This window comes from Klebsiella sp. ME-303 (assembly GCF_007910085.1).
GTDB lineage: Bacteria > Pseudomonadota > Gammaproteobacteria > Enterobacterales > Enterobacteriaceae > Klebsiella > Klebsiella michiganensis.
On sequence record NZ_VOJB01000068.1, the window covers coordinates 1 to 56,300 of the forward strand.

General features: G+C 57.6%; 56 protein-coding genes and 1 other annotated feature (1 of these 57 running past the window's edge). Of the genes, 19 read left to right on the forward strand and 37 right to left on the reverse strand.

Translation table 11 applies throughout. The features are described from left to right. Positions 1-495, forward strand: a 495-nt coding sequence (locus FQK12_RS09230; RefSeq protein ID WP_146295702.1) for a carbohydrate porin, incomplete at its 5' end; no start/stop codon positions are given. 197 nt (positions 496-692) lie between these two features. Here FQK12_RS09230 and phnV read toward each other — a convergent pair. From phnV to phnR, 5 genes are all read right to left on the reverse strand, one after another. Beyond that, the gene (gene phnV / locus FQK12_RS09235; RefSeq protein WP_014227306.1) at positions 693-1,490 is read right to left on the reverse strand and encodes a 2-aminoethylphosphonate ABC transport system, membrane component PhnV; all 798 of its coding nucleotides are present in this window, start codon (positions 1,488-1,490) and stop codon (positions 693-695) included. Between the two features lie 2 nt (positions 1,491-1,492). Further along, positions 1,493-2,353 (reverse strand): 2-aminoethylphosphonate ABC transporter permease subunit, encoded by an 861-nt coding sequence (gene phnU, locus FQK12_RS09240; RefSeq protein ID WP_004855607.1) that lies wholly within the window; start codon positions 2,351-2,353, stop codon positions 1,493-1,495. Next, a complete protein-coding gene (gene phnT / locus FQK12_RS09245; protein WP_014227307.1) occupies positions 2,353-3,465 on the reverse strand; it encodes a 2-aminoethylphosphonate ABC transport system ATP-binding subunit PhnT in 1,113 nt (370 codons plus the stop codon). The genes phnU and phnT overlap by 1 nt, the downstream gene beginning before the upstream one ends. A 5-nt stretch (positions 3,466-3,470) precedes the next feature. Beyond that, complete coding sequence (gene phnS / locus FQK12_RS09250; protein WP_014227308.1) at positions 3,471-4,484, reverse strand: 2-aminoethylphosphonate ABC transporter substrate-binding protein; 1,014 nt, start codon at positions 4,482-4,484, stop codon at positions 3,471-3,473. Positions 4,485-4,732: 248 nt separating this feature from the next. After that, the gene (gene phnR / locus FQK12_RS09255; protein WP_014227309.1) at positions 4,733-5,452 is read right to left on the reverse strand and encodes a phosphonate utilization transcriptional regulator PhnR; all 720 of its coding nucleotides are present in this window, start codon (positions 5,450-5,452) and stop codon (positions 4,733-4,735) included. Between the two features lie 140 nt (positions 5,453-5,592). Here phnR and phnW point away from each other — a divergent pair, with 140 nt between their 5' ends. Then, positions 5,593-6,696, forward strand: coding sequence for a 2-aminoethylphosphonate--pyruvate transaminase (gene phnW, locus FQK12_RS09260; RefSeq protein ID WP_014227310.1), 1,104 nt, complete (start codon positions 5,593-5,595; stop codon positions 6,694-6,696). A 9-nt stretch (positions 6,697-6,705) separates the two neighbouring features. Then, positions 6,706-7,515 (forward strand): phosphonoacetaldehyde hydrolase, encoded by an 810-nt coding sequence (gene phnX / locus FQK12_RS09265; RefSeq protein ID WP_014227311.1) that lies wholly within the window; start codon positions 6,706-6,708, stop codon positions 7,513-7,515. A gap of 32 nt (positions 7,516-7,547) precedes the next feature. Here phnX and nepI read toward each other — a convergent pair whose 3' ends face one another. The 11 genes from nepI to ivbL all read right to left on the reverse strand — a co-directional run bounded on the left by nepI (position 7,548) and on the right by ivbL (position 17,971). After that, positions 7,548-8,729, reverse strand: coding sequence for a purine ribonucleoside efflux pump NepI (gene nepI / locus FQK12_RS09270; RefSeq protein ID WP_014227312.1), 1,182 nt, complete (start codon positions 8,727-8,729; stop codon positions 7,548-7,550). 118 nt (positions 8,730-8,847) lie between these two features. Then, entirely contained in the window at positions 8,848-9,147 is a 300-nt protein-coding gene (locus FQK12_RS09275) for a helix-turn-helix domain-containing protein (RefSeq protein ID WP_014227313.1), read from the reverse strand. A gap of 9 nt (positions 9,148-9,156) precedes the next feature. Continuing rightward, on the reverse strand, positions 9,157-9,498 hold the full coding sequence (locus FQK12_RS09280; protein WP_014227314.1) for a type II toxin-antitoxin system RelE/ParE family toxin: 342 nt from the start codon (positions 9,496-9,498) through the stop codon (positions 9,157-9,159). A 250-nt stretch (positions 9,499-9,748) separates the two neighbouring features. Beyond that, entirely contained in the window at positions 9,749-10,201 is a 453-nt protein-coding gene (locus FQK12_RS09285) for a DUF1198 domain-containing protein (RefSeq protein ID WP_009653860.1), read from the reverse strand. Positions 10,202-10,649: 448 nt separating this feature from the next. After that, positions 10,650-12,041 (reverse strand): hexose-6-phosphate:phosphate antiporter, encoded by a 1,392-nt coding sequence (uhpT, locus tag FQK12_RS09295; RefSeq protein ID WP_014227315.1) that lies wholly within the window; start codon positions 12,039-12,041, stop codon positions 10,650-10,652. 145 nt (positions 12,042-12,186) lie between these two features. Beyond that, positions 12,187-13,506: an MFS transporter gene (locus FQK12_RS09300; RefSeq protein WP_014227316.1), complete on the reverse strand. Its 1,320-nt coding sequence runs from the start codon at positions 13,504-13,506 to the stop codon at positions 12,187-12,189. Positions 13,507-13,515: 9 nt separating this feature from the next. Next, complete coding sequence (gene uhpB, locus FQK12_RS09305) at positions 13,516-14,997, reverse strand: signal transduction histidine-protein kinase/phosphatase UhpB (RefSeq protein ID WP_162097182.1); 1,482 nt, start codon at positions 14,995-14,997, stop codon at positions 13,516-13,518. Between the two features lie 17 nt (positions 14,998-15,014). Next, positions 15,015-15,608: a transcriptional regulator UhpA gene (gene uhpA, locus FQK12_RS09310; RefSeq protein ID WP_004107112.1), complete on the reverse strand. Its 594-nt coding sequence runs from the start codon at positions 15,606-15,608 to the stop codon at positions 15,015-15,017. Positions 15,609-15,790: 182 nt separating this feature from the next. Further along, entirely contained in the window at positions 15,791-16,081 is a 291-nt protein-coding gene (gene ilvN / locus FQK12_RS09315) for an acetolactate synthase small subunit (RefSeq protein WP_004855635.1), read from the reverse strand. 3 nt (positions 16,082-16,084) lie between these two features. After that, the gene (ilvB, locus tag FQK12_RS09320; RefSeq protein ID WP_004855639.1) at positions 16,085-17,773 is read right to left on the reverse strand and encodes an acetolactate synthase large subunit; all 1,689 of its coding nucleotides are present in this window, start codon (positions 17,771-17,773) and stop codon (positions 16,085-16,087) included. A gap of 102 nt (positions 17,774-17,875) precedes the next feature. After that, positions 17,876-17,971: an ilvB operon leader peptide IvbL gene (gene ivbL / locus FQK12_RS09325; protein WP_004107123.1), complete on the reverse strand. Its 96-nt coding sequence runs from the start codon at positions 17,969-17,971 to the stop codon at positions 17,876-17,878. Between the two features lie 581 nt (positions 17,972-18,552). Between ivbL and tisB the strand changes: the two genes are divergently transcribed. From tisB to emrD, 4 genes are all read left to right on the forward strand, one after another. Next, a complete protein-coding gene (tisB, locus tag FQK12_RS09330; protein ID WP_004107126.1) occupies positions 18,553-18,642 on the forward strand; it encodes a type I toxin-antitoxin system toxin TisB in 90 nt (29 codons plus the stop codon). Positions 18,643-18,713: 71 nt separating this feature from the next. Next, positions 18,714-19,160, forward strand: a complete 447-nt coding sequence (locus FQK12_RS09335) for a GNAT family N-acetyltransferase (RefSeq protein WP_004855646.1) — start codon at positions 18,714-18,716, stop codon at positions 19,158-19,160. Between the two features lie 70 nt (positions 19,161-19,230). Further along, positions 19,231-20,064: a DMT family transporter gene (locus tag FQK12_RS09340; protein ID WP_014227319.1), complete on the forward strand. Its 834-nt coding sequence runs from the start codon at positions 19,231-19,233 to the stop codon at positions 20,062-20,064. A 177-nt stretch (positions 20,065-20,241) separates the two neighbouring features. Next, positions 20,242-21,426 carry a multidrug efflux MFS transporter EmrD gene (gene emrD / locus FQK12_RS09345; protein ID WP_004855651.1) on the forward strand — a complete coding sequence of 395 codons (1,185 nt, stop codon included), beginning with the start codon at positions 20,242-20,244 and terminating at the stop codon, positions 21,424-21,426. Positions 21,427-21,671: 245 nt separating this feature from the next. Here emrD and dsdC read toward each other — a convergent pair whose 3' ends face one another. Then, positions 21,672-22,601, reverse strand: coding sequence for a DNA-binding transcriptional regulator DsdC (gene dsdC, locus FQK12_RS09350; protein ID WP_014227320.1), 930 nt, complete (start codon positions 22,599-22,601; stop codon positions 21,672-21,674). A gap of 223 nt (positions 22,602-22,824) precedes the next feature. On the opposite strand from dsdC, the gene dsdX reads away from it, so the two are divergent. Together dsdX and dsdA are read left to right on the forward strand one after the other, a co-directional pair. Further along, the gene (dsdX, locus tag FQK12_RS09355) at positions 22,825-24,162 is read left to right on the forward strand and encodes a D-serine transporter DsdX (RefSeq protein ID WP_004116631.1); all 1,338 of its coding nucleotides are present in this window, start codon (positions 22,825-22,827) and stop codon (positions 24,160-24,162) included. A gap of 17 nt (positions 24,163-24,179) precedes the next feature. Next, entirely contained in the window at positions 24,180-25,508 is a 1,329-nt protein-coding gene (gene dsdA / locus FQK12_RS09360; protein ID WP_014227321.1) for a D-serine ammonia-lyase, read from the forward strand. 52 nt (positions 25,509-25,560) lie between these two features. On the opposite strand, the gene FQK12_RS09365 is transcribed toward dsdA, so the two are convergent. From FQK12_RS09365 to FQK12_RS09385, 5 genes are all read right to left on the reverse strand, one after another. Beyond that, positions 25,561-26,091, reverse strand: coding sequence for a radical SAM protein (locus tag FQK12_RS09365; RefSeq protein ID WP_004855659.1), 531 nt, complete (start codon positions 26,089-26,091; stop codon positions 25,561-25,563). Continuing rightward, positions 26,088-26,450 (reverse strand): DUF202 domain-containing protein, encoded by a 363-nt coding sequence (locus tag FQK12_RS09370; RefSeq protein WP_014227322.1) that lies wholly within the window; start codon positions 26,448-26,450, stop codon positions 26,088-26,090. The genes FQK12_RS09365 and FQK12_RS09370 overlap by 4 nt, the downstream gene beginning before the upstream one ends. Further along, the gene (locus tag FQK12_RS09375; protein ID WP_004855665.1) at positions 26,440-26,787 is read right to left on the reverse strand and encodes a YidH family protein; all 348 of its coding nucleotides are present in this window, start codon (positions 26,785-26,787) and stop codon (positions 26,440-26,442) included. The genes FQK12_RS09370 and FQK12_RS09375 overlap by 11 nt, the downstream gene beginning before the upstream one ends. A gap of 180 nt (positions 26,788-26,967) precedes the next feature. Continuing rightward, on the reverse strand, positions 26,968-28,290 hold the full coding sequence (locus tag FQK12_RS09380; RefSeq protein WP_004855669.1) for a 6-phospho-alpha-glucosidase: 1,323 nt from the start codon (positions 28,288-28,290) through the stop codon (positions 26,968-26,970). Continuing rightward, complete coding sequence (locus FQK12_RS09385; RefSeq protein ID WP_009654320.1) at positions 28,287-29,909, reverse strand: alpha-glucoside-specific PTS transporter subunit IIBC; 1,623 nt, start codon at positions 29,907-29,909, stop codon at positions 28,287-28,289. The genes FQK12_RS09380 and FQK12_RS09385 overlap by 4 nt, the downstream gene beginning before the upstream one ends. A 341-nt stretch (positions 29,910-30,250) precedes the next feature. Between FQK12_RS09385 and FQK12_RS09390 the strand changes: the two genes are divergently transcribed. Next, on the forward strand, positions 30,251-30,997 hold the full coding sequence (locus FQK12_RS09390; RefSeq protein ID WP_014227323.1) for a GntR family transcriptional regulator: 747 nt from the start codon (positions 30,251-30,253) through the stop codon (positions 30,995-30,997). Here FQK12_RS09390 and FQK12_RS09395 read toward each other — a convergent pair. The 3 genes from FQK12_RS09395 to ibpA all read right to left on the reverse strand — a co-directional run bounded on the left by FQK12_RS09395 (position 30,965) and on the right by ibpA (position 33,783). Further along, entirely contained in the window at positions 30,965-32,626 is a 1,662-nt protein-coding gene (locus tag FQK12_RS09395; RefSeq protein WP_004855675.1) for a putative transporter, read from the reverse strand. The genes FQK12_RS09390 and FQK12_RS09395 overlap by 33 nt on opposite strands. Before the next feature lie 196 nt (positions 32,627-32,822). After that, positions 32,823-33,251, reverse strand: coding sequence for a small heat shock chaperone IbpB (gene ibpB, locus FQK12_RS09400; RefSeq protein WP_014227324.1), 429 nt, complete (start codon positions 33,249-33,251; stop codon positions 32,823-32,825). Between the two features lie 118 nt (positions 33,252-33,369). Then, on the reverse strand, positions 33,370-33,783 hold the full coding sequence (ibpA, locus tag FQK12_RS09405) for a small heat shock chaperone IbpA (RefSeq protein ID WP_014227325.1): 414 nt from the start codon (positions 33,781-33,783) through the stop codon (positions 33,370-33,372). Continuing rightward, positions 33,777-33,851: a sequence feature (ROSE (Repression Of Heat Shock gene Expression) occurs in the 5'-region of heat shock genes and acts as an RNA thermometer to modulate expression.), on the reverse strand. Its footprint overlaps the gene before it by 7 nt. A gap of 300 nt (positions 33,852-34,151) precedes the next feature. Here ibpA and FQK12_RS09410 point away from each other — a divergent pair. Next, a complete protein-coding gene (locus FQK12_RS09410) occupies positions 34,152-34,484 on the forward strand; it encodes a YceK/YidQ family lipoprotein (RefSeq protein ID WP_025107564.1) in 333 nt (110 codons plus the stop codon). A gap of 1 nt (position 34,485) precedes the next feature. Here FQK12_RS09410 and FQK12_RS09415 read toward each other — a convergent pair whose 3' ends face one another. The 8 genes from FQK12_RS09415 to FQK12_RS09450 all read right to left on the reverse strand — a co-directional run bounded on the left by FQK12_RS09415 (position 34,486) and on the right by FQK12_RS09450 (position 42,783). Then, positions 34,486-35,712: a DUF3748 domain-containing protein gene (locus FQK12_RS09415; RefSeq protein WP_014227327.1), complete on the reverse strand. Its 1,227-nt coding sequence runs from the start codon at positions 35,710-35,712 to the stop codon at positions 34,486-34,488. 51 nt (positions 35,713-35,763) lie between these two features. Next, positions 35,764-37,101 carry an MFS transporter gene (locus FQK12_RS09420; RefSeq protein WP_071881706.1) on the reverse strand — a complete coding sequence of 446 codons (1,338 nt, stop codon included), beginning with the start codon at positions 37,099-37,101 and terminating at the stop codon, positions 35,764-35,766. A gap of 179 nt (positions 37,102-37,280) precedes the next feature. Further along, positions 37,281-38,429 carry a galactonate dehydratase gene (dgoD, locus tag FQK12_RS09425; RefSeq protein ID WP_014227329.1) on the reverse strand — a complete coding sequence of 383 codons (1,149 nt, stop codon included), beginning with the start codon at positions 38,427-38,429 and terminating at the stop codon, positions 37,281-37,283. Next, positions 38,426-39,043 carry a 2-dehydro-3-deoxy-6-phosphogalactonate aldolase gene (locus FQK12_RS09430; protein WP_014227330.1) on the reverse strand — a complete coding sequence of 206 codons (618 nt, stop codon included), beginning with the start codon at positions 39,041-39,043 and terminating at the stop codon, positions 38,426-38,428. Before FQK12_RS09430 ends, dgoD begins: the two co-directional genes overlap by 4 nt. Beyond that, positions 39,027-39,902: a 2-dehydro-3-deoxygalactonokinase gene (locus FQK12_RS09435; protein WP_014227331.1), complete on the reverse strand. Its 876-nt coding sequence runs from the start codon at positions 39,900-39,902 to the stop codon at positions 39,027-39,029. The genes FQK12_RS09430 and FQK12_RS09435 overlap by 17 nt, the downstream gene beginning before the upstream one ends. Next, positions 39,899-40,588 carry a D-galactonate utilization transcriptional regulator DgoR gene (gene dgoR / locus FQK12_RS09440; protein ID WP_014227332.1) on the reverse strand — a complete coding sequence of 230 codons (690 nt, stop codon included), beginning with the start codon at positions 40,586-40,588 and terminating at the stop codon, positions 39,899-39,901. Before dgoR ends, FQK12_RS09435 begins: the two co-directional genes overlap by 4 nt. A 241-nt stretch (positions 40,589-40,829) precedes the next feature. Further along, positions 40,830-41,642, reverse strand: coding sequence for a sugar-phosphatase (gene yidA, locus FQK12_RS09445; RefSeq protein ID WP_004855697.1), 813 nt, complete (start codon positions 41,640-41,642; stop codon positions 40,830-40,832). 115 nt (positions 41,643-41,757) lie between these two features. Then, the gene (locus FQK12_RS09450; protein ID WP_014227333.1) at positions 41,758-42,783 is read right to left on the reverse strand and encodes a zinc-dependent alcohol dehydrogenase family protein; all 1,026 of its coding nucleotides are present in this window, start codon (positions 42,781-42,783) and stop codon (positions 41,758-41,760) included. A 110-nt stretch (positions 42,784-42,893) separates the two neighbouring features. Here FQK12_RS09450 and FQK12_RS09455 point away from each other — a divergent pair, with 110 nt between their 5' ends. Then, positions 42,894-43,829, forward strand: coding sequence for a LysR family transcriptional regulator (locus tag FQK12_RS09455; RefSeq protein WP_014227334.1), 936 nt, complete (start codon positions 42,894-42,896; stop codon positions 43,827-43,829). A gap of 32 nt (positions 43,830-43,861) precedes the next feature. On the opposite strand, the gene gyrB is transcribed toward FQK12_RS09455, so the two are convergent. The 4 genes from gyrB to dnaA form a co-directional block, all read right to left on the reverse strand. Next, complete coding sequence (gyrB, locus tag FQK12_RS09460) at positions 43,862-46,276, reverse strand: DNA topoisomerase (ATP-hydrolyzing) subunit B (RefSeq protein WP_004126944.1); 2,415 nt, start codon at positions 46,274-46,276, stop codon at positions 43,862-43,864. Between the two features lie 28 nt (positions 46,277-46,304). Next, positions 46,305-47,378, reverse strand: a complete 1,074-nt coding sequence (recF, locus tag FQK12_RS09465; protein WP_004126948.1) for a DNA replication/repair protein RecF — start codon at positions 47,376-47,378, stop codon at positions 46,305-46,307. Between the two features lie 138 nt (positions 47,379-47,516). Beyond that, positions 47,517-48,617, reverse strand: a complete 1,101-nt coding sequence (gene dnaN, locus FQK12_RS09470) for a DNA polymerase III subunit beta (protein ID WP_004107206.1) — start codon at positions 48,615-48,617, stop codon at positions 47,517-47,519. A gap of 4 nt (positions 48,618-48,621) precedes the next feature. Then, complete coding sequence (gene dnaA, locus FQK12_RS09475; RefSeq protein WP_004871826.1) at positions 48,622-50,022, reverse strand: chromosomal replication initiator protein DnaA; 1,401 nt, start codon at positions 50,020-50,022, stop codon at positions 48,622-48,624. Between the two features lie 621 nt (positions 50,023-50,643). On the opposite strand from dnaA, the gene rpmH reads away from it, so the two are divergent. The 7 genes from rpmH to FQK12_RS09510 form a co-directional block, all read left to right on the forward strand. Further along, positions 50,644-50,784 carry a 50S ribosomal protein L34 gene (gene rpmH, locus FQK12_RS09480; protein WP_004871828.1) on the forward strand — a complete coding sequence of 47 codons (141 nt, stop codon included), beginning with the start codon at positions 50,644-50,646 and terminating at the stop codon, positions 50,782-50,784. Positions 50,785-50,799: 15 nt separating this feature from the next. Further along, positions 50,800-51,159: a ribonuclease P protein component gene (gene rnpA / locus FQK12_RS09485; RefSeq protein WP_004871829.1), complete on the forward strand. Its 360-nt coding sequence runs from the start codon at positions 50,800-50,802 to the stop codon at positions 51,157-51,159. Beyond that, complete coding sequence (yidD, locus tag FQK12_RS09490; protein WP_004871831.1) at positions 51,123-51,380, forward strand: membrane protein insertion efficiency factor YidD; 258 nt, start codon at positions 51,123-51,125, stop codon at positions 51,378-51,380. The genes rnpA and yidD overlap by 37 nt, the downstream gene beginning before the upstream one ends. 2 nt (positions 51,381-51,382) lie before the next feature. Next, on the forward strand, positions 51,383-53,029 hold the full coding sequence (gene yidC, locus FQK12_RS09495) for a membrane protein insertase YidC (RefSeq protein WP_004855708.1): 1,647 nt from the start codon (positions 51,383-51,385) through the stop codon (positions 53,027-53,029). A 93-nt stretch (positions 53,030-53,122) separates the two neighbouring features. After that, positions 53,123-54,487, forward strand: coding sequence for a tRNA uridine-5-carboxymethylaminomethyl(34) synthesis GTPase MnmE (mnmE, locus tag FQK12_RS09500; RefSeq protein ID WP_014227335.1), 1,365 nt, complete (start codon positions 53,123-53,125; stop codon positions 54,485-54,487). A gap of 134 nt (positions 54,488-54,621) precedes the next feature. Then, positions 54,622-55,029, forward strand: a complete 408-nt coding sequence (locus tag FQK12_RS09505; RefSeq protein ID WP_014227336.1) for a GNAT family N-acetyltransferase — start codon at positions 54,622-54,624, stop codon at positions 55,027-55,029. A gap of 179 nt (positions 55,030-55,208) precedes the next feature. Next, positions 55,209-56,300 carry the 5' portion of an MFS transporter gene (locus FQK12_RS09510; protein WP_014227337.1) on the forward strand. It continues 93 nt past the right edge of the window, so 1,092 of the gene's 1,185 nt are visible here — the first part of the coding sequence; the start codon lies at positions 55,209-55,211; its stop codon lies off the right edge, out of view.

Consider the following 56,300-nt stretch of genomic DNA (forward strand, 5'->3'; position numbering starts at 1 on the left):
CACACCAACGACAGCGGCGTCAATAAAGTGATCCTGCGCTACTCCGATAACTCGGATAACAGCGTCTACAACAAAACCGATGACCTGACCGCGATTTACGCCAGCTTTGAAGGGCTGCATAAATTTACCCGGCAGGCGCAGATCGAATATCTGCTGGCCTTCCACGACTATGACAACGGCAAGGACAACACCGATAACCGTAAAAACTACGGCGCCATTGTCCGTCCGATGTACTTCTGGAACGATGTGCACTCCACCTGGCTGGAAGCGGGCTACCAGCGCGTCGATTACGACCAGGGCGGCGATAACCACGGCTGGAAGCTGACGCTGTCGCAGAACATCGCCATCGGTATGGGGCCGGAGTTCCGCCCGATGCTGCGCTTCTACGTGACCGGCGGCCAGGTGGATAACAAGCGCACCGCGAAGGTTAACGGCACCAAAGACGAGCAGCTGGATTCGTTAAACCTTGGCGGTATGTTTGAGGCGTGGTTCTAAGAGAGTGAAATCGCCCCGGGTCGCGGTGTCAGAGCCCGATCCGGGCTATCAGATCGTAACCTGTAGCCCGGCTAAGCGCAGCGCGAGCCGGGAAGAAGCCGCATCGATATATTCATCCCGGCGCATTCCCCGGGTTGCGGCGTAACGCCTTACCCCGGCTACCACTGGCTTAGGTGGTTTGCAAAAGGAGCCGGAGATCACCTCTGGCTCATCCGGCGAGCGATGCGTTCAAGCTTAATCATCAGCAGCAGCGTGACGCCCACCAGCACGATGGTCAGCGCCGAACCATCGGCAATATTGCCGCGATCGGTCAGGCTGAAAATCGTCACCGGCAGCGTTGTCCAGCCCGGCGGGTAAATCATCACCGTCGCGCCCAGCTCCCCCATCGACAGCGACAGGCTTAACGCCAGTGCTGAAATCATCCACGGCGTCATCAGCGGCAGCGTAACGTAGCGCAGGCGATACCACGGCGATGCCCCGAGGCTGGAGGCGACGTTTTCAATATCGGCGGAAATCCGCGCCAGACCGGTGGAAACGTTGCTGAAGGTAAACGCGGAAATCAGCACGAAGTGCGCCGCCAGAACGATCCAAAAGGTGCCGTTCATCTGCAGCGGTCCCTGGCTGAAGGCCACCAGAATGCCAAGACCCACAGAAACGGATGGGATGGCGCTTGGCAGATAGAACATCAGCCCAAGGTATTTTTGCAGCTTCGCACCGTACTGCCGCAGGGACAGCGCAGCCCACATGCCGCACAGCAGAGCGAACAGGCTGGCGCAAAACCCGACCATCAGGCTGGAAAAGAGCGCATCCCACGCGGCGCCGCGAAACGCGTTAACAAAGTGTCCGAAGGTAAAGCCGGACGGCAGCAGGCCGTTCCACTGCTGGCTCAGGCTGGACATCAAAATCACCGCCAGCGGCAGGAAGAAAAACCCGGCAAACAGCGTCACCGCCAGCGCTCCCGCCGCCGTACGGCCTTTACGCGACCAAATCAACATCGTTAGCTCCTCACGCCGGTACGCGCGGCGGCCAGCCGATAGAGCATAAACAGCCCCAGCGACAGCAGAATATTAATCAGCGCAATCATGCAGGCGACGCTGTAGTCCGACTCGAGAATAGCCTTGCTGTAGACCATCATCGGTAGAGTATTTACCCCTTTGGCGCCGATAAACAGCACGATGCCGAACTCGTTGGTGGTCAACAGCAGACACAGGCTGCCGCCCGCCATTAGCGCCGGCAGCACCGCCGGAAAAATCACCTGGCCGATGACCCGCAGCGGATGCGCGCCGAGGATGCTCGCCGCTTCAAGCTGGCTTTTATCAATCTGCCGCAGCCCGGCCATCAGCGGGCGCATCACCAGAGGGGTGAAGACGGTCATTTCCGCCAGTATGACCCCCTGAATCGAATAGAGAAAATCCACCGGCGGCAGTTCAAAAGCAAACAGCGACATCAGCGTTCCGTTCAGCAGACCGGCGGAGCCGTAAATAAAGGTGAAAGCCAGGGTGATGAGAAAGGTCGGCAGCGCAATAAAGGTATCAATTATCCGGCTAATCAGCTGGCTACCGGGAAACGGGATAAACACCAGAATCAGCGCCAGCACGCTGCCGAGCAGCAGACAGCCTGATGTCGCGATAACCGCGATTTGCAAGGTATTGAGCAATGCGCTGAGAAAGCGCCGGGACTCCACCACCTGCCAGAAGGTTTCGAGGCCCAGATGACCCTCGGTATCGCGCAGCGCCTGTTCGCCGATGAGCAGCAGCGGGTAGAAAAACAGGGTCGCCAGCACCAGCAGCGGCGGCAGCAGCCACAGTAAGGGCCGCAGATGAACAGAGCGACGCGGGAGCGTTAAGATCTGCGACATTATGACACCTCAATCAGGACCGCATCGTTGGGTTCAAAATAGAGCGCCAGCCTGTCGCCCGCACGCGGCAGCGGATTCACGTGGGTCATCACGATACGCACCGCCTCCCCCGCCACGTCGCATAGCAGATGGGTCAAATCGCCCTGCCAGTGCACGGAGGTCAGGATGGCGTTCAGCCGGTTGCTGGTGGCCGATCGCGGCGCGAGACTCATATGCTGCGGGCGAATACACAGCAGCTTATTGTTGCCATGCTGGCCGCCGCGGCTGAACGCGGCGATCAATCCGCCGCCGCAGCTGACGCTGACCAGGCCAGGTCCCGCGGTATCTGTCAGCGCCGTCGCCTGCAGGATATTGGCACGTCCGAGAAACTCGGCGCTAAAACGATTAGGCGGATAGTGGTAAAGCTGATGGGTTTCGCCGTGGGCAATGAGCGAGCCGTCTTTCATGATGCCAATCTTGTCCGCCAGGGTCAGGGCTTCGGTCTGATCGTGGGTGACGTAGAGAATGGTCAGCTCCGGCAGTTCACGGTGCAGACGGGCAATTTCCTCCACCATGTTGTGACGGATTTGCGCATCCAGCGCCGAGAGCGGCTCATCAAGCAGCAATACCCGCGGACGCACGGCGATGGCGCGGGCAATCGCGACTCGCTGCTGCTGGCCGCCGGAAAGCTGGTGCGGATAGCGGCTGGCGTAATCCGCCATGCCGACGATTTTCAGGGCTTCCTGAACCCGTTCAGCGATCTGCGCTTTGGGCTGCTTCTGCGCCCGCAGGCCGAAGGCGACGTTATCTTCTACCTTCATGTGCGGAAACAGGGCGTAGTTTTGAACCACCATACCAAGGCCGCGTTGATACGGCGGCAGGTGGGTAATATCCGTGTCGCCAAGCAAAATTCGACCACCGGCAGGCTGCACAAAACCGGCTATCGCCCGCAGCACCGTGGTTTTCCCGGATCCCGAAGGGCCGATCAGCGCCAGCACCTCACCGGGCTCAATGGTTAATGTCAGCGGCTTCAGCACCACGTTGCCGTGATAAGAAACGCGCAGCGCGTCGAGAGTAATTCCGGACGTCCCCGCCAGCGACGGGGTTGGGGCAACGGTCGTTTTCATTAACATCACGCTTACTCGCTGTCCGTCACTTTATGCCAGCGGGCAATATCCGCCGACAGCGAAACCGCAACGTCGTCCCAGTTGGGTTCCCAGCTTTTCACGCCGTTAAGCGCCGCTTTCGCCGCTTTAAAGTTAGCGTCTTCCGGCGTCACGTCGCTGCGCACCGGCAGACCCCAGGAGAGCGCGCTGACGCTGGACTGAGCGGATTTATCGAGCAGGAAGTTAATCAGCTTTTTACCGTTTTCGCCGTTCGGACCGTTCTGCACCAGGCCGATGGTATAGGGCAGCGCCAGCGCGCTGCGTTCGCCTTGCGCGTCCGCTGGCCAGAAGATTTGCACATTCGGGTTACGCGCCATCTGCGACAGGTTCATTTGCAGATCGCCGTTAGCGATGTACAGCTCGCCTTTATTGACCAGCGCGGTCAACTTACCGGTGGAAGCAGACGGACCAACGTTATTGGCCTGGAGCTTACCGAGATAATCGAACCCCGCCTCTTTGCTCCCCATGCTGTGAAACGCCTGTAGCATGACCGCCGTACCGTCACCCGCCTGCCCCGGCGTCGAGTACTGCAGTTTGTTCCTGAAGCGGCTATCGAGCAAATCCTGCCAGCTGGCCGGCGCGGTTTTCAGCAGCTTACTGTTATAGATAAAGGTCAGATAGTTATTCACCAGCGGCGAGTAGCGGTCGTGTACGCCCGGGATCCGGGCGCTGTCCTGCGGCTGAAATTCGGCCAACAGCTGTTCTTTCGCGGCACGCTGGATAAACGGCGGCACCGTCACCAGCACATCGGCCTGAGGGTTGGTGCGCTCTTTTGCCAGGCGTTCAACAATCGCCCCGGAACCGCCTTCCACGTACTGCACCTTGATGCCCGTTGCTTTGGTGAAAGCGGCGAACTGGTGCTGGTACCAGCTGTTATCACCATCGTGCAGGCCGTCAGCGGAGTAAACCGTGACGATGCCATCTGCCCATACCGGAGAGCTGGTCAGCGCGAACAGGGACAGCAGGGCAAGTCGGGAGAGTTTCATCGTATATGCCTCATCGGGTAGTTAGTCATTCTGGTATAGACCAGATTGTTTTTCACGCTACCGGGGGTTTATGACAAAACGATGAATGAAGTGTGGCGAAAGGATGACGCCGGAGCAGAAGACCCCCCTCCCGGAGGCGGCGCTTGACGCGCCTGTCCGGGCTACCCGTCCGCAAACGGCGGTAAACCCGTAGCCCGGGTAAGGCGCCAGCCGCAACCCGGGAAAACGCTCGGGCTGGACCAATAAAATCAATGGGTATCGACTTCAATACGCAGGCTGTCGTGGCGCCAGTACTCAATATCGTAATCGAGAATTCGCCCGTGCTGATCGTAGTTGAGGCGGCGCAAGAGCAGCGCCGGACGCCCTTCCATCACCCCCAGGGCGTCGGCGGCCTGGGGCGGCATCGAGGTGGGCCAGAACGACAGATGCATACTGGTATATATCAGGTCATAGCGGGTCTGATAAATCTCGGTCAGGCTGCCGTTTAAATCGTGGCGCAGCAGCTCCGGAACCCTGGCGGGCAGACAGTGGTTTTCACAGTAGCAAATCGCCCGCCCGTCGGCATAACGCAGACGGGTGAGCAGGTAAACCTGATCGAATGGCTGCAGCGCCAGCGGCGCCATAACGTCCAGCGGAACGGTGACCAGACGCCCGTCGAGCAGTACCGTTTTCGGCTCCCGCCCCTGTTCCAGGCACAGCTTGTGGAAGTTGGTATTCTGCGTCGGATCCAACCACAAGCGCTCCGGCGTAACAAACCAGCCGCGGCGGTCGGCGCGATAAATCACGCCGCTGGACTCAAGCTGCGCCAGGCTCTCACGCACCGTAATACGCGTGGTGTTGAACAGCGCGCACAGCTCGCGCTCGGACGGCAGCTTATCGCCGCTCTTCAACGCGCCGTTTTGAATACGCGCCTGAAGCTGCGCCTTGATCAGCAGATACTGTGGCGTCTCGCCAGAGGGTGATTTCATGTTCGCTCGCGGCCAAATTTGATGCGCTCATTATACATAACCAGATGAATTTTTTGTTGCAGCGCTACTTTCCCTTTGACCTTTTCGGGGCACGATCGCCATTATAAAAAACATCTGGTATAGACCAAATGGTGAAAACAATGACTTCGCGTAATTATCTGCTGCTGACGCCCGGACCGCTAACCACTTCCCGTACGGTAAAAGAGGCGATGCTGTTCGATAGCTGTACCTGGGACGACGACTACAATCTCGGCGTCGTTCAGGTCATTCGCCAACGGCTGGTGGAACTGGCGACGCCCGCTAACGGCTACACCTCAGTGCTGCTGCAAGGCAGCGGCAGCTACGCGGTTGAAGCGGTACTCGGTAGCGCGATCGGCGCGCAGGGGAAAGTGCTGATTATCAGCAACGGCGCCTACGGCGCGCGCATGATCGAGATGGCGAAACTGATGTGCATTGCGCACCATCCCTACGACTGCGGCGAAGTGGCGCGGCCGGACGCGGCGGCGATCGAACGGATCCTGCAAACCGACCCGGCGATCACCCATATCGCCATGGTGCATAGCGAAACCACGACCGGCATGCTCAACCCGATCGAAGAGGTCGCCGCGCTGGCGAAACGGTACGACAAACGCTACATCGTCGATGCCATGAGCAGCTTCGGCGGCATTCCCATGGACGTCGCCGCCCTGAATATCGATTATCTGATCAGCTCCGCCAACAAATGCATTCAGGGTGTGCCGGGCTTTGCCTTCGTCATTGCCCGGGAGGCGGAACTGGCAAACTGCCAGGGCCGCTCGCGCTCGCTGTCGCTGGATCTGTACGCCCAGTGGCGCTGCATGGAGGATAACCACGGCAAGTGGCGCTTCACCTCACCGACCCATACCGTGCTGGCTTTTGCCCAGGCGCTGAAGGAGCTGGCGGAGGAAGGCGGCGTGCGCGCACGTCATCAGCGTTACAGCACGAACCAGCAGCGTCTGGTGGCGGGAATGCGTGCGCTAGGCTTTCAGCCGCTGCTCGACGATAGCCTGCACTCGCCGATCATCACCGCGTTTTACTCCCCGGATGCGCCGCAGTATCGCTTTAAGGATTTCTATCAGCGGCTTAAAGAGCAGGGTTTCGTGATCTATCCGGGCAAGGTGTCGCAAAGCGACTGCTTCCGTATCGGCAACATCGGCGAAGTGTACGACGCCGACATCACCGCCCTGCTGGCGGCCATCAAAAACGCCATGTACTGGCAATGCTAAGGAACCGTCATGAACCGTATTAACGCCGTTATTCTTGATTGGGCAGGCACCACCGTCGACTTTGGCTCCTTCGCGCCGACGCAGATTTTCGTTGAGGCCTTCCGTCAGGCTTTTGCCGTGGAGATTACGCCCGAAGAAGCCAGGGTGCCGATGGGTCTCGGCAAATGGCAGCATATTGAAGCGCTGGGGAAACTGCCCGCCGTGGACGCCCGCTGGCAAGCGAAGTTTGGCCGGGCGATGAACGCTGCCGATATCGACGCGTTCTATGCTGCTTTTATGCCGCTGCAGATTGCCAAAGTTGTCGATTTTTCTGCGCCGATCGCCGGGGTTGTCGACACCATTGCCGCGCTGCGCGCCGAAGGCATAAAAATTGGCTCCTGTTCCGGCTATCCGCGTCCGGTGATGGAAAAGCTGGCGCCGGCCGCCGCCGCGCAGGGCTATGCGCCTGACCACTGGGTGGCGACGGACGACCTCGCCGTCGGGGGACGGCCAGGCCCGTGGATGGCGTTACAGAACGTCATTGTCCTCGGCATCGACTCGGTAGCCCACTGCGTCAAGGTTGATGATTCCGCTCCCGGCATTACCGAAGGATTAAACGCCGGGATGTGGAGCGTGGGTCTGGCGGTTTCCGGTAACGAATTCGGCGCCAGCTGGGAGGAATATCAGCAGATGAGCGCCGAAGAGATCGCCGCCCGCCGCGAGCACGCTGCCGGGAAGCTGTACGCCGCCGGTGCGCACTATGTGGTGGATACGCTGGCGGATTTGCCGGGCGTGATTGCCGACATCAACCGTCGTCTGGCGCAGGGCGAACGCCCGTAGTTTTATTGACGATTCGCCTGACTGCGGCCCCATTACACTCGTACTTTCGTCGCCACCAGCAGGCCGGTCAGCAGCATCAACGTACCGGAGAGGACCAGCGGCGAGAGCAGACCAAGGTGATCCAGCGCCACGCCGCCAACCGCGGCGCCGCAGGTGTTGGCCAGCTGGATCACCGCCACCTGAATCGACCCGGCTTTCTCCGCCTGATCGGACAGGGAGCGGGTGATCCACGTTGACCAGCCAACCGGTATCAACGCGAAGGCAAAGCCCCAGATAACGGCAACCGTCGACGCCACGATTTTACTCTCCCCCCACAGTACCAGCACCGCCGCGCTGATGGCCAGCACCACCGGGGCAACCGCCAGCGCCGCTTTCACCGAACGTTTGAGCAGCATCGAAGAGAGCGAGGTGCCGACGAAGCTGGCGATGCCGAAGCTCAACAGCACCAGCGTCAGGCCGTCAACGTCAAAGCCTGCCAGCGTCATATACACCGGGCGAATATAGGTAAAGAAGGCGAACTGGCCGGCGAAGGCCATAAAAATGGCACACATCCCGGCCATCACGCCGGGGCGCTTTAGCAGGCCGAACATATTTTGCTGCGCCGAGGTCGACTCGCCCGGCAGAGACGGCAGCGCCTTCAGCACCCAAATCGTACAGACCACCCCCATCACCGCGGCGCCGTTAAAGACGTTACGCCAGCCGATAATCCCACCGAGGAAGCTGCCCAGCGGCGCGGCGATCACCAGCGCTATTGATACCGCGCCAAAAATAACCGACAGGGCTTTGGGCACCACGCGCATCGGCACCAGCCGCATGGTGAGCGACGCCGACATCGCCCAAAAGCCGCCCAGCGCCAGCCCGAGGCAGGCGCGGCCGAGCAGCAATAACGCAAAGCTGTTGGCAAAAGAGACCAGCAGGCAGGAAAGGGTCAGCAGAACCGAAAACAGAATCACCACGTAGCGGCGATCGGTACTGCGGATGATCGAGGTGATAAACAGGCTGGCGAACATCGCCACGAACGCCGTGGTGGTGACCGACTGTCCGGCAACCCCTTCGGAGATGCCTAAATCCTGCGCCATCGGCGTGAGCAGGCTTACCGGCAGGAACTCAACGGTAATCAGGCAGGCGACGCAGAAGGCCACCGCAAAAACCGCCGACCAGTTGGGTCGCGCCGCCTGATGAGCCTGTGGCGTAGAGGCATTCGAAGGAGTCATAAGTTACCTGCATGGTTGAACACGGGGAAGCCGCGCAGTGTAACATTTTAAATGTGACGAATTTAACGTTTTGACAACTTTCTCACCAGCATCGCCAACGGACACAAGGTTCGCAGGATTAAAGATGGAATGCGATTCGCTTACCGGTTGGCAGCTTAACATCAATACTGAGTTCCCCCCCGAGCGCTGCAACATAGCGCTTCAGCGTTGACAAACGCGGGTCGTTATCAGCCTGTTCCATTTTTGCTATGGTGGGTTGTTTAACGCCCATTGCCTTAGCCAGCTCTGCCTGAGACATATTGAGTTCTTCCCTTAACATACTTAAAGCGATAGCCTGGCGCATCTCCTCGACTTTTTCAGCAATACGCGCCTGGCTTTCCGGGCTCTGTTTGGCCATTAATTCTTTAAGGGTCGCCATATTTTTTCCTTACTGATTAAGGTGCTTACGGTACTCAGCATCTGCAAGCTTGATCATATCTTTATAGAATCTCTTTTCATTTAACCCTGTTTTATCTCCGGCGCATAACACGATGCCACAACGAGAAGGGTCAAATACAAAGAAAGCTCGGATGGGTCTACCTTGATGCTGAATGCGCAGCTCTTTCATATTCGAAAAGGCAGAATCGTTTACTGTATCCGCAAACGGCCTTCCCAACCGGGGGCCATACTCGGATAAGATCACCATTGCGGCGAGCATATCCTCTTTGAGCGCTTCGGTCTGCGCCTCAAACCACTTGTCAAAAACCTCCGTTGTTTCAACATCCCACATCAGCGATCCCTCATAGCCAATAAGCTATAAGTAAATTATAGCCTACTAGCTATAAAAGCAACCCCTCTTTATAAAATGACTTACGCATTGGCTAATCTGCTGTCACGTGCCGCCGTCGCCAGCCCAGCCCGCTAATGAGGATTTCATTGGAAGGACGGCCAGATGATGGCCCTTTGTTACGATGACTTATGCACCGGTGGCCTCATCGGCGTGACGTTTAACGAAGCCAACAGTGCACCGGGAAGTGATATCAGTGCAGCCAGTGGACGCCATCCTCCGGCAAAAACAGCGCGTTATAGCGCTCCTGCAAAGCGTGCAGGTCGCTCACTTCCGGCTCCAGCTCGCGAAGAAAACCTTGTGCCAGGCGGATTTGCGCTTCGGTAATCGGCGCCGCGAGGCGGGACTTTTTCATCAACCGATACCAGTAGTGCAGGTTCTGCTCGCTGCCGTCGACGATAGCGACCTGCCAGATCAGCAGCACCTGCGCAGCATTTTGCAAATGCGCTTCATTCGGCCGCTCCAGGTAGCGCAGATACTCGTTGCCGGCGGTTTTTCCCAGCTGATCGATCATCGATTCCAGCGGTACCGGCGTAATGCCTAACCGTTCGCTCAGACGGCGAATCGCACGGCGTGAATCAGAGGTAAGTACCCGAAATCCCACAACAAATACCACTATCAGCGTGGCCAGTCCTAACCAGATCATGCATCCTCTCATTCAATACCCGTCATACTTCAAGCTGCAGATGCGTTGGCTACGGATTACTCGGCCCATCCATGGGCCTCGCCCTGACGGGCCGCCGTTACAGGACGTTCAAATCTGCTCCCGGCAGATTTGTCGTTCACCTCAGTCACATAGTTATCTATGCTCCTGAGGATTAATGAGAGGCTCCTGCCTCTCACCGGAGGCCAGCCTTCGGCTGGTCAAATTCGTTCCCGACGAATTTGTCGCTCCCTTGCCGCCTTTCTGCAACATGAATTATTTAGGGTATCCCGCAGCCCCACTATCATAATGGGAAATTGCCCGCTGTCGACTGTCGGTGGTACCAGAATGTGACTTATCGCGACCCCGTCTCGCTATCATCAAACCGCCCGGCAAGAGGTATAAAAAAGCCCGGCGCAGGGGCCAGGCAACGTGACTCACACCCAATGACTCAGGCAGTCTGCAAAGTTTGCGTCTTTTTCTGACGGCGGATTTTACGTTCTTCAAACACCGCAACGATGGCCATCAGGCAGATGCAGCCAATCGCCGCCGCATCCAGCGCCGCAAAGGTGCCCGCCCAGCCGGTGAGACCGAAAATCGGCGTACCGTCGGCAATCATCCCGAGGCCCAGCTTGGCGAAGCTGTCGCCGATCAGATAGGCGAAGGTGCCCTTGATCCCGTCGGCAGCGCCAATCGCCTTTTTCGGCACGAAACCTACCGCGGCAACGCCGATCAGCAGCTGCGGGCCAAACACCAGGAAGCCCAGCGCAAACAGCGAGGCGAGATAAACGTACTGGTTGCTGGCGTGCTGATAAACCCCCAGGGTGGCGATAATCAGCGCCAGCGCAATGCAGGCCACCAGCGCGCGACGACCGTTTGCCAGATCCGACAGCCAGCCCCACAGCAGCGTGCCGACCAGCGCGCCCACTTCAAACAGGGTAAAGCCCTGAATCGCCACCTCTTTGGAGAGCTTCAGCTCCTGGAAAGCGTAAACGGTGGACCACTGGTCGATACCGATGCGCACCACGTACAGGAAGATATTGGAGAAGCACAGCAGCCAGATGACTTTGTTCTTCAGTACGTACTCGACGAAGATCTGCCATTTGGTCATGGCGTTCTCTTCCGTCTCTTTATCCTCTTCGCTGATCTCTTCGCCAAACAGCTCTTCGGCGTTACCGAGGCCGTAGGATTCCGGGGAGTCGCTGCCGAAGCGCAGGCCGATAAAACCGACGATCAGCGCGATAATCGACGGGAAGATAAACATCCCGATCACGTGGCCGTCGAACAGGTAGTTGGCGCCAAACAGCGCTACGCCCGCCGCGCCGGCGCCGCCGAGGTTGTGAGAGATATTCCAGAAGCCGAGGAAGGTGCCGCGTTTACGGCGGGGCGTCCACTTGGTAATAGTCGAATAGCTGCATGAGCCGCCGGTGCTCTGGAAAAAGCCGCTCAGGGCGTAGAAGACGATCATCAGGAACAGGCTGGTCGACCCTGCGCCCATGCTGGCGCTGAAGCCAAGCATACAGATGGCCGAAAGGATCAGCATAAACGGCAGAAACTGCTTAGTGTTCTTACCGTCTGCGTAGTAAGAAACCAGCGTTTTACCGACGCCGTAGGTGATTGAGAATCCGAGACCGATCATCCCCAGCTGCGTCATGCTCAGCCCGTAGGTGGAGATCATGTCGTTCTGCGCGATGTTAAAGTTTTTGCGGATCAGGTACATGGTCAGATAGCCGATGAAAACCACCAGATACGACTGCATGAACGGTTTGAACCACATTTTGCGCCGCGCTTCGAGCGGCAGGTCCAGGGTTGGCTTACGCACCTGGTTTAAGAAGGCCAGCATGATTGGGTGACTCCTGAGCTGATTTAGTACCTGCGAATGGCAGGCATTGTAAAAATCAGCCGGGAGACTCGCCTGAGACAGCGTCCAGGCGAAACCGGGAAAATTTCTTAGTTTTACGCCATTCGGCGAAGAAAGGTGAAGTGGGTCACGCTTCTCGCGGCGCCTGGGCGTTTAAAAACGGCAGCAGCAGCAGGGCGGAAATGCCGGCGGCAATGGCGATAACCACGAAAAAGCCGCTCCAGTGCCAGATTTCCATCACCTGCGCCAGCGGCCAGCCGGAGAGCGATGCGCCAAGATAGGCAAACAGGCCAACAAAGCCGGTTGCCGCCCCCGCCGCCTCTTTGTGCGAGCACTCCGCCGCCGCCATGCCGATCAGCATCTGTGGGCCAAAAACGAAAAAGCCGGTCGTGAAGAAGCAGGCCGCCTGCATCACGTAGCTGGCGAACGGCATCAGCCAGAGGCCGCCCACCGACAGCAAAATACCGGCGGCGAAAATCAGGTTCATCGGCCCGCGGTTGCCGTTAAACAGTTTATCCGAGCCCCAGCCCGCCACCAGCGCGCCGATAAAGCCGCCCACCTCGAACATGGTGACCGCCGAATTCGCCGTGACCAGATCGACGCCGAGCGTTTCCGACATATACAGGTTGCCCCAGTCGTTAATCGCCGCGCGCACCACGTACACCAGCACGTAGCACAGCGAGAGCAGCCAGATATAGGGATTCAGCAGCACGTATTTGGTGAGGATCTCTTTACGGGTCAGGCCAGCGCCCTCCTGCTGCTGGGCAATCTCCAGCTCATCGTGCCGCCAGTCGCCCACGGCGGGCAGGCCGACCGCCTGCGGCCGGTCGCGCAGCCGCCAGCAGAGAAACAGTCCGGCGAGGATCGCCAGCATGCCGGCAATCATCATCCCCGTTCGCCAACCGTAGTGCAGCGCCGCCGCGCCAACCACCATCGGGATCAGCGCCCCGCCGACGTTATGCGCCGTATTCCACAGCGCCCACCAGCCGCCGCGTTCGGTGCGCGAATACCAGGTCGTCAGCAGACGGGCGCACACCGGCGAGCCCCAGCCCTGGAAGAAGGCGTTCAGCGCCCACAGCAGCGCGAAGGCCCACAGCGAAGTGGAAAAGCCAAACAGAATATTCACCACGCCGGTAGCGACCAGACCGATGCCCATAAAATAGCGGGCGTTAGAGCGGTCGCTGACGATACCGGAGAAAAATTTCGACAGCCCGTAGGTGATGTAGAACAGCGTTGCCAGCAGGCCGATATCGCTGCGCGTCAGCACGTTGCTGGCGAGGATTTCCGGCACGGCGGCGTTAAAGCTTTTACGCGTAAAATAAAACAGCGCATAGCCCAGCCAGATGGTCAGCAGAATATGCCGACGCCAGTAGCGGTAGCGCGCGTCCAGCGCCGGTTTGTCGGTAATCGGCGGAGCAGCGGGCGGGGATTTCAAAAAGGCAAACATCGTCGCTCCTCAGGCGTAGCGCAGCGGCAGGCTGACGCAAACGCGGGTGCCGTGGGTGCAGGAGATGGTTAAGGTGCCGCCCAGCGCGCTGACGCGCTCGCGCATGCCGGTCAGGCCGAAGCCCTGCTGACCTGAGCCCGGCGGCAGGCCGCAGCCGTCGTCCTCCAGCACCAGCATCAGCCGCTGCTCCTGCTGCCAGCCCTGCAGCGTGACGGCGCTGGCGCTGGCGTGTTTGACGATATTATTCAGCCCTTCCTGGCAGACGCGGAACAGGGTGACGCGCTGGTTTTCGCTCAGCAGCGACTCATCAATGCGCCACGCCAGATGGCTGACCATACCGCGGTCCTCCAGCTCCATTTCGCGCATCAACGAACGCACCGCCTGTTCAAGCGTCAGGTCGTCCAGCTGGCGCGGGCGCAGGCGGCCCAGCAGGCGGCGCACCGAATCATAGACGCCGAGCGAAAGCTGCTCAATCAGCTGGCCGCTCTGCCTGACGCTGGCGCTGTTAGGCGCCAGACGCTGGACGATCCCCGCCTGAGTACGGATGGCGGTGATGGTCTGCCCGATATCATCGTGCAGCTCGCGGGCCACCTCGCGGCGCACGCTCTCTTCGGTTTCCAGCAGGCGTTCCGCCAGCCGCTGGTTACGCACCAGCTCGTTTTGCAGCGACTGATTCAGCTCGCGCAGCCGCTGAATGCCTGCGCCCAGCAGCAGGCCCGTCAGGCTTTGCGCCAGCAGCGAAAGCAGCAAATCCACCGGATGATCGTGCCAGCTCTGGCTGGCAATCAGCGCGATGGCGTTCATCAGGGTCGCGATCAGCGCGCCCTGCCAGCCGTAGTGCCAGGCCAGGGCGATAATCGGCAGCGCCAGGCAGAAAGGCGTAAATCGCGAGAGCTCGGCGGGCAGCCCCAGCTGGAGCCAGAGACTGACGCTGAACAGCAGCAGGTACCAGATAAGATGCCGCCCGCGCCAGTTTACCGGCTGCGAGACCAGCGATGGCCCCAGCGGCCGCCAGACGGTACTGGTAAGGTAGTGCCAGATAACCAGGCAGGTAGGCGCCAGCGTCAGGCCGCCGGTCAGGGTCAGCAGCAGCGCGTTCAGCCCCTCCTTGCCTTCCGGCAGCCACGGCAGCGACTGGAGCAGCGCAGCGGCGATCAGCGCCCCTCCCTGACGCAGCAGGGTGAGCCAGTCACGCTGCTGGCGATAGCGTGAGATCAGCGCCACCGGCAGCAGGGTCAACAGACTTCCGGTCATCAATATTATCGGGTGCGCCAGCGCCACTTCCTGCGCCAGCCAGAAGATCAGCAGCCACTCAGCGCCCAGCAGAACCGGCCAGTAGCCGCGCGGACACTGCAGCATCAGGCCAAGACGCAGGCCAAAGGGGAAAAGCAGCACCGCAAGATCGGCACGCTCCACCAGGTGCAGGCTGATGCTCCACAGGCAAAACCATGCGGCGGAAAAGATAAAGCAACAGCCAATAACCGAGAGCAGCCGGGAGAGAAAGGCGTTCATTGCCAGCTATCGAACATGCGGCGCGCCAGCTCGACGTCGTTGCTGACGCCCAGCTTTTCCAGCAGATTGGCGCGATGAACGTGCACGGTTTTTGGCGACAGGCCCAGCTCGGCGGCAATCTCTTTTACCGCCATCCCCTGCGCCAGCTTTTCCGCCACCTCGCGTTCGCGTTTGGTGAGCGGGTCCCGTCGCCCGGCCGCCAGCTTCATGGCGATATCCGGCGTCAGGTAGCAGCCGCCAGCCGCCACGGTGCGGACGGCGGCGATCAGCTCATCCGGGCTGCAGCGCTTGGAGAGAAAGCCGCGCGCGCCGGCGTTCAGCGCCTGCTCCACCAGCGCCGGGCTGTCGTGCACCGACAGCATCACGATCGCCATCCCTTTAGGCAACTGGCTTAACAGCTCAAGCCCGGAGATATCCGGCATCGAGATATCGCAGATACAGACCTGCACGCCGCGGCCGGGCAGCCCCGCCAGCGCTTCGCGACCGGAACCGAATTCGGCGACGACCTGAAAATCGGCTTCCAGCCCCAGCAGCTGGGCAAAGCCGGAGCGGACGATAAGATGATCGTCAATAAGGGCGATTGTGGTCATGGCGATTCCTGGGGAGGATAAAAAACGCGCTTACCTTAACGGTATAAACGTCATCCTTCAAGCTGCCTCTGTTCCCCCCAGTCACTGACTTCAGTCAGCTCCAGGGGGATTCTCAGAGTTGCCGCCCTGATGCGGCTTGAGTGATTTTGTTTATCGCGCGCAGCGGATCAAGCCGCGAGCGATTATTCGAAGAACACCGCGATTTTGCTGAACATGGAGGGATCGGACTGATTGCGCACCACCTTCTCAACGTCTTCCAGCTTTTCGATCTGGCTAATCATCTGCCCGAGGCGCTGATCGTCGTTGACCAGTAGCCAGATGCGGCTCTGGTTGCTGTCCGGGATCGGCAGACAAAGAATGCCTTCCACGTTAAATGCGCGGCGGGCAAACAGGCCGCAAACGTGGGTCATCACGCCAGGGTGGTTGCGCACGGTGAGCTGTAGAATAACGTTTTCATGAGTCGCTTGTTGCATGGCTTATTCCCCCACCATTTCAGTATTGGCCGCACCCGGCGGTACCATCGGATACACTTTTTCTTCGGCATCGATACGCACGTGGATCAGCGCCGGACCCGGGCGGTCGATAATCGCCTGCAGCGCCGCCTGCGGATCGGCTTCGTTATTTAAATCACAGGTTTGCAGACCAAAACCGGCGGCGATCTGCATAAAGTTGACCATGCCAGGATAGGTCGCGGCGAACACGCCCTGCTTGTAGAACAGGCTCTGCTGCTGGTGAACCAGCCCCAGCGCTTCGTTATTCATCAGGATAATTTTCACGTCCAGCTGATTTTCCGCCGCGGTAGCCATTTCCTGAATGTTCATCATCAGGCTGCCGTCGCCGGAGAAACAGATGACCTTGCGCTGCGGGTTAGCCAGCGCCGCGCCTACTGCGGCAGGCAGACCAAAGCCCATGGTGCCGAGGCCGCCGGAGGTCAGCCACTGGCGCGGGCGGTTGAGCGGATACGCCTGCGCGACCCACATCTGGTGCTGGCCGACGTCGGTGGTCACGATTGCCTCATCGTCAACGCAGGCGGCAACGGCGTTAATCAGGCCATAGTGGGTAAGCGGGTCTTGCTCCTGCGGAATGGTGCAGGGGAACTCCCGCTGCAGATCGGCCACCAGCTGCAGCCATTCGCTGCGCGGCTGCGCCTCGACCTGCGGGATCAGCTGCGCCAGCACTTCGCCAACATCGCCCTGAATCGCCACGTGCGGCTGTTTGATTTTGCCCAGCTCAGAGCGGTCGATATCAACGTGGATAATTTTCGCGTTCGGGCAGAACTGCTCGGTTTTACCAATCGCCCGGTCATCAAAACGCGCGCCTAAAACAACTAATAAATCAGCCTCTTGCAAAATAAAATTGGTGCTGCGCGCGCCGTGCATCCCCAGCATGCCCAGCGACAGCGGATGCGCTTTCGGCAGCATCCCCAGCGCCATCAGGGTCTGGGTGGTTGGCAGGTTGGCTTTTTCCGCCAGCTGGCGAATGGGCTCAGGCGCGTTGATCACCCCACCGCCCAGATAGAGCACCGGACGCTGCGCGGCGTTAATCATCGCCGCCGCTTCACGCACGCTGGCGCTATCGAACGTCGGAGGCGCCGTACGGGCGCCGGGTTCCGGCAGGGCGTCAAGCTCAATGGTCGCGGCCTGAACATCCTTAGGAATATCTATCCACACCGGCCCTGGTCGCCCGGACTGCGCGATGCGAAACGCGTCGCTTATCACCTGCGGCAGCTCAGCAATGTTGCGTACCAGATAGTTATGTTTCGTGATGGGGATAGAGATACCGTAGGTGTCGACTTCCTGGAAAGCGTCGGTGCCGATCATTGAGGCCGGAACCTGGCCGGTAATGCACACCAGCGGAATCGAATCCAGACGGGCGTCAGCGATAGCGGTGATCAGGTTAGTGGCTCCCGGGCCGCTACAGGCCATACACACCGCCGGTTTGCCCTCGGTGCGCGCCATGCCCTGGGCGATAAACCCCGCGCCCTGCTCGTGACGCGCCAGAATATGGCGGATCTGCGTGCTTTGGCTTAACGCATCGTAAATGGGAAGGATGGAGCCGCCCGGAATGCCGCTGACCGTAGTGATCCCCTGACGCTCCAGTAAATGAACGACTAACTGTGCGCCAGTGAAGCGCATTTTTTGTGATGTTGTGCCCGAACTTGCCATGCTCCAGTCCTTTTATTCTGGGCCGACTTACCGGGGGGCATGAAACGAAAAACCCCGCTCGGTTTGCGCCGGCGGGGTTTGGAATTCGTGTTGTTCCGGACCCTACGGCGCGTTGCCGACGACGACCACCACAGACACGACGACCACCGCGGCAGGCGCGGTTAGTAGTAGGGTCGAAGTCAGCGTGGTAGCGTTCATGAGGGACCTGTTGTCTCAAAAAAGGGAATGAATTTATACAAACACAGCTTTTGTCATTTCACAATGGATTTATTTTCAACCAGGAGAAACTGCGCGGAAGATCACATTAATTTGCGGCGGGATAAAAACAAAAAACCCCGCCGCGGCGAGGTTTTCTGTTCGGTGTTTTTACGGTTGGTAGCCGCAAGCACACTGTATTACGTCAACGAAAAAAGTATACGCGATCGGGGAAGAAGGCGCAATTTTCACGATGGTTTTTGCTGATTTAGAGTATGGATCGCGTATACAAATTTGTCCAAAAAATACTGTTCATATATACAGTATTCATTCTATACTGAGGGGGTACGCAGGGGGAATCTGGGGCCGCACTTTTACCGGCGCAAAAAAGTCCTGGCTGAAACGGGTGGTGCCGTCAGCGCCTTAACCCCAGAAGAGCACACTGTGTTACGTCAACAAATACCCCGAATTATTGAGTCCGCCACCGGCAGGTGGCGCCTGAATATGACGGGTATACCCTGGCTGGCAACAGGCGGCGGAAAGGTACGCCAGCCGGTTGTGCTCCTGAACCAGAGGAGACGCGTATGGGCGGAGTGGATATCGTTGTTCTGATCCTGAAACTCATGGTTGCCGTGTTGCAACTACTTGATGCAGTCCTGAAGCAGTTCCGCTGATTCAGGTTCAAGTCGCACCTGAGAGGGGCGGGAAACCGCCCCTCTACAGGCTAACCTGACGGAGAAAAATTATGGCACCGTTGTTGATCGCCGCTATCACCCCGGACGAACCTGGTTTTTCGGCACTCCGCGCCGAAAGCCTGGCGCAAAACCTGAACATGCTGCGTCGCCTGGCGGAGAACTGGCAGAACGGGGAAAACCGTTTTAACGCGCCGGGAGAAAAGCTGCTGGGGGCTTTTGCGCACGGGCAGCTGGTCGGCGTGTGCGGGCTTAACATCGACCCTTTTAGCCAGCAGCCGCGGGCCGGTCGCATCCGCCATTTGTATATCGCCGAGCGCCATCGTCGGCAGGGGATCGGGCATCAGCTGCTGGTCTCGGTTATCACCCACTCCGGCAGCAGCTTTGATTTTCTCAACACCCATGCGCCGTCAACGGCCTGGTCGTTTTATGAAAATCTGGGATTTCGCCCGATATATGATGAACCCCGGGTCACCCATCGTCTGTTCTGTTCGCTCTAGCCGCCGCTGGCTGCTGAAGAGTGCGCATGTTACAGTCCGTTGACGATTTATTCCCCAGCGCCAGGCCGCAATGACCATTACCGTATTCTGTATTTTGCTGTTCGCCGCCCTGCTTCACGCCAGCTGGAACGCTATAGTTAAAGCCAGCGGCGATAAAATGTACGCAGCGGTAGGCGTTAGCGGCTCTGCCTCGCTCATCGCCCTGGTTCTGCTCCCTTTTGCCCCCCAACCCACGCTCGCCAGCGTGCCGTTTCTTGCCGTCTCCTGCGCGCTACAGGTGGTGTATACGGTGCTGGTGGCAAAAACCTATCAGGTCTCGGATATGAGCCAGACCTATCCGCTGATGCGCGGGACCGCCCCGCTACTGGTGGCGATAATCAGCGTCGCCTTTCTTGGCGACACTCTCTCCCCGCTGGCGTGGCTGGGCATCGGCGTCATCTGCCTGGCGATTCTGGCGATGGCCTTTAACGGGCGCGCCAGTTCGAGCCAGGGTATCGTACTGGCGCTGATCAACGCCTGCTTCATTGCGGGCTACACGCTGGTCGACGGAACCGGTGTGCGGCTTTCAGAAACCGCGCTGGGCTATACCCTGTGGACCTTTTTTATGAACGGCTTCTGTCTGCTGGGCTGGGCGATGATTGCCCGACGCCCGCAGGCCAGCCGCTATCTGCGCCAGCACTGGAAGAAAGGCATGGTCGGCGGCGTCGGTACCATGGGCTCCTATGGCCTGGCGCTGTGGGCCATGACCCAGGCGCCGCTGGCGGTGGTAGCCGCCCTGCGCGAAACCTCGATTCTTTTTGGCGCGGTTATCGCGTTTATCCTGTTGAAAGAGAAGGTAGTTCCATTGCGCATCGCCGCCGCCTGCGGCATTGCCGCCGGGGCGATTCTGCTGCGGCTGTCGTAATCCACACATGGCAACATTAGTTGCCGACTTTCGTTTACAAAACCTGCCTGAACATCCCCGACAATCCCCCCTTACAGGGTTGTTCTGTCATTTTTATGTGGTAGATTCCTCCATCGTTTAGCGGGTGTGCCAGTCACATATTCTTCATCTCCAACTTTATACAAAGTATTCATCGACATGAAACGGCATAAGAACTTCAATTTGTTGTTGATGCTGGTGCTGCTGGTGGCCGTAGGCCAGATGGCGCAGACCATTTATATTCCGGCGATTGCCGATATGGCGATATCGCTCAACGTTCGCGAAGGCGCGGTGCAGAGCGTAATGGCCGCTTATCTGCTGACCTACGGCGTCTCGCAGCTTTTCTACGGCCCGCTCTCCGATCGCGTTGGCCGCCGCCCGGTGATCCTGGTGGGAATGTCCATTTTTATGCTGGCGACGCTGGTTGCCATTACCACCCATAGCCTGCCGGTGCTGATTGCCGCCAGCGCAATGCAGGGGATGGGTACCGGCGTCGGCGGCGTGATGGCGCGAACCTTGCCGCGCGATCTGTATGAAGGGGCGCAGCTCAGGCACGCCAATAGCCTGCTGAATATGGGGATTCTGGTTAGCCCGCTGCTGGCGCCGCTGATTGGCGGCATTCTCGATACCTTATGGAACTGGCGGGCCTGCTTCGTATTTCTGCTGGTACTTTGCGCCGGCGTCACCTTCAGCATGGCGCGCTGGATGCCGGAAACCCGGCCCACCGGCGCGCCGCGTACCCGGCTCATCACCAACTATAAAACGCTGTTCGGTACCGGCGCGTTCAACTGCTATCTGCTGATGCTGATCGGCGGCCTGGCGGGCATTGCCGTATTCGAAGCCTGTTCCGGCGTGCTGATGGGCGCGGTACTGGGTCTGAGCAGTATGTCGGTCAGCATTCTGTTTATTCTGCCGATCCCGGCGGCGTTCTTTGGCGCCTGGTTTGCCGGCCGGCCGAACAAACGCTTCCCGACGCTGATGTGGCAGTCGGTGATTTGCTGCCTGCTGGCGGGGGTGCTGATGTGGATCCCTGGCCTGCTGGGCGTGATGACCGTCTGGACCCTGCTGGTTCCCGCCGCGCTGTTCTTTTTTGGCGCGGGGATGCTGTTTCCGCTGGCGACCAGCGGCGCGATGGAGCCCTTCCCGTTCCTCGCCGGCACCGCCGGGGCGCTGGTGGGCGGGCTGCAGAATATCGGTTCCGGCGTGCTGGCGTGGCTGTCGGCGATGATGCCGCAAACCGGTCAGGGCAGCCTCGGCCTGCTGATGATGCTGATGGGATTGCTGATTCTGCTGTGCTGGCTGCCGCTGGCGTCGCGCTTTCATCAACACCAGCAGCCGGTTTAAGGCTTCTTTGCGGGTTCCCCGGGTCGCGACGCGGCGCGTCTTACCCGGGCTACAAATGACGGACGCCGATAAACCCGTAGCCCGGCTAAGCGCAGCGCAAGCCGGGAAGCAGTGGCGAATTATCAGCCCCGGCATATTTCCCGGAGGCGGCGCCTGACGCGCCTGTCCGGGCTACCGGCCCGCAGACGGAGGTAAACCCGTAGCCCGGTCAGCGCAGCGCCAACGGGATGAAACTAAGCCGGTCATCATAATTGCGCCTGACTCTGCAGCCAGTGGATAAAGGCGTCAATTTTCGGCCACTGACGGCCCGGCAGGGTCGTCACGTAGTAGTGCTGATGGCACTTCAGGGTCATCTCGCCGAACGGTGCGATCAGCTCGCCGCTCTCCAGGCGCTTTTGCACCAGCCGCTTACGCCCCATCGCCACGCCAACGTGATTCATCGCGGCAATCACCGCTAAATCCGAACGATCGAAGCCAATACCCGACGATTGCGGCAAATCGACGGAAAATGTCTGCGCCCAGCTGAACCACTCATCGGTGCCGGAATCGTTGCTCCACGCCTGACGATCGTGCAGCAGCGTACAGTGGCGAAGATTGCCGGGGTTCTGCTGTAGCTGATGCTGGCGCGCGTAATCCGCCGTGCAGACCGGTACGATGGCCTCATCCATCAGAAAATGGTGGCTCAGCTGCGAGGAAGGCGCATCATCGAAGTAGATTGCCAGATCGATGCCCGCGCGCTGCATATTGACGTTATCGTTGCCGGTCAGCACGGTAAGCGAGATCGACGGATAGCGGCGGGTAAAATCGCCGAGCGCGGGAACCAGCCAGCACTGGGCGATGGACGGGCGCGAATAGACCGTTAACGTCCCCGACAGCTCCTGGTTTTTAATATCCAGAATTTCCTGGTTCAGGCTATCCAGCGAGGACTTCAGCGCCCAGAACACCCGCTTACCTTCATGCGTCAGCTCTACTTTGCGGTGCGAGCGCACAAACAGCTGGATCCCCAGCTCTTCTTCCAGCTGATTGATACGGTGGCTCACCGCGCTGGGCGTCAGCGACAGCTCCTCCGCCGCCAGCGCAAACGACTCATGCCGGGCGGCGACTTCAAAGGTATACAGCTTCGATAGCTGCCAGCCGTTAAGCAGGCGAGTGCCTAACTCTTTTAGCGTCTCCATCTCTTACTCCTTCACAATTCCCCGCCGAGTGTAAGAAATTTTTCGCGCCAGCTGCGCATTAAAGATGAATAAAAGTGATGCATAGCACACATAACAGACAATTTTAGAGCAAAATCACCTTTTTGATTCAATCTGATTCACCTGAAGGGCCGTTTATATCGTTTGTCAGCGCGTGCCGTTTTTCTGTTCAATACCCATAGATTATTCACAGGCGAGGTGGGGTATGGAATCTCAGATCTGGGTTGTGAGCACGCTGCTGATCAGCATCGTGTTGATTGTATTAACTATCGTCAAACTGAAGTTTCACCCGTTTCTGGCGCTACTGCTGGCAAGCTTTTTCGTCGGTGCCATGATGGGCATGAGCCCGCTGGATATGGTTAACGCCATTGAGAGCGGGATTGGCGGCACGCTGGGCTTCCTTGCGGCGGTGATTGGGCTGGGAACGATTCTCGGCAAAATGATGGAGGTCTCCGGCGCAGCGGAACGTATCGGCCTGACGCTCCAGCGCTGCCGCTGGCTGTCCGCTGACGTTATTATGGTGCTGGTGGGCCTGATTTGCGGGATCACCCTGTTCGTTGAAGTGGGCGTGGTGCTGCTGATTCCGCTGGCGTTTTCCATTGCCAAAAAGACCAACACGTCGCTGCTGAAGCTGGCCATCCCGCTGTGTACGGCGCTGATGGCGGTGCACTGCGTGGTGCCGCCGCATCCGGCTGCGCTGTTCGTCGCCAACAAGCTGGGCGCGGATATCGGAACGGTGATCGTTTACGGTCTGCTGGTGGGCCTGCTGGCCTCGCTGGTCGGCGGCCCGCTGTTCCTGCGGCTCCTCGGCAACCGCCTGCCGTTTAAAGCGGTGCCGGCTGAGTTTGCCAACCTCGAAGTGCGCAAAGAAGAGACCCTGCCGTCGCTGGGCGCCACGCTGTTTACGGTGCTGCTGCCGATCGGCCTGATGCTGGTAAAAACCATCGCCGAACTGAATATGACCAAAGGCGGCACGCTGTATATGCTGCTGGAGTTTATCGGCAATCCGATCACCGCCATGTTTATCGCCGTCTTTGTGGCCTACTACGTGCTGGGTATCCGCCAGAATATGGGCATGAGCACTCTGCTGACGCATACGGAAAACTGTTTCGGTTCTATCGCCAATATCCTGCTGATTATCGGCGCAGGCGGGGCCTTTAACGCCATTCTGAAAACCAGCGGCCTGGCCGATACGCTGGCGGTGATTCTGTCGAACCTCGATATGCACCCGATTCTGCTGGCCTGGCTGGTGGCGCTGATTCTGCATGCCGCCGTCGGTTCCGCCACCGTCGCCATGATGGGCGCAACCGCCATCGTCGCGCCGATGCTGCCGCTCTATCCCGGCGTGAGCCCGGAAATCATCGCTATCGCCATCGGCTCCGGCGCGATTGGCTGCACTATCGTGACGGATTCCCTGTTCTGGCTGGTTAAGCAGTACTGCGGGGCAAGCCTTAACGAAACGTTCAAATACTATACCACGGCGACCTTTATCGCTTCGCTGCTTGCACTGGCCGGTACATTCCTGCTTTCTTTCATCATCTGAGCGCAAAGAGACGTAATATGAAAAACGCTGACATGACCACTTTACTCGCCCAGTTTCCTCTACTGGAGGAGCTGATAGCCCTGAAAGAAACCACCTGGTTTAACCCGTCAACGACGTCGCTGGCGGAGGGGTTACCCTACGTTGGCCTGACGACTGAAGACGTTCAGGACGCCCACGCCCGCCTCGATCGTTTTGCGCCCTATCTGGCGGAAGCCTTTCCGGAAACCGCCGCCACCGGCGGTATTATCGAATCCGAGCTGGTGGCCATCCCGGCAATGAAGGCCCGGCTGGAAAAAACCTTTCGTCAGCCCATTGCTGGCGATCTGCTGCTGAAGAAAGACAGCCACCTGCCGATTTCCGGCTCGATTAAGGCCCGCGGCGGCATTTATGAAGTCCTGACCCACGCGGAAAAACTGGCGATCGACGCGGGATTGTTAAACACAGCCGACGACTACCGCAAGCTGCTGACCCCCGAGTTCAGGACGTTCTTCAGCCAGTACAGCATCGCCGTTGGCTCCACCGGCAACCTGGGGATGTCGATTGGCATAATGAGCGCGCGCATCGGCTTCAAGGTGACGGTCCATATGTCCGCCGACGCCAGAGCGTGGAAAAAGGCCAAACTGCGCAGCCACGGCGTGACGGTGGTGGAGTACGAAGAGGATTACGGCGTGGCGGTTGAGCAGGGGCGTAAAGCCGCCGAGTCCGACCCGAACTGCTTCTTTATCGATGATGAGAACTCGCGCACCCTGTTCCTCGGCTACTCCGTGGCCGGCGAGCGGCTAAAAGCGCAGTTTGCCCGCGAAGGGCGCGTGGTGGATGCCAGTCATCCGCTGTTTGTTTATCTGCCGTGCGGCGTTGGCGGCGGCCCCGGCGGCGTGGCGTTTGGCCTGAAGCTGGCGTTTGGCGATAACGTCCACTGCTTCTTCGCCGAACCGACCCACTCCCCTTGCATGCTGCTGGGGGTGTATACCGGCCTGCATGACCAGATTTCGGTTCAGGATCTGGGAATTGATAATCTGACCGCCGCGGACGGTCTGGCGGTAGGCCGCGCTTCCGGTTTCGTTGGCAGGGCAATGGAGCGCCTGCTGGATGGGTTCTACTCTCTCGATGACCAGACAATGTACGACATGCTGGGTTGGTTAGCCGAGGAAGAAGGTATTCGCCTGGAGCCGTCCGCGCTGGCCGGCATGGCCGGGCCGCAGCGGGTCTGCGCCAGCCAGGCGTATCAGCAGATGCACGGTTTCACCGCCGGGCAGATGCGCAATGCGACCCACCTTGTGTGGGCAACCGGCGGCGGCATGGTGCCGGAAGAGGAGATGGCGCAGTATCTGGCAAAAGGACGGTAAACCTCCCGTCAGGTCAACGCGATGGCGACGAAGCTTCTTTCGTCGCCATTTTTTAGCGCAGCAGATGCATAAGCTCAACCGGCGAACGATGCTGATTGAGTAGATCGCGCAGAACGCGCATATAGGGGGCGCTCCAGCTATAAAACTGCCGGTAACCCTCGCATAGCGCATTGGAGCCATCCTCCAGACGCAGCTGCGGGCAGCCCCCACCGCATAATCTTAGCCAGGCGCAGCCCGCGCAGGCTGGCCCCGGCGGATTGTTGGCATACTGCACCGACTCGCCGCGCCAGGCGCGCAGCGTGGCCTCAAACAGCGGCACGACGATGCGGTTAGCATCTTCTTTAACCCAAATCGCAAACACCGCGCAGAGGAAATCCCCCCACAGCCGGGCGTCGGAAGGTTGCAGATGGGGAATAAACTTGATGGCCACGGCTCCCTGAGCGCTCAGCTGATGGTAGACACGCTCGGGGCGTTGGCACGCCTGACGATCGATAATGACTTCCTGTACCGGAAGATCGCTCGCCAGCGATTTGCAGTTCCCGCAGTGCCGATCGTCACCGTAATCGGCCTGACATCCTGTCATGTCATATCCTTAATAAACAAAATCACCTGTCGTATATGGGTTACAGCAAACAACAATGACAGGGAAAGTACTGCGAATGCGATCAAAAATTTGTCACGAACCGCCTGCGGCTGAGCAAAATCGCTTTGCTCAACGTTCATCAGATTGCGGCTGCGGGTATAGCGCCAGAGGATAAGGGCGGCGAACGGCAATATGCACAGCGAAATCCAGAATGCGATCCCCGCCTGATGCCAGTGGTGCTTAATCGCCAGCGCCAGCAGCGCGCCATAGCCTAAAAGGGTGCGAAACCAGGCCAGCGACGTACGCTCCGGCTGCAGGCCCGGATCGCTCTCGCGACGCGCCCGGCGATTATCCGGCATAGAGCACCAGCGCCATCACCACCACGATGACGAGGGTCAGCAGAATACTGATCAGCAGCAGCGTGCGTGTATAGGGAAGATCCTGTTTAAGCCGCATCGCCTTTTCGTTGCTCAGCCAGCGTATATAGCCGTAAATCGCCAGACCGCCGGCAAACAGGCACAGCAGCAGCGCCAGAATTTCGCGAATCAGCGGCGTAGCGAAATCCGGCGCCAGCTGGTCCAGGCCGACGCCACCGGCTAAAAAGCCTAGCGAAGTGCGGATCCACGCCAGAAAGGTACGTTCATTCGCCAGCGAGAAGCGGTAATCCGGCGCTTCACCAAGGCGGGATATTTTCATCATGACTCCTTGATGGATTCCCGGTTGCGTAAAATACCGCCGATTCTACCTGACTGCCAAAGCGGAGGGCATTAATAATCGCCCCGTTTCAGAGGAAGCTCAGGCCTGATAACCGTATAAAGTCGGGCTATCAGGCCGATAAATGAATAACCGGCACCCTGTGGCTGCCGGTCAGCAGGATTAATGCAGTTCCGGCCAGTACGCTTTATTGGCCGCAATCAGGTCATCAAGAATCGCTTTCGCAACGGATGCGCTCGGCACGGTTTTCGACAGCGCAATGGCCTGCCACAGCTTGTGATAAGAGCGCTGTTCCCAGGCATCCACCACCAGTTTTTCCACCGCAACCTGCTGGCTCATCATCCCTTTCTGGAAGTGGGGAATGTCGCCTACCGTCAGCGGCTCCGGTCCGTTGTGGCCAACCAGGCACGGAATTTCCACCATCGCATCGGCGTCAAAGTTATGAATCGCCCCGTTGTTTGGCACAATCAGCAGCATGCGTTCCTGAGTATTAAAGGCAATCGCCGCCGCCAGATCGACGATGTAGGACGCGTGTTCGTCAATTTCCAGATCGCCTGCGGAGGAGTGGCCCGCAGCAATAATGGCCCGACAGGCGCTAAAGACGTTTTTCTCACGGTGATCCATCACCTCGTTGGCGCGGGTGCGTTCCGGATTGGAGTGCGCCACGACGTAGTCCGGGAACAGATAATACTTAAGGTAAGTATTTGGCATCGTATCCGGATCCAGCGCCTGCACGTCCTTCGCCTTGGCGAAGGTGTCGTTCCAGCTCGCCTCGGTATGGGGATCGTTTGATGGCGGAACATAGCCGAATTTCGCCACATGTTCGCGCAGTTTCGGCATCAGATCGTTACCCTGCAGATCTTCAATCGAGGTCCACCAGCCGAAGTGGTTCAACCCATAGTAGCGCACGCGCATCTGCTTGCGGTCCTTGAGGCCGACGATTTGCGCCATCCGCCCTTCGATACCGATCGGCATATCGCAAATGTTGAGAATTCTGGCGTTCGGACGCAGGCGACGGGTCGCTTCCGCCACAATGGCCGCCGGGTTGGAGTAGTTCAGCATCCAGGCGTTCGGCGAATATTTTTCCATATAGTCCACCAGCTCCAGGACGCCGCCGATGGAGCGCATACCGTAGGCGATACCGCCAGGGCCGCAGGTTTCCTGCCCCAGCACGCCGTGGCGCAGCGGAATTTTTTCATCTTTTTCACGCATCGGGTATTTGCCCACGCGGATATGCGCCATCACGAAATCAACGTCGGTAAAAGCCGCCTGCGGGTCGGTGGTATAGCTGAATTCAATCTCCGGCGCCTGCTCTTTGAGGATCACTTTGCACGCCTCGGCGATGGTCTCCTGACGCGCGCCGTCGTTGTCGTAAAATTTCAGCGACCGCAGCGGGAAGCGATCCTGGTTCGCTAACAGCATCAGCACGATGCCCGGGGTGAAGGTACTGCCGCCGCCTGCGATAACAACTGAGAATTTTTTCATGATACTGCCTCCGTCATGGTGGTTTGTTCGGTCTGTAGAGAATCTTTGATGAGGGTTTCCAGCTGGTCGCGGACCTGAGGAACGTGCAGGCCGACGATGACCTGAATTCCGTTGCCGCGGCGGACTACGCCGTGGGCGCCCAGCGCTTTAAAGACGTCGTCGCTTTGCGTCTTCGCCATATCGACCAGCGCGATGCGCAGTCGGGTGGCGCAGTTATTAATGCTTTCGATATTGCCCGCCCCGCCCAGCGCCTGCAGGAAGCCGGCGGCCTGGCCCAGTTTGGTATCCGCGGCCCCCGCGGCGCTGGTTTTGCCGCGCGCGGCCTGGTAATCCGCTTTGCTATAGAGCTTAATTTCACTCTCTTCGCGGCCCGGCGTTTTCAGGTTCAGGCGCAGAATCAACGTGCGGAAGATGACGAAGTAGAGCGCGGTGAAGCACACGCCAACGCCTATCTGGATAAACATCATTGAGGCATGGTTGTGGAACATGGGGATCCAGTTTTGCGGCAGGAACTGGTCGAGCAGGCCGCCGCCAAAGTTGCCTACCACGCCGCAGATATACATCACCGTCGCCATAGTGGCCGCCAGCACCGCATGGACTGCAAACAGCAGCGGCGAGATAAACAGGAAGGTGAACTCTAACGGCTCGGTTATTCCCACCAGTACGGCGGTCAGGGTGGCGGGAATCAGCAGACCGGCGACTTTCACGCGATTTTCCGGCGCGGCGGTGTAGTAGAGCGCCAGCGCGATACCCACGGAACCAAAGACCTTCGAGTTACCGTGCAGCGCGAATCCGCCTTCCGGGAAGAGGGTTTTCAGCGCCTCGGTACTCTGGCTGAACTCATGTAAATGCTGCGCCCAGTAAACCTGAATACCGCTTTCCACTACCGCCGGGCCGAAAATAAACGGTCCGTAGACAAAGTGATGTAAACCGGTCGGGATCAGAATGCGCTCAAGGAAAATATAGACCCAGACCCCCAGCGCCCCGGCCGAGCGTAAGAAGGCCTGCAGCGATTCAATGCCCATCTGCACTTTTGGCCAGCCAAGCAGGGTCAGCCAGGCGCAGGGGATCATCGCCAGGAAGGCGACAATCACCACAAACGAGGAGCCCTGGAAAATCCCCAGAAACACCGGCAGCGGTTTATCGAAGTAGCGGTTATGCAGGGCGGTCACCAGCCCGGAGATAACAATCGCGCCGATAATGCTGGTATCGAGCGTTTTAATCCCGGCCATCATCGTCAGGCCGCTGCCTGGCGTCGGCTCCACGGAAAAATCGACGCCGAAGAAGTGGCCCCAGGTCATTCCCATGGCGTTGATGAAGTAGTTCCAGGTGAGGAAGCTGACCAGTACCGCCAGGCAGGCCCGGCCCTGGGCCTGTTTCGCCAGGCCGATCGGCAGACCGACGGCGAAAATCAGCGGCATATTACGAAAGACGGTCCAGCCGCCCTCTTCAACAATGTGAACGATCTGAGCAAATAAACTATCGGGTGCTGTGAGCGCTTCCCCGACGAACATCGGGTTGCGCAGCATAATGGCGATACCCACCACGATCCCAGCGAAAGGAAAGAGTAAAACCGGGGTAAACATGGCGCCGCCAAAGCGTTGTATTTGACTGAGCATTTGAAAATCCTCATATAACAACTTATAGGGTGAGTGGCCTTATCCATACCCGGCATGCTTCACGTACCACGGTGAATGATTCAGGGTAATTATTTGTACTGGCCTGAAACGAGAATAGAAATTTGCCCGGTCGACAACATGCGGCGCCGTTACGATTCGTGATCGCTTTCATGGTTTTAATTGCGCCAATGTTGTCTACTTTTTAAGTAAAAATTAGACATTCTGAATTGCGCTTATTACGCCTCTGTAACCAAGCGTATTTATCCATATGTATTAACTCTATTTTTAAAGCTAATAATCCGTGCATCATCGTTTTCAACTGAGTGAATAGAGGTCTACTGGTGATCTACAAATCCATCGCCGACAGATTACGTTTGCGCCTCAACTCCTCCGATTTCGAAGTCGGCAGCCCGCTTCCCGGGGAAAAAAAGCTGGCGGAAGAGTTCGGCGTCGCGCGCATGACTATCCGCAAAGCCATCGATCTGCTGGTCACCTGGGGACTGGTGGTGCGTCGGCACGGCTCCGGCACCTACGTCGCCCGCAAAGACCTGCATCATGAAACCAGCAATCTGACCGGGCTGGCCGAGGTGCTGCGCAAGCAGGGTAAAGAGGTGGTCAGCCGGGTATTGGTTTTTGAGGTGATGCCCGCCCCCCCGGCTATCGCCAGCCTGCTGCGGATACAAATTGATGAACGGATCTACTTCTCGCGCCGGGTGCGCTATGTCGATGGCAAGCCGCTAATGCTGGAGGACAGCTATATGCCGGTGAAGCTGTTTCGCAATCTGTCGCTGGTGCATCTGGAAGGGTCGAAGTTCGATTACATCGAGAAGGAGTGTGGCATAACCATTAGCGGCAACTATGAAACGCTGTCGCCGGTGCTGGCGGACAGGCAGCTGGCGCAGTCGATGAACGTGCCGGAGCAGACGCCGCTGCTGCGTATAACCTCCCTGTCCTACAGCGACAGCGGCGAGTTTCTTAACTATTCGGTGATGTTCCGTAACGCCAGCGAGTATCAGGTGGACTACCACCTGCGGCGCGTCCAGGCGGAGAATCCGTTAACCTATCCCCCAGAACAGCACCGCCAGTAGCTGCGGCGTAATAATACGTAAGAACATGACCAGCGGATAAACGGTCGCGTAAGAGAGCGCCGCCGCGCCGCTGGTGGCATGCAGGTTGTTGGCAAAGGCCAGCGCGGGCGGGTCGGTCATTGAACCGGCCAGCATCCCGCACAGGGTCAGGTAGTTCATCTTCGCCAGCATCCGCGCCAGAATACCGACAGCCAGCAGTGGGATAGCGGTGATAAAGATGCCGTAGACAATCCAGCTCATGCCATCACCGTCAATCAGCGTCGCCACAAAATCGCCGCCGGATTTCAGGCCAACCACCGCGAGGAACAGCACAATGCCCAGCTCGCGCAGCGCAAGGTTAGCGCTGGGCGGCATAAACCAGTAGAGCTTACCGATGCTGCCGATACGCCCGAGGATCAGCGCCATAATCAGCGGCCCCCCAGCCAGGCCCAGCTTCAGCGCCGCCGGGAACCCCGGAATAAACAGCGGAATGGAGCCCAGCAGCACGCCCAGGCCAATACCGATAAATACCGGCAGCATCTGCACCTGCTGCAGTTTTTGCTGGGCGTTGCCCAGCTCGGCGGCCACCGCGTCAATCGCCTCCGGACGGCCGACGAGGTTAAGAATATCGCCGAACTGCAGGCTGGCATGGCTGCTGGCGACCAGCTCAACCCCGGCGCGATTGAGTCGCGAGATCACCACGTCATAGCGCTGTTTAAAGTGCAGATCGCGTATGCGTTTACCCAATACTTTTTCGTTAGTGACCACCACGCGCTCGACTTTCAGATCGGTACCGCGCGTGGAGAGCGAAGTGGAAACCTCCTTGCCAATCACCAGCTGGGCATTGTGTAAATCCTCCGGTCGCCCGACCAGGTGCAGCAGGTCCCCGAGCTGAATCAGGGTATTCGGCGCGGGCACCATTAGCATCTCCTCGCGCTTGAGGCGCGAGCAGATCAGCTTGTCGCTGTTAAGCATCGGCACATCCTGAATCGCCATATTGTTCAGGTTGGGGTTTTCGACCCGCACGTTGATGGTCTGAAGATGCGCGTGGCCGTTGCCGCTGATCTCGTCAAACTGCTGGGCTTCTTTCTCGACGTTGATGCGGAAAAACAGTCGCACCAGCCACATGGTCAGCAAAATGCCGCAGATACCAAACGGATAGGCCATGGCGTAGCTCATCCCCATCTGATCGACGGTATCAAGCGGCACGCCAAGGTCGCGCAGGATCTGCTGCCCGGCCCCCAGCGCAGGCGTGTTGGTTACCGCGCCGGAGAAGATGCCGAGCACCACGGGAAGAGGGATATCGAACAGTTTATGCAGGACCGCGGTGACCAGGCCGCCGAGAATGACGATCAGAATAGCGAAGAGGTTCAGCCGCAGGCCGGAGACGCGCAGCGAGGCGAAGAAGCCCGGCCCCACCTGGATACCGATGGTATACACGAAGAGAATCAGGCCAAATTCCTGAATAAAGTGCAGCATAGGGCTGCTGAGCGTAATGCCCGCCTGGTCCACAAAGTGGCCGACGATAATACCGCCAAACAGCACGCCTCCGATACCGAAGCCGACACCGCGCACTTTTACATTGCCGATCCACAATCCGACGACCGCCACCAGCGCCAATACGCTAACGGTCAATGCTATATCACTCATCGTCTCTTCCCTGTGTATAACATTACTCACAATGAGGATTATGACCGGTACTCACCAGGCTGTATGCCGCCTGGCGCACAATAATCACGGGATCAGCCAACGACCATTTTGTTGAACACAGCAAGAAAGGACAAAGTAATGCGTATCACACACAAAAAAGCCCCGAACATCGGGGCTTTATAGGTGGTTAGCTTAATTAGCTATCTAACGCGGGGCGCTCGCTGATGGCGATACGCTGCGGGGCGATCTGTTCCGGCTCGTTGCGGGTCAAATCGATATGCAGCAGGCCGTTGGTAAAGGTTGCCCCGGAGACTTCCATATTTTCGGCGAGCGTGAAGCTCAGGCTAAACGCCTGGTTAACCAGCCCCTGGTGCAGCCATTTGGTCTCTTTTTCCGGCTGCTGCGGCGCGCCTTTTACCGTCAGGCGCGTGCCTTCAAGCTGGATATCCAAATCTTCCTGACGGAAACCGGCCAGCGCAAGGGTAATGCGATAGTGGTTGTCGTCGCTTTTTTCGATGTTATAGGGCGGGAAGCTCTGGCTTTCACCGGCGGTTTGTAGCGCGTTGGCCAGTTTGTCAAAACCGATCCATTGACGCAGCAGCGGGGATAAATCGTAGTTACGCATAGTCTTTCTCCTTCTAAGAAGCGAGTGGATATCTGCAAATCCTGTGGATTCGCCTTTGCCCCCTGACGGCGGGCAGTTTTTTTGAATGAATACCGGGCCGCCTTCGCGGCCCAACAAATTAGTTGATCTCGATACGGCGCGGCTTATTCGCTTCAGGAATAACTCGCTCAAGTTCGATATACAGCAGACCGTTTACCAGGTTGGCGCCGCGAATATGAATATTTTCCGCAAGCTGGAATTTACGCTCAAAATTGCGTTCAGCGATGCCCTGATACAGGTAAGTGCGCTCTTTCTGCTCGGCGGCATGGGCGCCTTTTACGATAAGCAGATTATCCTGCGCGGTAATTTCCAGTTCGCTCTCGGCAAAACCGGCAACGGCAATCGCGATGCGGTAGTTGTTCTCGTCTACTAACTCAACGTTGTACGGAGGATAGCCGCCATTACTCTGGCTTTGATTATTTTCTAACAGATTGAAAAGGCGGTCGAAACCAATAGCAGAACGATACAGCGGGGAGAGATCGAAATTACGCATAATACATAGCTCCTGAAATCAGCGAGAATTATCTGACCTTCCATCATGGACAGGCCGTTATTACCCGGAATACCCATTCGGCGTATTCTCCGGGAGACACATTCCTAAAATGGGTATATCCATGACCTTTTCAAGGGGAAATGGGCAATTTTTTTTGCAGTTTGCGGTCTATTGCTTAGACTGGAGGGACAGCACAAAAGGCAAAGTGCGACGCCTGCCACAGTGCGGCGCAATGGCACTATGCATCCATGGAATGGCCCGATATAACCGATATGTACGCCATTCTTCAGGCCGCGGCTCTGTTGGCTGCGCCCTGCATGATTTTGTACATAGAAGGTTCTATCAACGCCCGTAACGATGACGGAAAAATGATGAAAAACGGTCTGTTAAAGCTGGTCCTGTTTAGCGGGATGATAAGTTTAGGCGGTTGCTCCAGCGTGATGTCACATACCGGCGGTAAGGAAGGAACCTATCCGGGAACGCGCGCCAGCGCGCAAATGCTGGGAGATAGCGATGCCAACTGGGGTACGAAATCCCTGGTGGCGCTGGATATGCCGCTCACGGCCGTTATGGACACGCTGCTGCTACCGTGGGATATGTTCCGCACCGATAGCTCGGTTAAATCGCGCGTGGAAAAGAGCGAGAAAGAGACGCTGGCGACCAACGCAGTGATCCCGCCAGCGCCAATGCCGAACCCCTGATTTAGCGGGCCGTTGCAGTTACCCACAGCTGGCGGTAACCGTCCACCTCCTCCATCCAGGCAAGCTGTTTGCCGTCTGGCGAAAAGACGACCGCGTCGGCCGAAGGCGGATTGACATGCTCATCAGTCAAAAAGTCGATTTCCCCGCTCCGCGCATCACAAAGCGCGATGCGGTTTTCCAGCACAAAGCCCAGCCATTTTCCTGACGGATGCCAGTTAAACGCCGACTGGATATCGGATCGGCTGTTGGTCAGCTGCCGCAGCTTGTCTCCCTGCGCCGAGATAAGCCACATTTGCACCACGCCGGCCTCGTCGCGCATCAGAAAAGCGATGTCCGTTGCCGACGGATTAGCGCGCACCCAATGACGCGGCGTATTCACCAGTCCCGGGTAACGGCGTTGGTGGGTAAACGTTAAGCGACGCTGAACAACGCCGGCAGGGGGCGCCGGCATCGTGGTTTCCGTTCCTGCCAATGGCGCATCGCCAGACTGCTTCCAGCCCTGCTCGCTCTCCGGCAGCTCGACAATAAATAGCTCCGGTACTTTGTCGCCATTTACCGCCAGCGTATCGCCAATAAACGCCAGCGCCCGGTTGCCCACCCAGCCCTCTTCATAGGCGCGATTAATCTCGTCGCTGCCCGGCGCGGGGGTTGGCGTTGTGCGGCTGACCAGCACGCACCAGTGGCTGCCGCCGTATTCTCGTGGATGATCCCCACGCGGTACTACCGGGCCATAGGGAACCGCCACGCCAACGTTGCGCAAATCCAGCGCCGGATCGCGTTCATGCAGCACGTGGTCGTTATAGGTAAAGCTGACAAATTCGCCGCTCGGGCTGAAGACATGCACATGGCTGCCGCCGCGCAGCGCGCCGGGTGTATAGGGGGCGGAAATATCCATCGCATCGAGGTTATGCGTATCTCCCTGCCAGGAGACCACGCCGCGACGATGGTGGAAATCGTAATGCCAGCGCTCGTCAGGGTTTTCCGGGCCGTGGATAAAGACATATTTATCTATCGATGGATGAACGGTCACCACGCCAACGTACGCGCCCTGTCCGGCACGGTAGAGGATCTCAACCTCTCCCGTCTCGACATTCACCCGCTCGATGGTTTCGCCGGTAAAAGAGGCGCCAGAGGGACGAACGTCGAAAACCAGCCACCGGCTGTCCGCCGTCCAGGCGCGCGTGTTGGTAAGCTGATGATGACGGGGAGCAAAGGTGACTTGTTTCATAAACATACCCTGATGCGAGACTTTCGCATCAGGGTATCGTATCGGAAAGAATTAGCCTACTCGTTTGACATCCCCCACCAGCAGGATGTAAGAGAGCGCGCCCACCAGCGCAATAACGGAAATATAAACCAGCGCAGGGGCAAAACCATAATCCTGGGCCAGATAGCCCACCACCAGCGGAACGGTGATACCGCCCAGCCCGCCGACGAAATTAAACATCCCACCGGTCAACCCGATAAGCCGCATCGGCGCAAGCGAAGAGACCAGCGACCAGGTAATGGAAGCGAAGCCGTTACCGAAGAAGGCCAGCGCCATCAGGACCATAATCCACACCGGATCGTTGGTATAGTTTGCGCCCATGATGCAGGTCGAGATCAGCAGGCCGCAGATAATCGGGGTTTTACGCGCGGCGCCTAATGAGAAACCTTTTCTCACCAGCCTGTCCGCCAGCCAGCCGGAGAGCAGCACGCCAACAAAGGCGGCAAGAAACGGAACCGTGGTCATAAAGCCCGCTTTCAGCGCCGTAATCCCCTTTTCCTGGGTCAGATAGTTAGGGAACCAGGTCAGGAAGAACCACAGCGTCGAGGTCACGGCAAACTGTCCAAGGTAAACGCCAATCAGTTTGCGATGGAATACCAGCTTCCAGTCGGCTTTGGTCAGCGGCTGCCGCGCCTCTTTTTTAACGGGCGCATCGCCGTCCACCAGACCACCGCCGTCGCGAATATAATCCAGCTCGGCTTTGCTGATGCTTTTCGTCAGACGCGGCGGCTGATAAACCTTAATCCAAATCAGTGACCATACGATCCCGATAGCGCCGGTAACGATAAATACCCAGTGCCAGCTCAGCATTTCCTGAATCCACATTAATAGCGGGGTCAGGAATGCCAGCCCGACAAACTGGCCTGAGGTGTAAAAACCGACGGCTGATGCGCGCTCGTGCTCCGGAAACCAGCTGGTCACCATGCGATTATTGGTGGGAAACGCCGGCGCTTCAAATATCCCGGTAATCGCGCGCAGGCCAATCAACGACATCAGCCCCGTGGCAAATCCCTGCAGTAGCGTCGCCACCGACCAGCCAAAAATAGCGATAAAGTAGGTCAGCCTCGAGCCCACGCGGTCAAGGAACCAACCGCCGGGAATCTGGCAAAGCGTATACAGCCACGCGAAGGCGGAAAATACATATCCCATTTCCGCTTTGGTAATACCAAACTCTTCCTGAATATGCGCCGATGCCACCGCAAGGTTGGCGCGATCAACATAACAAATCACCACGGTAATAAAGATCATAATCAGCGTCAAATAACGACGACGCCCGGGTTTTGCAGCTGTAACTGAAATATCCATCGCAATCTGTCTCCAGATTTTGGGCATAGCGAGGCCGCTCACCATGCCCGGTAATTTACAGAGGGTTTATTTAAATTTTTTATTAATAACTTAACCGTAATGCGCTAAATAATTTGTGCTGGGGAAAGGCGGCAAATTTTCGCATTCCCGGGAGCATACATTAGTATGTGACTGGGATAAGAAAATGCAGCCAACGCATCAGCAGCGCAAAGTATGACGCGCATTTACCATTCGGCGACGCTACCATCCTCATGCCGCCACAACGGATTACGCCAGTCCGGCGCATTCTGACTTAATTCAATGACCCGCGCTTCATCGATTTCTACGCCAAGCCCGGGCTTCATTAATGGTTTAAAGAAACCGCCTTCCATATTGAAGTCGTCTTTATTTTTCACAAAGTCGAGTAATTCCGCGCCCTTGTTATAGTGAATGCCCATACTTTGCTCCTGGAAGACGGCGTTATAGGAGACAAAATCGACGTGCAGGCAGGCGGCAAGCGCAACAGGCCCCAGCGGGCAGTGCGGCGCCAGCGCCACGTCGTAGGCTTCGGCCATTCCGGCGATTTTATAGCACTCGGTAATACCGCCCGCGTGCGACAGATCGGGTTGGAGAATGGCCAGCCCACCGGCTTCCAGCACGCGTTTAAACTCGAAGCGCGAGAACATGCGTTCGCCCGCCGCGATAGGAATCGAGGTTTGCGCCGCCAGTCGCGGATAATATTCCGCCTGCTCGGCAAGAACCGGCTCTTCAATAAACAGCGGGCGATATTGCTCCAGCTCTTTAATCAGCACCTTCGCCATTGGCGCGCTAACGCGGCCGTGAAAATCGAGACCGAACTCAATTTCATTGCCGAACGCTTCGCGAATTTGCGCGACGGTATTCACCGCCGCATCCACCGCGCGAGAATTATCGATCAGCCCCAGCTCTTCGCAGCCGTTTAATTTGAAGGTATCAAAACCAATACCGCGCAGCTTCTTGATGCCATCAATCACCTCTGCCGGACGGTCGCCGCCAACCCAGCTGTAGGCTTTGATTTTGTCACGCACCAGGCCGCCCATTAGCTGCCAGACCGGCGCGTTCAGCACTTTGCCTTTAATATCCCACAGCGCCTGGTCGATACCGGCGATGGCGCTCATTAAAATCGGGCCGCCGCGGTAAAAGCCCGCGCGGTACATCACCTGCCACAGGTCGTTAATCCGCGCCGGATCCTGGCCTATGAGATAATCGCCGAGCTCATGCACCGCCGCCTCTACGGTGCGCGCGCGCCCTTCAATCACGGGCTCGCCCCAGCCAACCACGCCTTCGTCGGTTTCAATTTTTAGAAACATCCAGCGCGGGGGTAAACGATACGTGGTGAGTTTGGTTATTTTCATTGCACTGCCTCTCGATACGCTTTAACAAATGCTGCCGCCTGCCGTTGGGTACGCTCTACGGATTGGCCAGCGCGATAGAGATCGCTGCCCAGCCCGGCACCGGTACAGCCTGCTTTTATCCACTGCGCCAGATTTTCCGGCGTCACGCCGCCCACCGCAAAAACGGGCACCTCCGGCGGCAAAACGGCCTTTAGCGCTTTGATGTAGTCAGGGCCAAAAGCCGAAGATGGGAAGACTTTCAACGCCTGAGCCCCGGCGTCCAGCGCGGCGAACGCTTCCGTCGCCGTCGCGCATCCGGGGCAAACCGTCATGCCGTAGCTCACCGCACGGCGAATGACCTCGGGCTGAATATTGGGCGTGACGATAAGCCTGCAGCCCATTCGGGCAAGCTGGTCCACCCGCTCTGCATTAAGCACGGTGCCCGCGCCAATCAGCGCCTTATCACCATAAGCCTCAACAACGGCGGGAATACTCTTTTCCCACTGCGGTGAGTTGAGCGGAATTTCAACGGCGTCGAAGCCGGCGTCGATCGCCGCCCCCACGTGCGCCAGCGCCTCTTCCGGCGTAATCCCGCGCAGGATAGCGATAAGCGGTAAGTTAGTTTGCCACTGCATGGATGATGCTCCTTATTCCTGTCTGAAATGCGTTGTCGCCCGACACCACGATGGTCTGACGGCCAATGGCGCTCAGTGCCTGCTGATAGCGGTTCGCCAGCGTCTCGCCGGCGACAATGGTGACCTGCTGGTCGCGAAAGCGTTGGCTCAGGGTGGCGACTTCCGCGCCAATCAGCAGTCCCGACAGAAACTCGCCGACATGCGCGCGCGGCAGCGAATCCAGCACGTGTGAAGCGCGAACCTCAAAAAGCTGCGGCAGGATGTCTGGCGAATGCAGGCCGCGCTCAAGCCCGGCGTTAAACGCGTCAGGAGCAGAGACCTGCTCCGGTAACCCGGCGCCGACCAGCGAGTGGCGCAGCAGCAGATGATGCAGTTCGCCGGTCATCACCGTGCGAAAGTCGTTAATTTGTTGGCGGTCTGCCTGCACCCATTTGCAGTGGGTGCCGGGCATCACGTAGACGGAAGAAGGGGCTATCGCCCGCGCGCCGAGGAGCTGAGTCTCTTCGCCGCGCATCACATTATGGTTATCGTCGCGAGAGACGCTGAGTCCGGGAATAATCCAGACCTTGTCGCTAACGGCAGTTAATTGTTCACCAATGGCGGAGAAATGAACGGGAACCGGCAAGTAGGGTACCGCCTGCCAGCCGACGTTACTGCCGACCATTCCTGCCATCACCGCCGGGGTCGCGCCGTCGCGCCAGCCCCGGGTTATTTCGCTAAACACCGCGGCGGGGGAGTGTCCGTTCAGACGCGTGACGCCTGCTTCCGATTGCCTGCTCTCCAGGCACCGTTCGCCCTGATAGAGCCAGGCGCGCAGGTTGGTCGATCCCCAGTCAATTGCGATGTAGCGAGATGTCATGTGATTTCCTTTAACCTTCGTGTCGAGCTGGCGATCATGGTGAGCGCCGCCTGCTCCGCCGCTTCGCTGTCCTGATGCCGGATGGCGTCAAACAGCGCCTTATGTTCCTGGAGCGTTTTCGGCATGTTGGCCTCATCGCCCATCCACGTTCTTTCAAATACCGCCCGCTGTAGCGAGCTGATCGCCACGTTGAGCTGCTGCAGAACCGGGTTATGCACCGACTGCAGCACCGCCTCGTGATAGCGAATATCCGCTTCGTTAAACGCTTCCCTGTCCTGGTTATTGGCGATCATGTCGTTGAGCGCTTCTTCTATTTGCGCCAGGTCGCTCGACGTCGCGCGCTCTGCCGCCCAGCGGGCGATCGCGGGTTCAACCAGGTTACGTACCTCGCTCATCGCGCTAATCAGCCGCGGGTCGTAATCACTCTCCAGCACCCACTGTAAAACGTCGGTGTCGAGATAATTCCACTGGTTGCGCGGGGTAACGAACGCGCCGCGATAGCGCTTCATTTCAATCAGCCGTTTAGCCATCAACGAACGGAACACTTCGCGAATGATATTGCGCGAGGTGGCAAACTCCTCACACAGGTCGGCTTCAGCGGGCAGCGCAGAGCCGGGAACGTATTTGCCGCTGACAATCTGCTTGCCCAGCGTGATGACGATGCGATCGGTTTTATTGAGAGTCATGGAAAGTCCTTGTGCTCTGGATGTCTCTCTACTTTACCGCGACAGGCGGTTTTAACCGCAACTTTGTAGTACTAACGTGATGTCACTCGTCATTGCTATGGACACAATGTAGTACAACACAAACATGTTGTACTACAATTTAGATCACAAAAACGACAATTCGGTTTGGTGATTTTGCGGCGGGGTAAACTCAAGGCATAAAAAAACCCGCGATTAACGCGGGTTTTTCAGAAAGAGATTTTTAGTTTAAGACATATTTTTCAATAGCATATGCCACACCGTCTTCCAGATTGGATTTGGTGATAAAGTTTGCCGCTTCTTTGACGGCCGGAATCGCGTTATCCATCGCCACGCCGACGCCAGCGTATTCAATCATCGCGATGTCGTTTTCCTGATCGCCAATCGCCATCACCTCTTCCGGCTGGATGCCCAGCGCATCGGCCAGCGATTTCACGCCGGTACCTTTGGTGACGCGTTTATCAAGAATTTCAAGGAAGTACGGCGCGCTTTTCAGCACGGTGTACTTCTCTTTCACCTCAGCCGGAATGCGGGCGATAGCCTTGTCCAGAATCGCCGGCTCATCGATCATCATCACTTTCAGCAGCTGGATATTCGGATCCATCTTTTCGGCTTCGCAGAAGACCAGCGGGATCGTCGCCACGTAGGATTCATGTACCGTGTAATAGCTCACATCGCGGTTCGCGGTATACAGGGTGTTACGATCGAGCGCGTGGAAGTGGGAGCCGACATCGCGGGCCAGCTGTTCCAGATAGCGGTAGTCGTCGTAGCCCAGCGCGGTTTGCGCAACGGTACTACCGTCGCTCGCCTTCTGCACTAAAGCACCGTTATAGGTGATGCAGTAATCTCCAGGCTGCTCCATATGCAGTTCTTTCAGATAGCTGTGCACGCCAGCGTAAGGACGGCCGGTGGTCAGCACCACGTTGACGCCGCGTTCACGGGCTGCGGCAATCGCGGTTTTCACCGCAGGAGAGATAGTATGGTCAGGCAGCAGCAGCGTGCCGTCCATATCGATTGCAATCAGTTTAATAGCCATGAAATCCCCGGGTAAGATGAGTCCTTACTCATGCTAACGCGATTAAGCCCACAAAAATAGAGCTACATTGCGCAGCAGAACCCCCCCTTTTAGGCAAGATCCGGGGAACGGGGTCTTACTCGCGGGTGAGCACGATTTTGCCAAACGCACCGCGATCGAGGTGTTCAAGCGCCTGTGCAAGCTGGTTAAAGCGGTAACGGTGCTCAATCACCGGTTTCAGCCTGGTCACGTCAACGGCGCGGACAAAATCTTCCAGTGCGCGACGGTGCCCCACGCCAATACCTTGAATCACCGGGGATTTCAGCAACAGTTCGCCTGCCGGTAGCGAGATTTCACTGCCGGCCAGCACGCCGATGACCGAAATACGCCCATGAACCGCCACGGCGCGCAGGGAATGCCTCAGGTTCTCCCCGCCAACGGTTTCAATGATGTGGTCGATGCCGCGATCGTTCGTCAGTTCGTATATCCCTTCAGCCCAGTCGCCCTTAAGCCGGTTGATGCCATAATCGGCGCCGAGTTGTTTGGCCCGCGCCAGTTTTTCATCGCTCCCGGACGTGACAAAAACCTCTGCCCCCTGCGCTTTGGCAATTTGCAAAGCGAATATCGCCACACCGCCCGTGCCCTGCACCAGTACCGATTGCCCGGCGCGTAAATGACCGCGCTCCACCAGCGCGAACCATGCGGTAAGCCCGGCGCACGGTAACGTGCTGGCCTCGACGTCATCCAGGGTTTCCGGGGCGGCCACCAGCCCGTTTTCATTCACAATCACGTACTCAGACAGCATGCCCTGGAAGTAACCGCCGGTCGTTTTATAGGGCAAAGTGCGGGCGTCCGCTGTTGGCCTACCGTCGATCCACTCCGGGAAAAAGGTCGAGATGACGCGAGCGCCGGGTGTGAAACGCGTGACGCCCTCACCCGTACTTTCCACCACGCCCGCCATATCGGACGCCGGCGTAAACGGGAAGGAAAGCGCAATCGGCATGGTGCCTTCAATGACCATTTTATCGCGATAGTTGAGCGCAACGGCATTCACCCGTACGCGGACTTCACCCGGCCCTGGCTGCGGAACAGGCGCCTGGATGAGTTTGAGGTTGTCGCGCCCGAGGGCGTCCATGGACCAGCGTTGCATTGTCTCAGTCATTTTTTCTCTCCTGCCATTAAATAAGCTTCAGGAGCGACAGTCTACCGTTGACTCAGGGTCGCCAGTGGCGATAAGTTTTCCCATTATTGATGAAAGAAAAGATACAATCTATGACCGATACGCTGAAGGATATTCCGGTTTTTGTGGCCGCCGTTGAGGCGGGGAGTTTTGCTCAGGCCGCAATCCGTTTGCACTTGTCGCGTTCGGCGGTGGGAAAGAGCATCGCTCGCCTTGAGGAGCGACTGGGGGTACGTCTGTTTCAACGTACCACCCGCAGCCAGAGCCTGACCGACAACGGCGCCCTTTTTTATGAACACTGCCTGCGCGCGCTGGAGGAAATTCGGGGCGCAGAATTGCTGCTGGAAACGGGGAAACAGCAGGTCAGTGGCCGCCTGCGCGTGGCCATGCCGGTGCTGTTTGGCCGCCAGTGCGTCGCCCCGCTGCTGATCGCGCTGGCGCAGGAACATCCAGGCCTTGAGCTGGAGATGTCATTCAGCGATCGCGTGGTGGATCTCGTCGAGGAAGGGTTTGATATGGCGGTGCGTAACGGCACGCTTCAGGACAGCAGCGTTCTGGTCGCCCGAAGGCTGGGAGAACACCGCATGGTGCTGTGCGCCGCGCCGGATTATCTGCTGAAGAAGGGCACGCCGCAAAGCGTTGATGATTTACCCCATCATGCGGCCATTAACTATCTGCAGGCCGGCAGAGTACTCTCCTGGCAACTGATGGATAGCGAAGGTGCCTCGCACACCTTCACTCCCCGTTCATCGCTCAATATGGATGATTTGCAGGCGATCTGCGACGCTGCACTGGCCGGACACGGCATTGCATGGCTGCCCTGCTGGATGGTCAGCAAAGAAATTCATCAGGGAAAACTCGTTCCGCTGTTAAAGCAGGCGCCGGATGTGCGCTTCGACGTTCACGCGGTCTGGCAACAGACGCCGCATCTACCGCTGAGGGTGAGAATTGCCGTCGATACGCTCGCCAGCCGCTTACCGTCCGTGATGTCGCTGGACAGGCCTGCGCCCACAAAAAAGCCGCGCTAAACGCGCGGCCTGAGTATGGCGGTGTACGACGATTAAATATCGATGTTTGCCGCTTTGAGGGCGTTCTCTTCGATAAAGGCGCGACGCGGTTCAACGGCGTCCCCCATCAGGGTCGTGAACAGCTGGTCAGCGGCAATCGCGTCCTTGACGGTCACGCGCAGCATGCGGCGGCTGTCCGGATCCATGGTAGTTTCCCACAGCTGATCCGGGTTCATCTCACCAAGACCTTTATAGCGCTGGATAGAGAGGCCGCGACGGGACTCCTTCACCAGCCAGTCCAGCGCCTGCTCGAAGCTGGCAACCGGCTGACGACGTTCGCCGCGCTCGATAAAGGCATCGTCTTCAATCAGACCGCGCAGCGTTTCGCCCAGCGCGCAGATACGGTGGTATTCCGGCCCGGTGACAAACTCGTGATCCAGCGGGTAGTCGGTATCCACGCCGTGGGTACGCACGCGAACGATCGGCTCAAACTGCTGCAGCTCGGCGTTCTCGCGGACATCAAATTTCCACTGGCTGCCGTGCTGCTCTTTCTCGTTCAGCTCGCTCACCAGGGCGTTGATCCAGCGCGTTACGGTCTGCTCGTTCGCCAGGTCGGCCTCCGCCAGCGTCGGCTGATAGATAAGCTCTTTCAGCAGGGCTTTAGGATAACGACGTTCCATACGCGTAATCATTTTCTGCGTGGCGTTATACTCGGCAACCAGTCTCTCCAGCGGCTCGCCGGCTAAGGCCGGCGCGTTGGCGTTGGTATGCAAAGTGGCGCCATCCAGCGCGATGGAGATTTGGTACTGATCCATCGCTTCGTCGTCTTTAATGTACTGTTCCTGCTTGCCTTTCTTCACTTTGTACAGCGGCGGCTGGGCAATGTAGACGTGTCCGCGCTCAACGATTTCCGGCATCTGGCGATAGAAGAAGGTCAGCAGCAGCGTACGAATGTGCGAGCCGTCGACGTCCGCATCGGTCATGATGATGATGCTGTGGTAGCGCAGTTTGTCCGGGTTGTACTCATCGCGGCCAATGCCGCAGCCCAGCGCGGTAATCAGCGTCGCCACTTCCTGAGACGCGAGCATTTTGTCAAAGCGCGCTTTCTCAACGTTAAGGATTTTACCTTTCAGCGGAAGAATCGCCTGGTTCTTACGGTTACGCCCCTGTTTCGCAGAGCCGCCCGCAGAGTCCCCTTCCACTAAGTACAGTTCAGAGTGCGCGGGGTCGCGTTCCTGACAGTCCGCCAGCTTGCCCGGCAGGCCAGCCAGATCCAGCGCGCCTTTACGGCGAGTCATTTCACGCGCGCGACGTGCGGCTTCGCGCGCGCGCGCCGCGTCGATGATTTTACCGACCACGATTTTGGCGTCAGACGGGTTTTCCAGCAGGTATTCGTTCAGCAGTTCGTTCATCTGCTGTTCGACCGCCGATTTCACCTCGGAAGAGACCAGCTTGTCTTTGGTCTGCGAGGAGAATTTCGGATCCGGCACCTTCACGGAGACCACGGCAATCAGGCCTTCACGGGCATCGTCGCCGGTGGCGCTGACTTTCGCTTTTTTGCTATAGCCTTCTTTATCCATGTAGGCGTTCAGGGTACGGGTCATTGCCGCACGGAAGCCTGCAAGGTGGGTACCGCCGTCGCGCTGCGGAATGTTGTTGGTAAAGCAGTAGATGTTTTCCTGGAAACCATCGTTCCACTGCAGCGCAACTTCAACGCCGATACCGTCTTTTTCGGTGGAGAAATAGAAGATATTCGGGTGGATCGGCGTTTTGTTTTTGTTCAGATATTCGACGAACGCTTTGATACCGCCTTCGTAGTGGAAATGATCTTCTTTACCGTCGCGCTTGTCGCGCAGGCGAATCGACACCCCGGAGTTCAGGAACGACAGCTCGCGCAGGCGTTTTGCCAGAATCTCGTATTCGAATTCGACCACGTTGGTAAAGGTTTCGTAGCTCGGCCAGAAGCGAACCATGGTGCCGGTTTTTTCGGTTTCGCCGGTAACCGCCAGCGGCGCCTGCGGCACGCCGTGGGCATAAATCTGACGGTGAATTTTGTTATCGCGCTGAATGACCAGCTCCAGCTTCTGCGACAGGGCGTTAACAACGGAAACGCCTACGCCATGCAGACCACCGGAAACTTTATACGAGTTATCATCGAATTTACCGCCCGCGTGCAGAACGGTCATGATCACTTCCGCCGCCGACACGCCCTCTTCCGGGTGAATACCGGTAGGAATACCGCGGCCGTCATCCTGTACGGAGACGGAGTTGTCGCTGTGGATAGTAACAACGATGTCTTTACAGTAACCTGCGAGCGCTTCGTCGATAGCGTTATCCACAACCTCGAATACCATGTGGTGCAGACCGGTGCCGTCATCCGTGTCGCCGATATACATACCCGGGCGCTTACGCACCGCATCCAGCCCTTTCAGGACTTTGATACTGGAGGAGTCATAAGAATTCGACATCAACGTTTCTCGCTCATTTCATCTTAGGTTAATCCGCTATTTTACCCTTTTCCACGGTAAACATCTTCGAATTTTCGTCCGACATGTCCATAACGTGTTCAGCGCTAATGGCGCTGACGAAAACCTGCGACTGCGTGGCTTTTAAGCGGCTGGCCAGCAGCCCGCGCCGAGCGTCGTCAAGTTCCGAGGCAAAATCATCTATCAGGTACAGGCAGCGCCGCCCGCTTTCACGGGTCAGAAACTCGCCTTGCGCCAGTCGTAGGGCGCACATCAGCAGCTTAAGCTGCCCGCGCGACAATGTATCCTCTACCGGCGCGCCGTCGGCACGAATGCGGAAATCCGCTTTGTGCGGGCCGTGGGCGGTATAGGTTAGCATGCGGTCGCGTTCGAAATTTCGCTCCAGCACCTCGGCATAATCCGTTTCTTTCTCCCAGCCGCGCTGGAAAGAGAAGGTGAGAGCAAACTCCGGTAAAAACTGCCGACAGGTATCCGCCATGTCTTCGACGATAGCGGCACTGTATTCGGCCCGCCAGCGGCTGATTTGCTCCGCCAGCGGTATCAGCTCCAGATCCCAGGGCCGCAGCTGCGCATAGCGGCTGACCTGACGCAGCGCGGCGTTGCGCTGCTTCACCAGCCGCTTCAGGTTGCTCCAGGCGGTAAAGAATCCGGCTTCGTTGTGGAAGCATCCCCAGTCAAGGAACGCTCTTCTGTATTTGGGGCCGCCGTTGAGTAAAGTAAACCCCTCGGGCGTAATCAGCTGCATCGGCATCAGGTGCGCCAGCTCCGCCACTTTATGCCCGTCAGTGCCATCGATACGCACCTTGCTGTCGCCCTGCTTATCTTTTGTCAGACCGATAGATACTTCTCGCTCTTCGCCCTGCAGGCGACCGTGCAGGACAAAGGACTCCTGCTCGTGACGAATCACGCGGCCAATCTGCAAACTACGAAACGCCCGACCATGGCCAAGCGTGTAGATAGCTTCAAGTACGCTGGTTTTGCCGCTGCCGTTGGCGCCAACCAGGAAGTTAAAGCCGGGAGATAGGGCGAGATCCGCATTTTCAATATTGCGGAAGTCTTTGATTAGAAGTCGGGATAGCGACATATCAGCTCATAACCAGGGCGTTATCGGCGCAGTTAGTCTGGTTACGGCCAGCGCGCAGCAACCGGAGCGTACTAAAGTACGTGAGGATTGCGAGCACTGCCCGGAGCCAGAATAACAAGTAAGATAGCCCGATATTTTCTACAGCCTCATAGGCATGACGACATAGGCTGCGGATTGCGAAGCCGCATCCTCAATCTGCACGCTCGACACGGAATCGGTCAGCAGAATACGCACATTCTCGCACTTCAGCGCGTTAAGCACATCCAGTACATAGCTGACGTTAAAGCCGATTTCCATCTCAGTCCCGGCATAGGTGACGTCCAGAATCTCTTCCGCTTCTTCCTGTTCCGGGTTATTGGCGGTGATTTTCAGCTGATTTTCACTGACGTAAAGGCGCACGCCGCGGAATTTTTCGTTAGAAAGAATCGCCGCGCGGGCAAAGGCCTGCTTGAGAATATCGCAGCCGGCATCCAGGTGCTTATCCGGGTTTTTCGGCAGTACGCGGCGATAGTCAGGGAAACGACCATCCACCAGCTTTGAAGTGAAGATAAAGTCGCCAACGTGAGCGCGGATATTGTTGCTGCCGATCTGCACGCGCAGCGGGGTATCGCCGCCGTCGAGCATACGCATCAGCTCAATCACGCCTTTACGCGGTACGATCACCGAATGATTGGGCAGGGACTCTTCCAGCGGCATCGAGCAAACCGCCAGGCGGTGGCCGTCGGTCGCCACGGTGCGCAGTTCGCTGCCTTCGGTTTCAAACAGCATGCCGTTCAAGTAATAGCGAACGTCCTGGTGAGCCATCGAAAACTGCGTCGCCTCAATCAGGCGCTTCATGGTCGCCTGCGGCAGGGTAAATTCAACTTCGCTCTGCCAGTCATCAAGGTTGGGGAAATCCGCTGCTGGCAGCGTAGAGAGCGAGAAGCGGCTGCGACCGGAACGCACCAGCATACGCTCGCCTTCCAGCTGTACCGCAATCTCTGCGCCTTCAGGCAGGCCGCGGCAGATATCAAAAAATTTACGCGCCGGAACGGTTGTTGCTCCCGCTTCGTGCGGCTGAATCAGCGCAACGCGCGCGACCATTTCCATTTCCAGATCGGTACCGGTCAGCGACAGCGCGCCATCGGTAACCTGAAGGAGCAGGTTGCCAAGAATCGGTAGCGTCGGACGACCACCTAAAGGACCGCTCACCTGTTGCAGCGGTTTTAATAAATGTTCACGTTCTACGGTAAATTTCATAGCGTCACGAGGATAATGTTCTGATTAAATTGGAAAAATCTTCTTTGATATCGTGGCTTTCTTCACGCAGTTGCTCAATCTTACGGCAAGCGTGCAGGACGGTGGTATGGTCGCGGCCGCCAAACGCATCGCCGATTTCCGGCAGACTGTGGTTGGTCAGCTCTTTTGCCAGCGCCATCGCCATCTGGCGGGGGCGCGCCACCGAACGGGAGCGGCGTTTAGACAGCAGGTCCGCTACCTTAATTTTGTAATACTCCGCCACCGTCTTTTGAATATTGTCGATGGTGACCAGTTTTTCCTGCAAAGCCAACAGATCGCGCAGCGCTTCGCGTACGAAATCGATGGTGATCGCCCGGCCGGTAAAGTTGGCGTTGGCGATAACGCGGTTCAGCGCCCCTTCCAGCTCACGTACGTTAGAGCGCAGGCGCTTGGCAATGAAGAACGCCACTTCGCCCGGCAGGCGGATGTCGTTTTCATCGGCTTTTTTCATCAGGATCGCCACGCGGGTTTCCAGCTCAGGCGGCTCGATCGCAACCGTCAGCCCCCAGCCGAAGCGTGATTTCAGACGATCTTCAACCCCGTTGATCTCCTTCGGATAGCGATCCGACGTCAGGATGATCTGCTGATTGCCTTCCAGCAGGGCGTTAAAGGTGTGGAAAAACTCTTCCTGCGAGCGCTCTTTATTAGCAAAAAACTGAATGTCATCGATCAGCAGTGCGTCAACGGAGCGGTAATAGCGCTTAAATTCTTCAATGGCGTTGTTTTGCAGGGCTTTTACCATGTCCTGTACAAAACGCTCGGAGTGCATGTAAACCACTTTCGCATTGGGTTTACGCGCCACAATTCCGTTACCCACCGCATGTAAAAGGTGCGTTTTACCCAGGCCGGTGCCGCCATAAAGAAACAGCGGGTTGTACGCGCCGCCGGGATTATCCGCAACCTGACGCGCCGCCGCGCGAGCCAGCTGGTTGGATTTACCTTCGACGAAGTTATCAAACGTATGTTTGACGTTGACGTTAGAGCGGTAGGTCGGTTCTGCCGGCGCCGGAACGTTATCCCAGCCCGGACGCACGATAGTGGGCGCAACGCGCGCCGTCTGGATCTGCTGCGCAGGCGCTGCGGCCGCAACGCTTACCGTACCTCTCTGCATCTGAACGGCAGGCTTAGCGCCCACCTCAAACCGCAGCTGTGGGGCATCCGCACCGCAAAAATCATTGAGGAGTCCATTGATATTATTGAGGTATTTATCCCTTACCCAATCGAGCACAAAACGGTTTGGCGCATACAGTGCCAGCGTGTTATCGCTCAATTCCGCCTGCAAAGGGCGTATCCACATGCTGAATTCTGTGGCTGGTAACTCATCCTGCAATCGGGCAAGACACTGCTGCCAAAGCGAAAGTGACACGGCGGACTCCACTCGAACAAAAATCGATATATAAAGAGAAACTGAAACAATCGTGATTGTTGGCACACGTCGACAAGACCCTGCATAGCCGAAAAGCCCCTGCACAAAAGGGGTGACGTGCGAACCGCTATCTGCGGTTATTACCCGATGCGGATCTCTGGATCCCGATCGGGACCGGGGATCATAGCCTAAACTGAGAAAGAGATCTTGTGTTTCTCAACAGATTCTTCCCGATTTATCCACAGGAAGGATCGAAGCTGGGTAAGTGTAATCGATCCTGGCTGGAGTGGGGCACGATTTCAGCCGCATATTGGAAAAATTAATGAACTATCCTGGTTTTGGGCTTAATCGATCTAACAAAGATCCTTTGCGATCCTTGCGCTTTATCCACCAGGTCGTATAATCCACCACCCGGCGCGTAAAGCCCGTTTTCCGCAGCGTGCCATCGCCTGTTTTTTGTGCGGCAAGGTGCGAGAAATAAGGAAAGAGAATTGACTCCGGAGTGTACAATTATTACAATCCGGCCTCTTTAATCACCCACGCTGAGGCGTAGGCCGTTCGAAATTCGTTCGGATTTACGCGAAAGTCAGTGAAATTATTCAAGTTTAGGTAGAAATCGCCATGAAACGCACTTTTCAACCGTCTGTACTGAAGCGCAACCGTTCTCACGGCTTCCGTGCTCGTATGGCTACTAAAAATGGTCGTCAGGTTCTGGCACGTCGTCGTGCTAAAAGCCGCGCTCGTCTGACCGTTTCCAAGTAATAAAGCTAACCCTGAGTGGTTAAGCTCGCATTTCCCAGGGAGTTACGCTTGTTAACTCCCAGTCATTTCACTTTCGTCTTCCAGCAGCCATTACGGGCTGGCACGCCGCAAATCACCATCCTCGGCCGCCAAAATTCGCTGGGGCATCCCCGCATCGGTCTTACCGTCGCCAAGAAAAACGTCAAGCGCGCGCATGAACGCAATCGGATTAAACGTCTGACGCGTGAAAGCTTCCGTTTACGTCAACATGAACTCCCGCCAATGGATTTCGTGGTGGTGGCGAAGAAAGGGGTTGCCGACCTCGATAACCGTGCTCTCTCGGAAGCGTTGGAAAAATTATGGCGCCGCCACTGTCGCCTGGCTCGCGGGTCCTGATAGGCCTGATTCGGGTCTATCAGCGCCTGATTAGTCCGCTACTCGGGCCGCACTGTCGTTTCACGCCGACCTGTTCTCAATACGGAATTGAGGCATTGCGCAGGTTTGGATTGATAAAAGGCAGTTGGTTGACGGTGAAACGCGTATTAAAATGCCACCCTTTACACCCTGGTGGTGACGATCCCGTCCCGCCTGGACCATTTGATACCAGAGAACACTAACGATGGATTCGCAACGCAATCTTCTTATCATCGCTTTGTTGTTCGTGTCTTTCATGATCTGGCAAGCCTGGGAGCAGGATAACAATCCTCAACCCCAGCAGCAGACCACGCAGACAACGACCACAGCAACGGGTAGCGCCGCCGACCAGGGCGTACCGGCCAGTGGCCAGGGGAAACTGATTACGGTAAAAACCGATGTGCTTGACCTGACCATCAACACCCGCGGTGGTGATGTTGAGCAAGCGCTGCTTCTGGATTATCCGAAAGAGCTGAAGTCAACTGAGCCGTTCCAGCTTCTGGAAACCACGCCGCAGTTTACCTATCAGGCGCAGAGCGGCCTGACCGGTCGTGATGGCCCGGACAACCCGGCTAACGGACCGCGTCCGTTGTATAACGTCGATAAAGATGCGTTTGTGATGGCTGATGGCCAGAACGAAATCGTCATTCCTCTGACGTACACCGATAAAGCAGGCAACGTATTCACCAAAACTTTCACCCTGAAGCGCGGTGAATATGCGGTGAACGTCGGCTATAGCGTGCAGAACGCCAGCGAAAAACCGCTGGAACTGTCGACCTTTGGCCAGCTGAAGCAAACCGCCAACCTGCCGACGCATCGCGACACGCAGACCGGCGGTCTGACGACGATGCACACCTTCCGTGGCGCGGCGTACTCAACGTCTGAAACGAAGTACGAAAAATACAAATTCGATACTATCGTCGATAACGAAAACCTGAACGTCAGCACCAAAAACGGCTGGGTTGCCATGCTGCAGCAGTACTTTACTACCGCATGGGTTCCGCAGAACACCGGTACTAACAACTTCTACACCGCGAATCTCGGCAACGGTATTGTGGCAATCGGCTACAAATCTCAGCCGGTTCTGGTGCAGCCGGGTCAAACCGATAAGCTGGAAAGCACCCTGTGGGTCGGCCCGGCTATTCAGGACAAAATGGCCGCCGTTGCGCCGCATCTTGACCTGACCGTCGACTACGGCTGGCTGTGGTTTATCTCTCAGCCGCTGTTCAAACTGCTGAAATGGATCCATAGCTTCCTGGGCAACTGGGGCTTCTCCATCATCGTCATCACCTTTATCGTTCGTGGCATCATGTACCCGCTGACTAAAGCGCAGTACACCTCCATGGCGAAGATGCGTATGCTGCAGCCGAAGATTCAGGCAATGCGCGAGCGTCTGGGCGACGACAAGCAGCGTCAAAGCCAGGAAATGATGGCCCTGTATAAAGCTGAGAAGGTTAACCCGCTGGGTGGCTGCTTCCCGCTGATTATCCAGATGCCAATCTTCCTTGCGCTGTACTACATGCTGAGCGCCTCGGTTGAACTGCGTCATGCGCCGTTTATCCTGTGGATCCACGACCTGTCTGCGCAAGACCCGTACTACATCCTGCCGATCATCATGGGCGCGACGATGTTCTTCATCCAGAAGATGTCTCCGACCACCGTGACCGACCCGATGCAGCAGAAGATCATGACCTTTATGCCGGTCATCTTCACGGTGTTCTTCCTGTGGTTCCCGTCCGGTCTGGTGGTTTACTATATCGTCAGCAACCTGGTCACCATTATTCAGCAGCAGCTGATTTACCGTGGTCTGGAGAAGCGTGGCCTGCATAGCCGCGAGAAGAAAAAATCCTGATACTCTTGAATTATTTTGAGTATTTACGGTAACGTTAATGCCAGAGAAGGCGGTCATTAGACCGCCTTTTTTACATCTACATAGAGAGTCACCATGAGCCATAACGACACTATCGTCGCCCAGGCAACCCCACCGGGACGCGGTGGTGTGGGCATTCTGCGCATCTCTGGCCTGAAGGCGCGCGACGTTGCGCAGGCAGTGCTGGGCAAGCTGCCGAAGCCGCGCTATGCCGACTACCTGCCGTTTAAAGACAGCGACGGCAGCGCGCTGGATCAGGGGATTGCGCTGTGGTTCCCCGGCCCGAACTCCTTTACCGGCGAAGACGTGCTGGAGCTTCAGGGCCACGGCGGCCCCGTTATCCTCGACCTGCTTCTGAAACGCATTCTGACGCTGCCGGGCGTGCGCATCGCCAGGCCCGGCGAGTTCTCCGAGCGCGCGTTTTTAAACGACAAGCTCGACCTGGCACAGGCAGAAGCCATTGCCGACCTGATCGACGCCAGCTCCGAGCAGGCGGCGCGTTCTGCGCTGAATTCGCTGCAGGGCGCATTCTCCACTCGCGTAAACCATCTTGTGGAAGCGCTGACGCACCTGCGCATCTACGTGGAAGCGGCCATTGATTTCCCGGACGAGGAGATCGACTTCCTCTCCGATGGCAAAATCGAAGCCCAGCTAAACGACGTTATCGCCGATCTTGACGCCGTGCGCGCCGAAGCGCGCCAGGGCAGCCTGCTGCGCGAAGGGATGAAGGTCGTCATTGCCGGGCGGCCGAACGCCGGGAAATCAAGCCTGCTGAACGCGCTGGCGGGCCGGGAGGCGGCTATCGTCACCGATATTGCCGGTACCACCCGCGACGTGCTGCGCGAGCATATCCATATCGACGGTATGCCGCTGCACATCATTGATACCGCCGGCCTGCGCGATGCGAACGATGAGGTAGAGCGTATCGGCATCGAACGCGCCTGGCAGGAGATTGAACAAGCCGATCGCGTGCTGTTTATGGTCGATGGTACCACCACCGATGCGACCGATCCGGCAGATATCTGGCCAGATTTTATCGCCCGTCTACCGAAAAACCTGCCGATTACCGTGGTGCGCAACAAGGCGGATATCACCGGCGAAACGCTGGGGCTGAGCGAAGTGAATGACCACTCACTTGTTCGCCTTTCGGCGCGTACCGGCGAGGGCGTAGACGTGCTGCGTAATCATCTCAAGCAGAGCATGGGCTTTGAAACCAATATGGAAGGCGGCTTTCTGGCGCGCCGCCGCCATCTGCAGGCGCTGTCCGACGCCGCAGAATATCTTCAGCAGGGTAAAGCGCAGCTGCTGGGCGCCTGGGCTGGCGAGCTGCTGGCGGAAGAGCTGCGCCTGGCCCAGCAGAGCCTGAGCGAAATCACCGGCGAGTTTACCTCCGACGACCTGCTGGGACGCATTTTCTCAAGTTTCTGTATCGGTAAATAAGCTCAGTATGTGAGCATTGACTAACCCGCATTAACGTCCTGTTAAAGCGGGTTAATTTTTTTCCTTTAGCGTCTTCACGGCGTATCGCTTTGTCTATTACCCTTATCGGTACCCCCCACTTACCGGATACGACAATGATGGCTGATTACACCTTTATTGATACCGTCCCTTCGGCGGAAGATTTTTGTCGCCTGCGCGTCATATCAGGTATGTCGCCGCGCCCGCTGGAAGGCGCCCGCGCGGGTCTGCCGCGTAGCTGCTACGGCGTGCATATCCTCTATGCGGGCGTGCCCGTTGGTATGGGGCGCATCGTCGGCGACGGCGCGCTGAACTTTGAAATCGTCGACGTCGCCGTGGACCCGGCCCATCAGGGAAAAGGTCTCGGTCGCCAGATCATGCAGAAAATCGTCTCCTGGCTGGATGAAAACGCGGTTAAAGGGGCATACGTCTCGCTGGTGGCGGATGTTCCCGAACTGTACGCCAAATTTGGGTTTTCCAGCGTCAGGCCAGAAAGTGAAGGTATGGCCAAGATCTGGAAATAATGCGGGACGCGATCGCTTTATTGGAAATATCAAAAAGCGATATAAAAACAAATAATTAAATTATCTCCGCACATCTTCCAACCGTTTTTCCTCCCGGGAAATCGTTGTTGTCCAAATGGCAACTCGTACTCCCGCACGAACCCCACTATTCTGTACGGCATTCTTATGCGAGGGGTTCTATGGCACGCTTTCTTATCTGCAGTTTTGCGCTGGTTCTGCTTTATCCATCCGGCATCGATATGTATCTGGTCGGTCTGCCGCGCATTGCGCAGGATCTGGGGGCCAGTGAAGCGCAGCTGCATATCGCCTTTTCGGTTTATCTGGCGGGAATGGCCGCGGCAATGCTGTTTGCGGGTCGTATCGCCGATAAATCAGGACGCAAACCGGTGGCGATTTTCGGTGCCGTGGTCTTCATACTGGCCTCCCTTCTCTGCTCGCAGGCGCAGGTCAGCGCCCACTTCCTGATTGGGCGTTTTATTCAGGGGATTGGCGCGGGCAGCTGCTACGTCGTCGCCTTTGCGGTGCTGCGCGATACCCTCGACGATCGCCGCCGGGCGAAGGTACTTTCCCTCCTTAACGGTATCACCTGCATTATTCCGGTTCTGGCGCCGGTACTCGGCCACCTGATTATGCTGAAATACCCGTGGCAGAGCCTGTTCTATACCATGACAGGCATGGGCGTTCTGGTGGGACTGCTCTCGGTCTTTATCTTGCGGGAAACGCGCCCCACAGCCGCGCCACATGCGGCGATGCAGCAAAATAATGTCCCCGAGTCGCTGCTTAACCGCTTTTTTCTCAGCCGAATAATCATAACCACCCTGAGCGTGACGGCTATCCTGACTTACGTTAACGTCTCCCCGGTGCTCATGATGGAAGTGATGGGCTTCGATCGCGGCACCTATTCCATGGCGATGGCGCTAATGGCGCTTGTTAGCATGGTGGTGTCGTTCTCAACGCCGTTCGCTTTGACGCTATTTAAGCCCCGCACCCTGATGCTGACCTCGCAGGTGCTGTTCTTTATCGCCGGCGTGCTGCTGAGCCTCTCCACCAGCCAGACGATGACGATGCTGGGTCTGGGGTTGATTTGCGCCGGGTTCTCCGCCGGCTTTGGCGTAGCAATGAGTCAGGCCCTTGGGCCATTCACCCTGCGCGCCGGCGTGGCGAGTTCTGTTTTGGGAATTGCTCAGGTCTGCGGCTCTTCACTGTGGATTTGGCTGGCGGCTATCATCGGACTCAGCGCGATGAATATGCTGATCGGGATACTTATTGCC

Coding starts and splice junctions, on each gene's coding strand:
- dsdA (WP_014227321.1), top strand. CDS start 24,180: ATGAAAAACGCTGACATGACCACTTTACTCGCCCAGTTTCCTCTACTG.
- FQK12_RS09430 (WP_014227330.1), bottom strand. CDS start 39,043: ATGCAGTGGCAAACTAACTTACCGCTTATCGCTATCCTGCGCGGGATT.
- gyrB (WP_004126944.1), bottom strand. CDS start 46,276: ATGTCGAATTCTTATGACTCCTCCAGTATCAAAGTCCTGAAAGGGCTG.
- phnU (WP_004855607.1), bottom strand. CDS start 2,353: ATGTCGCAGATCTTAACGCTCCCGCGTCGCTCTGTTCATCTGCGGCCC.
- FQK12_RS09505 (WP_014227336.1), top strand. CDS start 54,622: ATGATGGCTGATTACACCTTTATTGATACCGTCCCTTCGGCGGAAGAT.
- emrD (WP_004855651.1), top strand. CDS start 20,242: ATGAAACGGCATAAGAACTTCAATTTGTTGTTGATGCTGGTGCTGCTG.
- FQK12_RS09340 (WP_014227319.1), top strand. CDS start 19,231: ATGACCATTACCGTATTCTGTATTTTGCTGTTCGCCGCCCTGCTTCAC.
- FQK12_RS09375 (WP_004855665.1), bottom strand. CDS start 26,787: ATGAAAATATCCCGCCTTGGTGAAGCGCCGGATTACCGCTTCTCGCTG.
- dnaN (WP_004107206.1), bottom strand. CDS start 48,617: ATGAAATTTACCGTAGAACGTGAACATTTATTAAAACCGCTGCAACAG.
- phnT (WP_014227307.1), bottom strand. CDS start 3,465: ATGTTAATGAAAACGACCGTTGCCCCAACCCCGTCGCTGGCGGGGACG.
- FQK12_RS09385 (WP_009654320.1), bottom strand. CDS start 29,909: ATGCTCAGTCAAATACAACGCTTTGGCGGCGCCATGTTTACCCCGGTT.
- recF (WP_004126948.1), bottom strand. CDS start 47,378: ATGTCGCTATCCCGACTTCTAATCAAAGACTTCCGCAATATTGAAAAT.
- tisB (WP_004107126.1), top strand. CDS start 18,553: ATGGGCGGAGTGGATATCGTTGTTCTGATCCTGAAACTCATGGTTGCC.
- dsdX (WP_004116631.1), top strand. CDS start 22,825: ATGGAATCTCAGATCTGGGTTGTGAGCACGCTGCTGATCAGCATCGTG.
- phnX (WP_014227311.1), top strand. CDS start 6,706: ATGAACCGTATTAACGCCGTTATTCTTGATTGGGCAGGCACCACCGTC.
- FQK12_RS09450 (WP_014227333.1), bottom strand. CDS start 42,783: ATGACTGAGACAATGCAACGCTGGTCCATGGACGCCCTCGGGCGCGAC.
- FQK12_RS09300 (WP_014227316.1), bottom strand. CDS start 13,506: ATGTTTGCCTTTTTGAAATCCCCGCCCGCTGCTCCGCCGATTACCGAC.
- uhpA (WP_004107112.1), bottom strand. CDS start 15,608: ATGACCACAATCGCCCTTATTGACGATCATCTTATCGTCCGCTCCGGC.
- mnmE (WP_014227335.1), top strand. CDS start 53,123: ATGAGCCATAACGACACTATCGTCGCCCAGGCAACCCCACCGGGACGC.
- FQK12_RS09395 (WP_004855675.1), bottom strand. CDS start 32,626: ATGAGTGATATAGCATTGACCGTTAGCGTATTGGCGCTGGTGGCGGTC.
- dgoR (WP_014227332.1), bottom strand. CDS start 40,588: ATGACTCTCAATAAAACCGATCGCATCGTCATCACGCTGGGCAAGCAG.
- phnV (WP_014227306.1), bottom strand. CDS start 1,490: ATGTTGATTTGGTCGCGTAAAGGCCGTACGGCGGCGGGAGCGCTGGCG.
- ibpB (WP_014227324.1), bottom strand. CDS start 33,251: ATGCGTAACTACGATTTATCCCCGCTGCTGCGTCAATGGATCGGTTTT.
- yidD (WP_004871831.1), top strand. CDS start 51,123: ATGGCGCCGCCACTGTCGCCTGGCTCGCGGGTCCTGATAGGCCTGATT.
- FQK12_RS09380 (WP_004855669.1), bottom strand. CDS start 28,290: ATGAAAAAATTCTCAGTTGTTATCGCAGGCGGCGGCAGTACCTTCACC.
- yidA (WP_004855697.1), bottom strand. CDS start 41,642: ATGGCTATTAAACTGATTGCAATCGATATGGACGGCACGCTGCTGCTG.
- ibpA (WP_014227325.1), bottom strand. CDS start 33,783: ATGCGTAATTTCGATCTCTCCCCGCTGTATCGTTCTGCTATTGGTTTC.
- yidC (WP_004855708.1), top strand. CDS start 51,383: ATGGATTCGCAACGCAATCTTCTTATCATCGCTTTGTTGTTCGTGTCT.
- dsdC (WP_014227320.1), bottom strand. CDS start 22,601: ATGGAGACGCTAAAAGAGTTAGGCACTCGCCTGCTTAACGGCTGGCAG.
- FQK12_RS09335 (WP_004855646.1), top strand. CDS start 18,714: ATGGCACCGTTGTTGATCGCCGCTATCACCCCGGACGAACCTGGTTTT.
- FQK12_RS09415 (WP_014227327.1), bottom strand. CDS start 35,712: ATGAAACAAGTCACCTTTGCTCCCCGTCATCATCAGCTTACCAACACG.
- FQK12_RS09365 (WP_004855659.1), bottom strand. CDS start 26,091: ATGACAGGATGTCAGGCCGATTACGGTGACGATCGGCACTGCGGGAAC.
- ilvN (WP_004855635.1), bottom strand. CDS start 16,081: ATGCAACAAGCGACTCATGAAAACGTTATTCTACAGCTCACCGTGCGC.
- FQK12_RS09275 (WP_014227313.1), bottom strand. CDS start 9,147: ATGGCGACCCTTAAAGAATTAATGGCCAAACAGAGCCCGGAAAGCCAG.
- rpmH (WP_004871828.1), top strand. CDS start 50,644: ATGAAACGCACTTTTCAACCGTCTGTACTGAAGCGCAACCGTTCTCAC.
- FQK12_RS09435 (WP_014227331.1), bottom strand. CDS start 39,902: ATGACATCTCGCTACATCGCAATTGACTGGGGATCGACCAACCTGCGC.
- phnS (WP_014227308.1), bottom strand. CDS start 4,484: ATGAAACTCTCCCGACTTGCCCTGCTGTCCCTGTTCGCGCTGACCAGC.
- FQK12_RS09455 (WP_014227334.1), top strand. CDS start 42,894: ATGACCGATACGCTGAAGGATATTCCGGTTTTTGTGGCCGCCGTTGAG.
- ilvB (WP_004855639.1), bottom strand. CDS start 17,773: ATGGCAAGTTCGGGCACAACATCACAAAAAATGCGCTTCACTGGCGCA.
- FQK12_RS09370 (WP_014227322.1), bottom strand. CDS start 26,450: ATGCCGGATAATCGCCGGGCGCGTCGCGAGAGCGATCCGGGCCTGCAG.
- FQK12_RS09420 (WP_071881706.1), bottom strand. CDS start 37,101: ATGGTGAGCGGCCTCGCTATGCCCAAAATCTGGAGACAGATTGCGATG.
- phnR (WP_014227309.1), bottom strand. CDS start 5,452: ATGAAATCACCCTCTGGCGAGACGCCACAGTATCTGCTGATCAAGGCG.
- nepI (WP_014227312.1), bottom strand. CDS start 8,729: ATGACTCCTTCGAATGCCTCTACGCCACAGGCTCATCAGGCGGCGCGA.
- dgoD (WP_014227329.1), bottom strand. CDS start 38,429: ATGAAAATAACCAAACTCACCACGTATCGTTTACCCCCGCGCTGGATG.
- FQK12_RS09280 (WP_014227314.1), bottom strand. CDS start 9,498: ATGTGGGATGTTGAAACAACGGAGGTTTTTGACAAGTGGTTTGAGGCG.
- ivbL (WP_004107123.1), bottom strand. CDS start 17,971: ATGAACGCTACCACGCTGACTTCGACCCTACTACTAACCGCGCCTGCC.
- uhpT (WP_014227315.1), bottom strand. CDS start 12,041: ATGCTGGCCTTCTTAAACCAGGTGCGTAAGCCAACCCTGGACCTGCCG.
- FQK12_RS09410 (WP_025107564.1), top strand. CDS start 34,152: ATGATGAAAAACGGTCTGTTAAAGCTGGTCCTGTTTAGCGGGATGATA.
- FQK12_RS09285 (WP_009653860.1), bottom strand. CDS start 10,201: ATGATCTGGTTAGGACTGGCCACGCTGATAGTGGTATTTGTTGTGGGA.
- phnW (WP_014227310.1), top strand. CDS start 5,593: ATGACTTCGCGTAATTATCTGCTGCTGACGCCCGGACCGCTAACCACT.